Genomic DNA, 57059 nt, shown 5'->3' on the forward strand with positions numbered 1-57059 from the left:
TCGGCCGGGTTGGGCGTATCCAGATTGGCATGGAAGGTCACCACGGCGCTCAGCGCCGCGCCGTCACGGGCCAGTTCCAGCGCCGCGCAGCCGCCGAAGCAGAAGCCGATGGCGGCGATCTGATGGACATCCACCGCCGCCGTCTCGGCCTGGGCGACCAGGGCCGCATAGGCCGCCTGCATGCGCTGGCGCAGCAGCGCGCGATCGCCGCGAATCGGCGTCATGGCCGCCAGGGCCTCGTCGGCGTTTTGCGGACGCACATTGCGACCATAGAAATCCACCACCAGGTAGGCCAGACCGTCGGCCTCGGCCAGGCTCTTGGCCTGCTCGACGGCGCCATGGGATACCCCCATCCAGTTGGGCGCCAGGAGCACGCCCGGGCGGGTGGGATTACTACTGGTGGCATACACCAGCTGGCTCTCGAACGGCTCGCCATCGATTTCGTAGGCGACGGGTTTTACAGTTACATCGACCATGGGGTCCTCCAGAAGGTGGATAGAAAGAAGCCCGCCGAGGCGGGCTTCTCCATTGTTAAGCGGACAATTCCACCAGCAGTTTGTTTAACCGGCGGACATAGGCGGCGGGGTCCTTGAGGCTGTCGCCCGCGGCCAGCGCCGCCTGATCGAACAGGATGTGCGACAGATCGGCGAAGCGGTCCTCGTCGGGCTCGCCATCGAGTTTCTCGATCAGCGGGTGCTGCGGATTGATCTCGAAGATCGGCTTGGAATCGGGGGCCTTCTGGCCGCTGGCTTCCAGGATCCGGCGCATCTGCAAGCCGAGGTCCTGTTCGCCGATGGCCAGGATCGCCGGCGAATCGGTCAGGCGATGGGAAACGCGGACTTCGCTGACCTGGGCCTCCAGGGCCTGCTTGAGGCGCTCGACCAGGCCTTCCTTGGTCTTGGCGACCTCTTCCTGGGCCTGCTTGTCCTCTTCGCTGTCCAGCTTGCCGAGATCCAGATCGCCACGGGCGACGTCGACGAAATGCTTGCCATCGAATTCGGTGAGATAGCTCATCAGCCACTCGTCGATGCGATCGGTCAGCAGCAGCACCTCGACACCCTTCTTGCGGAAGACTTCCAGATGCGGGCTGTTCTTGATCTGCGCGTGGCTCTCGCCGGTCAAGTAGTAGATCTTGTCCTGACCATCCTTCATCCGGCCGATGTAGTCGGCCAGGGACACGTTCTGGGCATCGTCGCCGTTGTGGGTCGAGGCGAAGCGCAGCAGACCGGCGATCTTCTCGCGGTTGGCGAAGTCTTCCGCCGGACCTTCCTTGAGCACCTGACCGAAGTGGCCCCAGAACGACTGGTACTTCTCCGGCTCGCTCTTGGCCAGCTTCTCGAGCATGTCCAGCACGCGCTTGGTCAGCGCCGACTTCATGGAGTCGATCACCGGATCCTTCTGCAGGATCTCGCGGGAGACGTTGAGCGACAGGTCATTGGAATCCACCACACCCTTGATGAATCTCAGGTACAGCGGCAGGAACTGGTCGGCCTGGTCCATGATGAAGACGCGCTGCACATAGAGCTTGAGGCCCTTGGGTGCTTCGCGCTGATAGAGATCGAAGGGCGCACGGGCCGGCACGTACAGCAGCGAGGTGTATTCGAGCTTGCCCTCGACCTTGTTGTGGCTCCAGGTCAGGGGATTCTCGAAGTCATGGCCGACGTGCTTGTAGAACTCCTGGTAGTCCTCGTCCTTGAGTTCGGTACGCGGACGGGTCCAGAGCGCGCTGGCGCGGTTGACGGTCTCCCACTCGACTTCAGCCGGCTGCTCGTCCTCGCCACCCTGCTGCTCCTTGGGCAGCTCGATGGGCAGGCCGATGTGGTCGGAGTACTTCTTGACCACGTTGCGCAGGCGCCAGCCATCGGCGAACTCGATTTCCTCGGGCTTGAGGTGCAGCACGATGCGGGTACCGCGCTCGGGCTTGTCGATGGTCGCGACCTCGAACTCCCCTTCCCCCTTGGACGACCAGTGCACGCCCTCGGCGACGGGTTGGCCGGCGCGACGGGTGTAGACATCCACCTGGTCGGCAACGATGAAGGCCGAATAGAAGCCCACGCCGAATTGACCGATGAGGTTGGAATCCTTCTTCTGGTCGCCGCTGAGGTTCTTCAGGAAATCGGCGGTGCCGGACTTGGCGATGGTGCCGAGGTGAGCGATCACCTCTTCGCGGCTCATGCCAATGCCGTTGTCTTCGAGGGTGACCGTGCCGGCCTCCTTGTCGAAGCTCAGGCGAATCTTCAGCGTATCCCCGCCTTCGAGCAGCTCGGGCTCGGACAGGGCCTCGAATCTGAGCTTGTCGGCCGCGTCGGAGGCGTTGGAAATCAATTCGCGCAGGAAGATTTCCTTGTTGGAATACAGCGAGTGAATCATCAGGTGAAGCAGCTGCTTCACTTCGGTCTGGAAGCCTAGGGTTTCCTTTTGAGTCTCCACACTCATGCTACGAACTCCGCTATCGATAGGTACGCACCAGATGCCTGGCGATGTCGCGGAGATGGGGGCGCCCGGTGACATTTCAACCTTGGCGCGCTCGGTTCGCGATGCAGGTAGGAATTTGCGCGATGCTGGAGCTAGACGCGGAACTTAACTTTTAACGGTGCGCTCGAACGGCTGTCGTGTAGTTCATAAGGAGAAAACACATGAAAAAGCCCTTCGCCATCGCCCTGCTCTTCACTGCCGCCTTCGGCCTCGCCGCCTGTGACAAGCCTTCCGAAAACAAGGCTCAGGATGCTGCCAAGACCGAACAGAAAGCCCAGGAAAACCTGAACAAAGCCGCTGAGCAGAGCAACAAGGCTGCCGAGCAGCGCAACGAAGCTGCCAACGAAGCTGCCAAGGAGCAATCCAAAGGCGAAGCCACCTCGGTGAGCCCGGCTACCGGGACCGCCAACGGCAACGCGCCGGCTACCCAGCCCAAGCCGTAAGCCGATCGGATATGAAAAAAGCCCGCTGCTGCGGGCTTTTTTGTGGGTGGCTGATTCAGGAGCGCGAAGGATCCGGCTCGGCTTCACCCTCGGGCGCGCGCCCGCCACGTCTGAAATGTTCCAGGGCCAGGGCGGCAAGGCCCACCACCACGGCCGGCAACAGCCAGCCCAGACCCGAGTCGGCCAACGGTAGCCACTGCACGGCACCACTCAGATAGGGCACCGTCAGATGCGCGGCCTGCAGGCCATCGAGGATACCGAAGGCCAGGGCCACCAGCAGCACCGGGCCGAGGATGCGCCCGGGTGCCGCCCAGCGGGCGGTAAAGAAGCTCAGCACCACCAGGGCGATACAGGGTGGATAGATGGCGGTCAGAATCGGAACCGAGATCTGGATCAGCTGCGTCAGCCCCAGGTTGGACACCAGCAGCGAGAAGGCCGCCAGCAGAACCACCAGACTGCGATAGCTGAACGGCAGGAATTCGCTGAAGAATTCCGCGCAGGCGCAGGTCAAGCCCACCGCCGTGACCAGACAGGCCAGGGTGATCAGCACTGCCAGGAAGTCGCTGCCGACGCTACCGAAGGTATGCTGCACATAGGCATGCAGCACCTCGGCGCCATTGCTGGCATTCGGCACCAGCACCCCGCTGCCGGCGCCGAGCTGGAACAGACTCAGGTAGACCAGCACCAGCCCGACTCCAGCGATGAGGCCGGCGATGATGGTGTAGCGCGTCAGCAGCTGCGGCGCGGTTACGCCCCGAGCGCGAATGGCATTGACGATGACGATGCCGAACACCAGGGCGCCCAGGGTATCCATGGTCAGGTAGCCGTTGACGAAGCCCTGGGACAGTGCGCGCGAGGCATAGTCCGGCGCCGCCGTGACAGGGCCGCCGGCTGGCCAGAACAGCGCCGCTCCACCCAGTACGGCCAGCGCCAGGATCTTCAGCGGACCGAGAAAGCGTCCCACGGTGTCGAGCAGGCGTCCCGGATAGAGCGAGACCACCAGCACCACCAGGAAGTAGGCCAGGCTGTAGAGGAACAGCGGAACGGGCCCGTTGCCCAGCAGCGGCGCGACACCGACTTCGAAGGACACCGTAGCGGTCCGCGGCGTGGCGAACAGCGGTCCAACCGAGAGGTAGCAGACGATGGCCAGGGTGCGGGCAGCGGTCTGGCCGAGCGGCTTGCTCAGGGCGTCCATGCCGCCGCCGACCCGCGCCAGGGCGATCAGCGTCAGCACCGGCAGGCCGACTGCGGTCAGCAGGAAGCCCAGGGCAGCGCTCCAGACGTGCTCGCCCGCCTGCAGGCCGACGATCGGCGGAAAGATGATGTTGCCCGCGCCAACGAACAACGCGAACGTCATGAATCCAAGGGCCAGGACATCCCGGCTTTGCAAAGCTTTCATGGAAGGCAGTACCAGCAATGAGGAAAACGAGGCAGCCCGCCCTCATGGGAGCAGGTCTTGGCGGGGCCACGAGGTGGCCGTTGGAGCGGAAGGTTGCCATCCTAACGAATTACCGGCGAAAAGGCAGCCGGCAGCTGATGAGGCGTCGTGGCAGCGCCCATGAAAAAGGCCGCCCGGAGGCGGCCTTTTCTGCAGTCAGTCAGGCTCAGGCCTTCTTGACTTCCCAACCGGTCAGCTCGGCCAGGGCCTTGCCGATGTCGGCCAGGGAACGCACGGTCTTCACACCGGCGTCCTGCAGGGCAGCGAACTTCTCGTCTGCAGTGCCCTTGCCGCCGGAGATGATGGCGCCAGCGTGGCCCATGCGCTTGCCGGGCGGTGCGGTGACACCAGCGATGTAGGACACCACCGGCTTGGTGACGTTGGCCTTGATATAGGCCGCGGCTTCTTCTTCAGCGCTGCCGCCGATCTCGCCGATCATCACGATGGCTTCGGTCTTCGGATCTTCCTGGAACAGCTTCAGGATATCGATGAAGTTCGAGCCCGGGATGGGGTCGCCGCCGATGCCCACACAGGTGGACTGGCCGAAGCCGGCATCCGTGGTCTGCTTCACGGCTTCATAGGTCAAGGTGCCGGAACGCGACACGATACCGACCTTGCCCGGCAGGTGGATGTGACCGGGCATGATGCCGATCTTGCACTCGCCGGGGGTGATGACGCCAGGGCAGTTCGGGCCGATCAGGCGTACGCCCAGCTCGTCGCACTTCACCTTGGCATCCAGCATGTCGAGGGTGGGGATACCCTCGGTGATGCAGACGATCAGCTTGATGCCGCCGAAGGCCGCTTCCAGGATGGAGTCCTTGCAGAAGGGAGCCGGAACGTAGATCACCGAAGCATCGGCGCCGGTGGCTTCCACGGCTTCCTTGACGGTGTTGAACACCGGCAGGCCGAGGTGGGTGGAGCCGCCCTTGCCGGGGGTCACGCCGCCGACCATCTGGGTGCCGTAGGCGATGGCCTGTTCGGAGTGGAAGGTACCCTGGCTACCGGTGAAGCCCTGGCAGATGACCTTGGTGTCTTTGTTGATCAGGACGCTCATTACTTACCCTCCGCGGCCTTGACGACCTGCTGGGCAGCGTCGGTCAGGCTGGTTGCCGCGATGATGTTCAGGCCGCTTTCGGCCAGGACCTTGGCACCGAGTTCGGCGTTGTTGCCTTCCAGGCGAACCACGACCGGCACCTTCACGCCGACTTCCTTCACGGCACCGATGATGCCTTCGGCGATCATGTCGCAGCGCACGATGCCGCCGAAGATGTTCACCAGAACGGCCTTCACGTTGCTGTCGGACAGGATGATCTTGAACGCTTCGGTCACGCGCTCTTTGGTCGCGCCGCCGCCAACGTCCAGGAAGTTGGCCGGCTTGCCGCCGTGCAGGTTGACGATGTCCATGGTACCCATGGCCAGACCGGCACCGTTGACCATGCAGCCGATGCTGCCTTCCAGGGCCACGTAGTTCAGTTCCCACTTCTGCGCATGGGCTTCACGGGCGTCGTCCTGCGACGGGTCGTGGAAGGCGCGCAGCTTGGGCTGACGGTAGATGGCGTTGCTGTCGATGTTGATCTTGGCATCCAGGCAGTGCAGGTTGCCGTCCTTCTTGATCACCAGCGGGTTCACTTCCAGCAGGGCCAGGTCGTAGTCCTGGAACAGCTTGGCCAGACCGACGAAGATCTGGGTGAACTGCTTGATCTGGTCACCTTTCAGGCCCAGCTGGAAGGCCAGGTCGCGACCCTGGTAGGGCTGAGCGCCCACCAGCGGATCGATGGTGGCCTTGAGAATCTTTTCCGGAGTGTCGTGAGCGACCTTCTCGATGTCCACGCCACCTTCGGTGGACGCCATGAACACGATGCGGCGGCTGGAACGATCGACCACGGCGCCCAGATAGAGCTCCTTGTCGATGTCGGTGCAGGATTCGACCAGGATCTTGCTGACCGGCTGACCGTTGGCGTCGGTCTGGTAGGTCACCAGACGCTGGCCCAGCCACTTGGCGGCGAATTCCTTGGCTTCTTCCTTGCTCTTGACCAGCTTCACGCCACCGGCCTTACCACGGCCACCGGCATGTACCTGGGCCTTGACGACCCACTCGTCGCCGCCGATACGGCCGCAAGCCTCGTAGGCCTCCTGGGGGGTGTCGACAGCGTAGCCTTTGGAAACGGGCAGGCCGTATTCAGCGAACAGCTGCTTACCCTGATACTCGTGGAGATTCATGCTTGTCTACCGTCTTCGTTGGGTATTGCGCATTAGACGCTGTGCGTTATCCGTGCCGTCCTCCGGACGGTCGCGGGCACCGCGCCACCTGTGACCCCTGCCCTCGCAAGGGTCCGAGGCGCCTTCCTGCGGTGGAGCCTAGGGGCTCCACGGCGGTCGGCGACCCCGTGGTTCCGTAAATCTCTTACCGCTTCTTGCGATTCACTGCGTGGATCGCATGACCGTTCACTGCCAGGGCCGCTTCGTGCAGCGCCTCGGACAGCGTAGGGTGCGAGAACACCATCATGCCCAGGTCTTCGGCGCTGGTGCCGAATTCCATGGCGATGGCGCCTTGCTGCACCAGCTCCGCCGCGCTCGGGCCAACCACATGGACGCCCAGGACGCGATCGGTCTTGGCATCGGCCACGACCTTGACGAAGCCGGCGGTGTCGTTGGCCGCCAGGGCGCGACCGCTGACCGCGAAGGGGAAGGTGCCGACGTTGACTTCGACGCCTTCGGCCTTCAGGGCCTGTTCGGTCTTGCCGACCCACGCGATTTCCGGGTGGGTGTAGATCACCGAGGGCACCAGATCGTAGTTCATCTGGGCCTTGTGACCGGCGATGCGCTCGGCAACCATCACGCCCTCTTCCGAGGCCTTGTGGGCCAGCATCAGACCGCGAACGCAGTCACCGATGGCGAACACACCCGGCACGCTGGTGGCGCAATGGTCGTCGACGTAGATGTAGCCACGCTCGTCGCTTTCGACGCCGCTGTCGGAGGCCAGCAGATCGGTGGTGACCGGACGACGGCCCACGGCGACGATCAGACGATCGAAGGTGATCTGCTTTTCTTCACCGGCTTCGGTGTAGTGCACGGTGACCTCTTCGCCGTTGACCTGGGAACCGGTCACGCGCGCACCCATGCGGATGTTCAGACCCTGCTTGGAGAGGATCTTGTAGGCTTCCTTGGACACCTGCTCATCGGCGGCGACCAGGAACTTGTCCAGGGCTTCCAGCACGGTGACTTCGGCGCCCAGGCGGGCCCAGACCGAACCCAGTTCCAGACCGATGACGCCGGCACCGATCACGCCCAGACGCTTGGGCACGCTCTGGAATTCCAGGGCGCCGGTGGAATCGACGATGACCTTCTGGTCCACCGGAGCCGGCGGGATGTCGATGGGACGCGAGCCGGACGCCAGGATGACGTTCTCGGCCTCGACCACCTGGACGTTGCCGTCCAGACCGGTGACTTCGACCTTCTTGCCGGACAGCAACTTGCCGTTACCTTCCAGCAGGGTCACACCGTTCGCCTTGAACAGGGTGGCCACGCCGCCGGTGAGGTTCTTCACGATCTGGTCCTTGCGGCCGATCATGGTGGGCACGTCGATGGTGACGTTCGGCGCGTCGATGCCGTGGACCTTAAAGCCTTCGTGGGCCTCGTGGTACTTGTAGGAGCTGTCCAGCAGCGCCTTGGAGGGAATGCAACCCACGTTCAGGCAGGTGCCGCCCAGGGCAACCTTGCCTTCCTTGCCCTTGTAGCGCTCGACACAGGCCGTCTTCAGACCGAGCTGCGCGGCGCGGATGGCGGCCACGTAGCCACCAGGGCCGGCGCCGATCACCACTACGTCGAATTTGTCGCTCATACACTAATCCCCTTGGAGCAGCTTCAGGCAGGAAAACTTGAAGCGGTGCGTGGCCCCTGCCCCGCACCGCGAGAGCCGGATCAGATGTCCAGCAGCAGACGAGCCGGGTCTTCCAGCAGGTCCTTCATGGTGACCAGGAAGGTCACGGCTTCCTTGCCATCGATCAGGCGATGGTCGTAGGACAGCGCAAGATACATCATCGGCAGGATCACTACCTGGCCGTTTACCGCCATGGGGCGTTCCTGGATCTTGTGCATGCCCAGGATCGCAGTCTGCGGCGGGTTGACGATGGGGGTGGACAGCAGCGAACCGAAGACACCACCGTTGGAGATGGTGAAGGTGCCACCCTGCATGTCTTCCATGGTCAGCTTGCCGGCCTTGGCCTTCTTGCCGAAGTCGGCGATGGTGCCTTCCACTTCTGCCAGGCTCATGAACTCGGCGTTGCGCAGCACCGGAACCACCAGGCCACGGTCGCTGGATACGGCCACGCCGATGTCCTGGTAGCCGTGGTAGACGATGTCGTTGCCGTCGATGGAGGCGTTGACGCCCGGTTGACGCTTGAGCGCCTCGGTAGCGGCCTTGACGAAGAAGGACATGAAGCCCAGACGTACGCCGTTGTGCTTCTTCTCGAACATGTCCTTGTACTTGGAGCGCAGGTCCATGATCGGCTTCATGTTGACCTCGTTGAAGGTCGTCAGCATGGCCATGCTGGACTGCGCTTCGACCAGGCGCTCGGCGACCTTGGCCCGCAGGCGGGTCATGGGCACGCGCTTCTCGGTACGGTCGCCAGCGGCGGTCACCACCGGAGCGGCAGCGGCAGCGGGCTTGGCAGCCGGAGCGGCAGCGCCGGACTTCTTGGCCTCGACGGCGGCGACGGCGTCTTCCTTGGTGATGCGACCGCCCTTGCCGGTGCCGACCAGGGTAGCCGGATCGATACCGTTCTCTTCGGCGATCTTGCGCGCGGCGGGCGCCAGAATCGGATCTTCTTCACCACCGGCAGCCGGGGCGGCGGCCGGAGCGCTGGCAGCGGCCGGCTGGGCAGCCGGAGCGGCGGCGGCAGCGGCGCCCTCTTCCACGCGAGCGATGACTTCTTCGCTCAGCACGGTATCGCCTTCGTTCTTCAGGATTTCGGCCAGCACGCCATCGGCAGGTGCCACGACTTCCAGCACGACCTTGTCGGTCTCGATGTCGACCAGCAGTTCGTCACGCTTTACCGCTTCGCCGGGCTTCTTGTGCCAGGTGGCGACGGTGCCGTCAGCGACCGATTCCGGGAAGGTAGGGGCTTTGATCTCGATAGCCATTCTATGAATTTCCTTAGTGATCTCTAGTAGTCGCGTGGCGAATCAAACGGAGAAAGCATCTTGCAGCAGTTTTTCCTGCTGCTCGGCGTGCATGGAGGCATAGCCGCAGGCCGGCGCGGCGGACGCATCGCGACCGGCGTATTCCAGACCCAGGCCCTGCTTGTAACCGGACACGGCGCGGCGCATGTGATGCTGGCTGCAGTACCAGGCGCCCTGGTTCATCGGCTCTTCCTGGCACCAGACCACGCGCTCGAGGTTCGGATAGCCGGCCAGCACCTCGGCCAGGTCGTCTTCCGGGAACGGATAGAGCTGCTCCAGACGCACGATGGCGATGTCCTGGCGATTCTCGCTGCGGCGCTTTTCCAGCAGGTCGTAGTAGACCTTGCCGCTGCACAGCACCAGACGCTTCACCTGCTGGGCATCGATCTGATCCAGCTCGTTGATCACGGTCTGGAAGGAGCCATGGGCCAGGTCTTCCAGGGTCGAGATGGCCAGCTTGTGGCGCAGCAGCGACTTGGGCGTGAGCACTACCAGCGGCTTGCGCAGCGGGCGGATCACCTGGCGACGCAGCAGGTGGTAGATCTGTGCCGGCGTGGTGGGGACGCAGACCTGGATGTTCTGCTCGGCGCACAGCTGCAGGTAACGCTCCAGACGGGCCGAGGAGTGCTCCGGACCCTGGCCTTCGTAGCCATGGGGCAGCAGCATGGTCAGACCGCAGAGACGACCCCACTTGATCTCGCCGCTGGTGATGAACTGGTCGATGACGACCTGGGCACCGTTGGCGAAATCACCGAACTGGGCTTCCCAGACCACCAGCGCGTTGGGCGTGGTAGTGGCGTAGCCGTATTCAAAGCCCAGCACCGCTTCCTCGGAAAGGAAGGAATCGTAGATCTCGAACGACGGCTGGTCCTCGGCCAGGTGCTGCAGGGGCACGTAGGGGACGGCGTCCTTCTGGTTGTGCAGCACCGCATGACGGTGCGAGAAGGTGCCACGACCGACGTCCTGACCGGTGATGCGGATCGGATGGCCTTCGTGCAACAGGGTGGCGTAGGCCATGGTCTCGGCGAAGCCCCAGTTCAGGGGCAGACCGCCGGCGGTCATCTTCTGGCGATCCTCGAGGATCTTGCCGACCTGACGCTGGACCACGACGCCTTCCGGAATCTGCAGCAGCTTGTTGGCCAGGTCCTGCAAGGTCTTGAGGTCGAAGCCGGTGTCGTGACGCGCGGTCCAGGCATGGCCCAGGTAGGGTTTCCAGTCGACGAACAGGTCGCGATTGGGTTCCTTGACCAGACTGGCAACCACGTGACGACCCTCGTCGAGGGCGCCGCGATAGGTTTCGAACTGCGCCTGGACCTGCTCGGCGGTAACGACGCCAGCCTGGGTCAGGGCATCCGCATAGAGATCGCGGGTGGTGCGCTGCTTGGCGATCTGCTGGTACATCAGCGGCTGGGTGCCGCTCGGCTCGTCGGCCTCGTTGTGCCCGCGACGGCGGTAGCACACCAGGTCGATGACGATGTCACGCTTGAACTGCATGCGGTAGTCGACCGCCAGTTGGGTGACGAACAGCACCGCCTCGGGATCGTCGCCGTTCACGTGGAAGATCGGCGCCTGGATCATCTTGGCGACGTCGGTGGCGTACTCGGTGGAGCGCGCGTCTTCCTGGCGGTTGGTGGTGAAGCCAACCTGGTTGTTGATGACGATGTGCAGGGTGCCGCCGGTCTTGTAGGCCCGGGTCTGCGACATCTGGAAGGTTTCCATGACCACGCCCTGGCCCGCGAAGGCGGCGTCGCCGTGGATGGCGACCGGCACGACCTTGTCGCCCGAACGATCGCCGCGGCGATCCTGGCGGGCACGCACCGAACCTTCCACCACCGGAGAGACGATCTCCAGGTGCGAGGGGTTGAACGCCAGCGCCAGGTGGACTTCGCCGCCCTGGGTCATGACGTTGGAGGAGAAACCCTGGTGGTACTTGACGTCACCGGAGCCTAGCTCGACCAGCTTCTTGCCTTCGAACTCGTCGAACAGATCGCGCGGGTTCTTGCCCAGGGTGTTGACCAGCACGTTCAGGCGGCCACGGTGGGCCATGCCGATCACCAGCTCCTTGACGCCATAGGAACCGGAACGCTGGATGATCTCGTCGATCAGCGGAATCAGGCTCTCGCCCCCTTCCAGACCAAAACGCTTGGTGCCCGGGTACTTGGTGCCCAGGTACTTTTCCAGACCCTCGGCGGCGGTCAGGCGCTCCAGCAGATGGGTGCGGACTTCCGGCGAATATTGCGGGCGACCACGAACGCTTTCCAGGCGCTGCAGGAACCAGCGGCGCTCCTCGGAATCGACGATGTGCATGAACTCCGCACCAACCGTGCGGCAATATGTCTCTTGCAGCGCATCCCTGATTTCGCGGAGAGTTGCCTCCTCTTTGCCGATGAACAATTCACCGGTACGGAAGGTGGTATCCAGATCGGCGTCGGTCAACCCATAGTGGTTGAGCAGCAGATCGGCAGGCGGCTGACGCTTCCACAGACCCAGGGGGTCGAGCTGGGCAGCCTGATGGCCCTGCAGACGGAACGCCTGGATCAGACGCAGGACTTCGACCTGCTTCTTCTCGTGTTCGGAACTGACGGTACCGGCCGAGACCGGTTGAGCTCGCCGCTGGTTCTTGCCCAACAGCACGAAATGGTCGCGGATCGCGGAATGCGCGACGTCCGGCGAATTGCCAGTGACCGCAGGCAGTTTCTGGAAGTAGGTGCGCCACTCTTCCGGCACAGCGTTGGCATCGTGCAGAAACAGCTCATAGAGCTCTTCCACATAGGCAGCATTACTGCCGGACAGGTGAGCGCTGTCCCACAGTTGCTGCATCTGACTTTCGTGCATCTAGTTCACCCCTTCGGCAGAGATAGCATCAGCCGATGACCCGTCTCGACGCGAGACCTGGCCTCACTACGGCTGCGCCAATGCCCGGATCGTGTTCCGGGTATCCCTGAATGGACATTGGTTGAATCAAGCTATCAAGGTCGCTAACGAACCCGCCCGGCACAACAGGCCGGGCGGGACGTGGATCAGGTACCGCTCTGCAGCAGCATCGCCCGCACATGGCCGATGGCCTTGGTCGGGTTCAGCCCCTTGGGACAGACCGCCACGCAGTTCATGATCGACCGGCAGCGGAACACGCTGAACGGATCGTCCATGGCGGCGAGGCGCTCCTGGGTCTTGGTGTCACGGCTGTCGGCCAGGAAGCGATAGGCCTGCAGCAGCGCAGCGGGGCCGAGGAACTTGTCGGGGTTCCACCAGAAGGACGGGCAGGACGTCGAGCAGCAGGCGCACAGGATGCACTCGTACAGACCGTCGATCTTCTCGCGGTCTTCCGGGCTCTGCAGGCGCTCGATGGCCGGGGCCGGGGTCTCGTTCTGCAGGAACGGCTTCACCTTCTCGTACTGCTTGTAGAAGATGCTCATGTCGACGACCAGGTCACGGATGACCGGCAGGCCGGGCAGCGGACGCACGACCAGCTTGTCATTCTTGACCACGGCCGACAGCGGCGTGATGCACGCCAGGCCGTTCTTGCCGTTGATGTTCATGCCGTCGGAACCGCACACCCCTTCGCGGCAGGAACGACGGTAGGAGAAGCCTTCATCCTGCTCTTTGATCAGAGCCAGGACGTCCAGCACCATGAGGTCCTTCCCACCGGTATCGACCTGGAACTCCTGCATGGACGGCAGGCCGTCCTGATCCGGGTTGTAACGATAAACGCTGACTTTCAACATGGTGGTCACCTTTAGTAAGTCCGAACCTTGGGTTCGAACATCGGTACGGTCTTGGGCGCGAAGTTGACTCCACGCTTACTGACCCGCTTTTCACCGGGGAAATAGAGGGTGTGGCACAGCCAGTTCTCGTCGTCACGCTCTTCGAAGTCTTCACGGGCGTGAGCACCACGAGACTCCTTGCGGTTTTCGGCGGCGATGGCGGTCGCTTCGGCCACTTCCAGCAGGTTCTGCAACTCGAGCGCCTCGATACGGGCGGTGTTGAAGCCCTGGCTCTTGTCGTTGATCTTGACCTTGGCGATGCGCTCGCGCAGGTCGGCGAGCTCGGCGATGCCCTTCTGCATGTACTCGCCGGTGCGGAACACCCCGAAGTAGTTCTGCATGCAGGTCTGCAGTTGCTTGCGCAGGCTGGCGACGTCTTCGCCCGTGGTCCGCTCGTTGACGCCGGACAGGCGCTGCAGCGAGGCTTCCAGGTCGCTTTCCGAAGCACCGCGGTGCTCGATGCCTTCCTTGAGTGCCTTCTCCAGGTGCAGACCGGCCGCACGACCGAAGACCACCAGGTCCAGCAGCGAGTTGCCACCCAGACGGTTGGCACCGTGCACGGACACGCAGGCCACTTCGCCCACGGCGAACAGGCCTTCGATGATCTTGTCGTTGCCGTTGGCGTCCTGAGTGATGGCCTGGCCATGAATGTTGGTGGCGATGCCGCCCATCATATAGTGGCAGGTAGGGATCACAGGCACCGGAGCGACGACCGGATCGACGTGGGCGAAGGTCTTGGACAGTTCGCAGATGCCGGGCAGACGGCTGTGCAGCACGTCTTCACCGAGGTGGTCCAGCTTCAGCAGCACGTGGTCGCCGTCCGGACCGCAGCCGTTGCCAGCCAGCACTTCCTTGACCATGGAACGGGCGACCACGTCGCGGCCGGCCAGGTCCTTGGCGTTGGGAGCATAGCGCTCCATGAAGCGCTCGCCATGCTTGTTGATCAGGTAGCCACCCTCACCGCGGCAACCTTCGGTGACCAGCACCCCGGCGCCGGCGATGCCGGTCGGGTGGAACTGCCACATCTCGATGTCCTGCACCGGCACGCCGGCGCGCAGCGCCATGCCAACACCGTCACCGGTATTGATCAGGGCGTTGGTGGTAGAGGCGTAGATACGACCTGCACCGCCGGTGGCCAGCACGGTAGCCTTGGCCTTTACGTAAACGGTCTCGCCGGTTTCGATGGCGATGGCAATTACGCCGACCACGACGCCATCCTGGTTCTTGACCAGGTCCACGGCGTACCACTCATTGAGGAACACCGTGTTGTTCTTCAGGTTGCCCTGATAAAGAGTATGCAGCAGGGCGTGACCGGTACGGTCCGCCGCGGCGCAGGTACGCGCAGCCTGGCCACCCTTGCCGTAATCCTTGGACTGACCACCGAAGGGACGCTGATAGATGCGGCCCTGCTCGGTACGGGAGAACGGCAGACCCATGTGCTCGAGCTCAAAGACCGCTTCCGGGCCTACGGAGCACATGTATTCGATGGCGTCCTGGTCACCAATGTAGTCCGACCCCTTTACGGTGTCGTACATGTGCCAGCGCCAGTCGTCATTCGGATCGGCCGAGGCGATGGCGCAGGTGATGCCACCCTGAGCGGACACGGTGTGGGAACGGGTCGGGAAAACCTTGGTGATCACCGCGGTCTTGTGACCGGACTGGGCAAGTTGCAGGGCGGCACGCATACCGGCGCCGCCGCCACCTACGATGATGGCATCAAACGTAATATGACGAATTGTGGACATAGATCAAACACCCCAGAAGATCTGCACGCCCCAGACGAAGAACGCGAACATCGCGAACCCGCATACCGCCTGGAAGAGGAAACGCACGGTGGTAGCACCCTTGCCGAGAGCCATGGTGGTCAGGTAGTCGGTGGAGATGGTCCACATACCGACCCAGGCATGAACGCAAATGGACACCAACGCCAGCAGGCTGAAGATGCGCATCAAGGTGTGGGAGAACAGGCCGTGCCATTGCTCGAAGGTGAGCCCTGGGTGAAGGATCAGGTAGCCGATGATAAAGAGGAAGTAGACCGCCAGGACGACTGCCGAGACCCGCTGAGCCATCCAGTCATAGAGACCGGAACGTGAAAGATTGGTGACGTTGGTTACCATACCCAAACCCCTGCCAGAATGATCAGAACTGCGGAAATGACCAGCACGAGCTGCGCACCCAGCTTGCCGCCCTGCAGGGTTTCGCCGGCGCCACCATCCATGATCAGGTGCCGAATGCCGGCGACCAAGTGGTAGAGCAATGCAGACAGCAGACCCCAGATCACGAGCTTGACCAGCGGATAGGCCAGAAAAGCTTTCACTTGGCCGAAGCCTTCCGGGCTACCCAGCGACAGGTGCAGGCCATAGAGCATGACTGCGATGCCGAGGAACAGGATGACGCCGGAGATACGGTGAAGAATCGAGGTATAAGCTGTGATAGGTAGTTTGATGGTCCTGAGATCTAGGTTTACAGGTCGTTTGCTATTCACGGCTTCTTTCACACTGAGGGCCCAATTGCGGTCGGGCTAGTTATAGGAGATTCCACATCTACTACACGCTTCCTATTGGAGGCGTCTCGACCGCTCGGCATCAGCTCGCCGACCCGGTACGGTCGGGCGAGAATTATAGACAGTTAGCCTACTCATGACAAACGCGGATGCCCGATTCCGACGTCGCCAGCTGATATTCAGAAGCCTGCGTGTTAATGTCTTTTCGCCGCACAATCTGCCCAGAAAGAGCCTTTAGGGTGATATTTTCGTAAATTGACTTTCAAATTTATCCCTCTATAGTGGGCGAGGCCCTGAGTGGAGGGTTTATTGATGATTTCAAAGCAAAATAAGGAGGCCTAATGGCTGACAAGAAAGCGCAGTTGATCATCTCGGGAGCGGATCCGGTTGACCTGCCCGTTATGTCCGGCACCCTTGGCCCGGACGTGATCGATGTTCGCAACCTCACCTCCACTGGTGTGTTCACCTTCGACCCGGGCTTCATGTCCACCGCCTCGTGCGAGTCCAAGATCACCTATATCGATGGTGACAAGGGCATCCTGCTGCACCGCGGCTACCCGATCGAGCAATTGGCGGAGAAATCCGACTACCTCGAGACCTGTTACCTGCTGCTCAAGGGTGAATTGCCGAACGCGCAAGAGAAAGTGCAGTTCGTGGACACCATCAAGAACCACACCATGGTTCACGAGCAACTGAAGAACTTCTTCAACGGCTTCCGTCGCGATGCGCATCCCATGGCCATCATGTGCGGCGTGGTCGGCGCCCTGTCGGCCTTCTACCACGACTCCCTGGACATCACCGATCCGCAGCACCGCGAGATTTCGGCGATGCGCCTGATCGCCAAGATGCCGACCCTGGCAGCCATGGTGCACAAGTACTCCATGGGTCAGCCGATGATGTATCCCCGCAACAACCTGGGATACTCGGAAAACTTCCTGCACATGATGTTCAACACCCCGTGCGAGGAGAAACCCATCAGCCCGGTGCTGGCCCGGGCCATGGATCGCATCTTCATCCTGCATGCCGACCATGAGCAGAACGCCTCCACCTCCACCGTCCGCCTGGCCGGCTCTTCCGGTGCCAACCCCTTCGCCTGTATCGCCGCCGGCATTGCCGCCCTCTGGGGTCCGGCGCACGGCGGTGCCAACGAAGCCGTACTGAAGATGCTGGACGAGATCGGCGATGTCGCCAACATCGACAAGTTCGTGGCCAAGGCCAAAGACAAGAACGATCCGTTCAAGCTGATGGGCTTCGGACATCGCGTCTACAAGAACTTCGATCCGCGCGCCACGGTGATGAAGCAGACCTGCGACGAAGTCCTGGCCGAACTGGGTATCAACGATCCGCAGCTGGAACTGGCCATGCGCCTGGAAGAACTGGCCCGCAAGGACCCCTACTTCGTCGAGCGCAACCTCTACCCGAACGTGGACTTCTATTCCGGCATCATCCTCAAGGCGATCGGCATCCCGACCAGCATGTTCACCGTGATCTTCGCCATGGCGCGGACCGTCGGCTGGATCTCGCACTGGCAGGAAATGCTGTCCGGGCCCTACAAGATCGGCCGGCCGCGTCAGCTGTACACCGGCGTCGCCCAGCGCGACATCCCGGACGATCGCGGCTGATCGATCCGTCAGGAAGAACCCCGCCTCGGCGGGGTTTTTTTTGCCTGCGAAGCTCGGATCTGGGCCTGAAACCCGGAACGCCAGTCATGAAAAAGCCCGCACTAGGCGGGCTTTTTTGGAGTCTGTATCAGGCGGATTACTTGGCCTGAGCTTCGACTTCGGCTTCTACGCGACGGTTCACAGCGCGACCGGCTTCGGTGGCGTTGTCAGCAACCGGGCGGGACTCGCCGTAACCAACAGCGTTCACGCGGCTACCCTGCACGCCGTACTGGTTGACCAGGACGTTACGCACGGCATTGGCACGACGCTCGGACAGCTTCTGGTTGTAGGCGTCGGTGCCGACGGAGTCGGTGTGGCCTTCAACGGTGGTCGAGGTCTGCGGGTACTGCTGCATGAAGTCAGCCAGGTTCTTGATGTCGGCGTAGCTGTTGGGCTTGACCACGGCCTTGTCGAAATCGAACTTCACGTCCAGCTCGACGCGAACGGTTTCGGCAGCAGCCGGGCAGCCGGTAGCGTCAACGGTGACGTTGGCCGGGGTGTTCGGGCACTTGTCGACGTTGTCGCAGACGCCGTCGTTGTCGGAATCGGTGCAGACGTCAGCAACGGGGGCCGGAGCCGGAGCCGGAGCGACTTCTTTCTTGGTGGAACCACCGAAGTTCAGACCAACACCTACAGCAGCGCTCCACTCGGTGTCGCCGTAGTCGATGTTGTAGTTGGCTTGTACGCCGGTACGGGCATACAGGTTCTCGGTGAAGTAGTACTTCAGGCCGGCACCCAGGTTGGCGTAGGTGGAGTGATCACGACCACCTTCGTTGATGTCGCGGTTGCTGATGGACTGGTGAGCGAAGCCACCGGATACGTACGGACGCAGGCCGACGCCGGGCTGACCGAAGTGGTAGTAGGCGTCCAGAGCGGCCAGGCTGCCCTTGATGTTCTTGTGGCCCAGGTCGTGGTCGCCACGGGCGTTGTGGTACTCACCGTAGGACAACGCCAGCTCAACGTCGTCGGTCAGGAAGTAGCCAACGGAACCGCCGTACAGGTCAGCGTTGGTCATGTTGCGCTGGCTGTCGGTGAACAGACGGCTGCCGAACAGCTCGGTCTCGACGGCGCCTTGACCTTGTGCCAGGGCGCTCAGCGAGGCGCTTGCCAGCAGGGAGCCGATCACGACGCCCAAGGTGCTCTTCAGTTTCATCCTTTGTATCCCCATTTTAGTGGTACTAATTCCGGCAATCTCCGGAGGCTTCGACAACAAGTTTTCGTGAAGTTCAAAAACTTACGGCTGACACATCCGGTCAGCCCTCAACTTCAGCTGCGAACTTGTCACGCAGTTTGTCGAGTGCCCGCTTGTATCGCATCTTGGTGGCGCTGAGACCCATGTGCATGATGTCGGCGATCTCCTGGAACTCCAGCTCTGCGACGAAGCGCAGCACCAGGATCTCCCGATCGACCTGACCCACATGGACCAGCCAGCGATCCATCCCTCCTTTTTCTTCCAGCTTCGGCGCCCTTTCCTCGGAGGCTTCCTCCATCGGGTCCAGACTTAATGCCTCCACCAGCCGCCGCTTGCGGCGTTCCTTGCGGTACTGAGTGATGCACTCGTTGTAGGTGATGCTGTACAGCCAGGTCTTGAATTTCGATTTCCCCTCGAAATTCTTCAAACCGTAAAGCACCTTCAGCATGATCTCCTGGCAGACATCGTCTGCGTCCCGGTCGTTCCCCAGGTAGCGGGCACAGACGTTGAACAGGGTGCGCTGATAACGGCGCATCAGTTCTTCGTAGGCTCGCGTCACGTGGAAGAGTTCACCATGCGCGCGCTGGACCAGCTCTTCATCACTGAGCGTGGTCGGGTCGTAGGCATGAGGGGCAGGCTTGTTCAAGACGGAGTTGGCTACCAAAAAGTGGCGGGCATGATAGCCATCTCCGCGTCGCCTGTCAGCGGCTGCGCACCTGGGTCTCCAGCAATAGACGGTTCGGAACCGAAACGATATCGCCCTCTTCGGTCATGATGAGCGTCTTGGCGGTGCCGATTTCCTCGATCTCGCCTTCGACGTCCGCCAGGGTCACCCACTGGCCGACTTCATAGAGTTCGCGCACATAGATGCCGGCCAGGATCTGCGACACCAGCCCACGGCTGCCGAGCCCCAGGGCCAGGGCCGCCGCCAGGGCGAAGGCGGTGAGCACGATGGCGATGACCAGGTTCAGCAGTTCGGTCTTGATCTCCAGCTGACCGACCGCGACCGAGATCGAAATGATGATGACCAGTCCCTGGGCCAGGCGCCCCAGGCCGGCCGCGTAATCCAGGCCGACGCCTTCGGCGGCGCCATGCACCAGACCGCTGACCAGTTGCGCCAGCAGCACGCCGACGATGAGCACCAGGGCAGCGCCAAAGATCTTGGGCACATAGAGCGCCATGACGTCCAGGGTCGAGGACACGCGCTGCAGGCCCAGGGACTCGGCGGCCGAGACCAGGAACACCAGCAGGACGAACCAGTAGACGATCCGGCCGATCAGGGTGGTGACCGGCATGCGGATGCCGATCTTGGCCAGCTGCTTGGTCACCCCGGCACCGGCGAGAACGCGATCCAAGCCGAGCTTGGCGAGGACCTTCGACAGCACGGTGTCGAGAATCTTGGCGACGGCGAAGCCGGCGAGGATCACCACCAGGGCGCCGAAGACGTTGGGAATGAAGCCGGCCACCTTGCTCCACAGGGTGGTCATGGCGGACAGCAGACTCTGGGTCCAGATATCGAATTCCATCTACTTCAGGATCTCCGGGAGAGATTCGCGACGCGCGGTACGGCGCGTGCGCGGCTTCAGGTGAGGGGCACCGTTGCCCAGTGCCAGCAGCAACGCCGATGCCCAGTGCCGGCCGATCAAATCGAACAGTGCACCCGCGCCGACCTGACGGTTGGCAGTCTTGAGCACGCGATGCAAGCGGGCCTGATCGTCGCCCTCCTCGTCCTGAGCATTGGCCGGGGTATTGAGGAGCGCCTTGAGGGACGCTTCGAAGGGATCGTGCATAAGCACCTCGCTGGTCGTTTCCTCTTGACGCAGCGAGGTGGGGACGGGTCACAGCCAGCGCAGTCGACGGAACAGCCAGACCTGGAAGACCGCCACCGCGCCGATCACCAGGCAGGCGGCCACGAAGCCGAAGGCGGATGACGAACCCGGCATGCCACCCATGTTCATCCCGAGCAGACCGGTGATGAAGCTGATGGGCAGGAAGAAGCCGGTGATGATAGCCAGCAGATAGAGGGTGCGATTGGTCTTTTCGGTAGTCGCCCGCTGTTCGGCGTCCTGCAGCAGCGCGACCCGCTCGCGCATCACCTCGAGCTCTTCCAGGTTGCGCACCAGGCTGTTGTGCAATTCGCTCCAGTAGCCCTGGCTGGCCGCCTCGACGAACCAGGCGGGCTTGCCGCGGGCGAGATCGCCATAGATGTCACGCTGTGGGGCCAGGTAACGGCGCAGCCCGGTCGCGCGGCGCCTGAGGGTCAGCACCTGGGCATGGTCGGGCAGGCTATCCTCGTCCTGATCGAGTTGCTCTTCGAGGCCATCGAGTTGATCGGACAGGCCACGCACCAGGTCATCCACCCGACTGGTCATGTAGCTGGCGAGATAGAGCACCAGTGCCTCGGCACTCTGGGCACCGATGCCCGCCTCCAGGTCCTCCTGGACCTCGGCGGCGGCCTTCATGGGTCTCATGCGCAGGGAGATCACCCGGCGTTTGTCGACGAAGACCCGCAGCGACACCATGTCCTCGGGCACGGCGCCCGGATTCAAATTTACCCCGCGCAGGAACAGCAGGAGGCTGTCGTCGGGCTGATTGACCAGACGCGGGCGGGTCGCCTCTTCCAGCAGGAGGTCACAGGCGAATTCGCTGAGCCCGCTGGATTGGCGGAGCCAGGCCTGGGCCTCGGGCACACTGCGATCCCAGTGCAGCCAGAGCACCTCGTTCGGACCCGGCTCCACCTCCGCCAGCTCGCGACGACCGAGGCGGCGTCCGCCACCGCGGCCATCGAGAAGATAGCCATAGATGAGGCCTTGCTCCACATCGCTGTCGTACTGCTGCATCTGGGGTCTCGTGCAGGGATCGTGACCACGGTGGCCAGGCGATCCGGCGAAGGTGGCCCGGGACAGGGCGCAGGCGCCACCTTCGTGGGGAATGAGAGGGATTAATCCTGGAAAGGATCACCCCGCCGCTGGCCGGCGGGGCGACCCCTGGACTCAGGCGTTGCCTTCGGCCAGGAAAAACCAGGTGTCGAGCACGGAGTCGGGGTTGAGCGAGACGCTCTCGATGCCCTGCTCCATCAGCCACTTGGCCAGGTCGGGATGGTCCGAAGGACCCTGACCGCAGATGCCGATGTACTTGCCGGCCCGGTTGCAGGCGGCGATGGCATTGGCCAGCAGCTTCTTGACCGCCGGATTACGCTCGTCGAACAGGTGGGCGATGATGCCGGAGTCGCGATCCAGGCCCAGGGTCAGCTGGGTCAGGTCGTTGGAGCCGATGGAGAAGCCATCGAAGTGCTCGAGGAATTCGTCCGCCAGCAGGGCGTTGGAGGGCAGCTCGCACATCATGATCACGCGCAGGTCGTTCTCGCCGCGCTTGAGACCGTTCTCGCCAAGCAGCTCGACCACCCGCGCCGCCTCGTCCAGGGTGCGCACGAAGGGCACCATGAGCTCGACGTTGGTCAGGCCCATCTCCTCGCGCACCTTCTTCATGGCGCGGCATTCCAGCTCGAAGCAGTCGCGGAAGTTCTCGCTGATGTAGCGGGACGCGCCGCGGAAGCCCAGCATGGGGTTCTCTTCCTCGGGTTCGTAGAGCTTGCCGCCGATGAGATTGGCGTATTCGTTGGACTTGAAGTCCGACAGGCGCACGATGACCTTTTTCGGCCAGAAGGCTGCGGCCAGGGTGGAGACCCCTTCCACCAGCTTCTCGACATAGAAGCCGACCGGGTCCGAGTAGCCGGCAATGCGCTTGTCGACGCTCTCCTTCACCTCGAAGGGCAGGCTGTCGTAGTTGAGCAGCGCCTTGGGGTGCACGCCGATCATGCGGTTGATGATGAATTCCAGGCGCGCCAGACCTACGCCGGCATTGGGCAGCTGGGCGAAGTCGAAGGCACGGTCTGGGTTGCCGACGTTCATCATGATCTTGAATGGCAGCTCGGGCATGGCATCCACCGAGCTCTGGCGGATATCGAAGTCCAGCTCGCCTTCGTAGATCAGGCCGGTGTCACCCTCGGCGCAGGAGACGGTGACGGTCTGGCCGTCCTTGAGCAGGCTGGTGGCGTTGCCGCAGCCGACCACCGCCGGAATGCCCAGCTCGCGAGCGATGATGGCGGCGTGGCAGGTACGACCGCCGCGGTTGGTGACGATGGCGCTGGCGCGCTTCATCACCGGCTCCCAGTCGGGATCGGTCATGTCGGAGACCAGGACGTCACCGGGCTGGACGCGATCCATCTCGCTGACGTCGCGGATGATCTTGACCTTGCCGGCGCCGATGCGTTGGCCGATGGCGCGGCCTTCCACCAGCACCTGGCCCTTGTCCTTGAGCAGGTAGCGCTCCATGACGGTGGCGCTGGCGCGGCTCTTCACAGTCTCGGGGCGGGCCTGGACGATGTAGAGCTTGCCGTCGTCACCGTCCTTGGCCCACTCGATGTCCATCGGCCGACCATAGTGGCGCTCGATGATCAGCGCCTGCTTGGCCAGTTCGGTAACCTCGGCGTCGGTGATGGAGAAGCGCGCGCGATCCGCCGGTTCGACATCGACGGTGCGCACGGAGCGACCGGCCTTGGCTTCTTCGCCATAGACCATCTTGATGGCCTTGCTGCCCAGGTTGCGTCTGAGGATGGCCGGGCGACCGGCTTCCAGGGTGGGCTTGTGGACATAGAATTCGTCCGGGTTGACCGCACCCTGCACCACGGTCTCGCCAAGGCCATAGGCGGCGGTGACGAAGACCGCGTCGCGGAAGCCCGATTCGGTGTCCAGAGTAAAGAGCACGCCGGCGGCGCCGGTCTCGGAACGCACCATGCGCTGCACGCCGGCGGACAGGGCGACCAGCTTGTGATCGAAGCCCTGGTGGACGCGGTAGGCGATGGCGCGGTCATTGAAGAGGGAAGCGAAGACTTCCTTGGCCGCGCGAATGACGTTGTCGACGCCGCGGATGTTGAGGAAGGTTTCCTGCTGGCCGGCAAAGGAGGCATCCGGCAGGTCTTCGGCGGTCGCCGAGGAGCGCACGGCGACGGCGAGATTGGGGTTGCCCGCCGAGATCTCGGCGAAGGCCCGGCGGATCTCGGCGTCCAGGCGCTCGGGGAAAGGCGCGTCCATGACCCACTGGCGGATCTGCGCGCCGGTCTTGGCCAGGGCGACGACGTCGTCGACATCCAGCGCATCGAGGGCCGCGTGAATGCGATCGTTCAGGCCGCTCTGCTCGAGGAAGTCGCGATAGGCCTGGGCCGTGGTGGCGAACCCGCCCGGTACGGAGACGCCCGCGCCGGCCAGGTTGGCGATCATCTCGCCGAGGGATGCGTTCTTGCCGCCCACGCGCTCGACGTCGTGTACGCCAAGCTGCTCCAGTGAAATTACATACTCGTCCAAGGTCTTCTCTCCATCTTGTGTCTTTGTGGGAAAGCAGTACGCCTCGGCGCTCGCCCCATGGACAGTGGACGGCGGTAGGTTACAGTGCAGCGATCCCTGCCCCGTACGCCACCAGGACGTCCCTCCATGCAACGAACCGCCTTTTTCATTTCCGACGGTACCGGCATCACGGCCGAAACCCTCGGTCAGAGCCTCCTGGCCCAGTTCGGGGACATCACCTTCAGAAAGGTCACCCGCCCCTACGTGGATACGCTGGACAAGGCCAGGGCGATGGTACAGCAGATCAATGCCGCCGCCGTTCAGGACGGTGCGCGACCCATCATCTTCGATACCATCGTCAACCGTGACATCCGGGCCATTCTGGACCAGTCGAACGGGTTCATGATCGACATCTTCTCCACGTTTTTATCCCCGCTCGAAAGGGAACTTTCCGCCGAATCTTCGTATTCGGTAGGGAAGTCACATTCGATCATGCACAATAGTCACTACATGGAGCGGATCGAGGCCGTCAATTTCGCACTCGAAAACGACGACGGCGCCCGCACGACCCACTATGCGCAGGCCGATCTGATCCTGGTCGGGGTCTCGCGCTGCGGCAAGACGCCCACCTGCCTCTATATGGCGCTGCAATACGGCATCCGCGCGGCGAACTATCCGCTGACCGAAGAGGACATGGAGCGTCTGCAGCTGCCCGCCTCGCTGAAGACCTACAAGGACAAGCTGTTCGGCCTGACCATCGACGCCGAGCGCCTGGCGGCGATCCGCCACGAGCGTCGGCCCAACAGTCGCTATGCGAGCTTCGCCCAGTGCGAATTCGAACTGCGCGAGGTGGAGAGTTTGTTCCGCCGCGAGAACATCTCCTTCATCAACACCACGCATTTTTCCGTGGAGGAAATCTCGGCGAAGATTCTGGTGGAGAAAGGCGTGGAAAGACGGTTTAAATAGCCGACCACCCCTCCTCTTCGGCGCCCGTGCGGCGCACCAGGCGACCGCCATGAACCTCGTCGATGCCCTGCTGTTCTTTCCGGTCGCCCTGCTGATCGCCCTGACCCCCGGCCCCAACAACTTCTGCTCGCTCGGCAACGGCATCCGCCATGGCGCGGTGACGGCGGGACTGGCGGCCCTGGGTCGCGACGTGGCCTTCGTGATCTTCCTGGTGATTTCGGCGGTGGGCCTGGGGACCATGCTGCTGGCTTCGGAGACGGCCTTTACCGTCATCAAGTGGATCGGCGCGCTCTACCTGCTCTACCTGGGCGTGAAGAGCTGGCGCAGCCGGGCCTTCGACGGCCTGGACCTGGCCGAGACCGGCGCGGCGCAACCGCGGGCGCTGCACCGGCTGATGCTGCAGGAATTCCTCATCGGCATCAGCAATCCCAAGGCGATCCTGCTGTTCGCCGCGGTCTTTCCGCAGTTCATCGATCCCACTCAGCCGACGACCCAGCAGTTCGTCTACCTGGGTGGCACCCATCTGTTCGCGGAGCTGGTCGCGGCCGTGATCTATGGCCTGTTCGGCCGCCAGATCCGCCGCTTCATCCGCGGACCCCGTGGGGTGCGCCGCCTCAATCAGGCCACCGGGGCCTTCTTTGCCGGCGCAGGCGGTCTGTTGCTGACCGCCCACCGCTGATTCAGGACGACACCAGACCGGACTGGGCGGCGCCCAGCTTGGCCAGGGCCGCTTCGATCGCCGACCAGGGCTGTTCCCTGGGCGCTAGCGGCGTGTCCACCCCGGCCTCGCGAGCGGTTCGCACCAGCGTGCTGAATTCGGCTGTCAATGCCGCGGCCTGGGCCGTGTCGGCAGCTCCGGAAAAGGCCGCGGGCGAGAGCCAGAGGCGTTCCTGCAGGCGCTCGCCGACCTGACGGGCGAATTGCTGCCGCCGCTGCTGACCGATCGGCCCGGCTTCGGTGTCTTCCACCAGACCCAGCGACAGCGTCTTGTAGGCTGGCAGCCGATCGAGCAGCCCCTGCTGGGCCTGGACCGACCGTGGCCAGTCGACATGCAGCCCCTCCACCGGCAGACCGGCAGCCAGCCCCAGGTTGTCGAGCAATTCGCCCTGACGCACGCCCAGCAGCTTCTTCAGCGGCTCGCGTTGCAGCAGGTTGTAGGCCCTTTCGAAGGCGGTGCGCCAGGCCAGCGGCAGTTCCCGCGTCAGCAGAGGCTCGTCGAGCTGGATCCATTCCACGCCCTGGGCGGCCAACCGCGCGAAGATCTCGCCATAGACCGGCAGCAACGCTTCCAGCAGTTCGAGGCGGTCGAAGGCCGGATCGAGTGAGCGACCGAGCCATAGATAGCTCAGGGGTCCGAGGATCACCGGCTTGGCCACCAGACCGAGCGCCTGGGCCTCGGCGACCTCCTCGAACAGCTGCTCCCAGCCGATGGCAAAGGACTGGTCCGCGGTGAATACCGGGACCTGACAGGGGCCAGCGAATAGATGATCGTCTGCCGCCTCGGTGCGAGCGGCGGCGCCGACCAAATACGAATGCGCCAGAACCCGATCGCCCCAGCCGAAGTCGCCTACCGCGAGCCACTCACAACCCGCGGCCTGCTGGGCGCGCCACGCCTGCTGACGCTGCTGGCGTCCCTGGGCGATCAGGGCGGCCCGGTCGCAATCGTCGAGAGACGCCAGCGTCGCCAGGGACGCGTCACCCTGTTGCTCGCGCCGCGCGGAACCCTGGGAATGAATCTTGACCATTGCACACCTCCACCTGACAGGGTGGAGATTGTCGTCGCGCATGACCCATGAAACAAACTCAGGTTTCTTGTGGTGAACTCAAGTTTCTCTCATACACCGCGATCAGGGTTTGAAGCGCGCCATGCTGTAGGCATCGACGAACACCCCATCGCGCAGGGCATAGCGACGCAGCAGCCCTTCTTCTTCGAAACCCAGCTTGCGATAGAGCGCCAGGGCTGGCTCGTTGTCGCTGAAGACGGTCAGTTCGACCCGTTGCAGATTCATCCAGTTGTCGGCGAGGTCGAGCAGAGCCGTCAGCAGCTGGGTGCCTATGCCCTGCCCCTGGCAATCCCGGGCCACGCCCATGCCGAGGGCGCCACAGTGCTGGCGGCGAATGCGCGGCTGCTGCTCGAGACTGGCGCTGCCCACCACCCGCCCCTGCTGCAGGGCGACCAATCCTATCCGCCCTTCGCGTTCGCCGCTCAGACGCTGCCGCCATTGTTCGGCGCTCTGATAGGGTAGCTGCAGCACCTGCCGCGCCACGGCTGGATCGCCATAGAGGGCAGCGAGACCCTCGGCATGGCGGTCGGCATAGCGTTCCAGGTGAACGGTGGAGCTGGACATGGGCGGCACTCCTTGACGGAAGTCCGCAGCTTCGTCCAGGTCCGGGGGATGGGACAAGGGCGACGCTAGGAGCGGCTAAGCCGATAGCTGGATCAGAGGGTCCACTTCAGGCTGAGCATGACGTTGCGGGGATCGCCGTAGGTGCCCATGCCTGTGCCGTTAGAGAGGCCTTGCCAGTATCTTTCGTCGAAGACATTGTTGAAGTTGACACGGCCATCCCAGTGGTCATTGAAGCGATAGCCCGCCATCAAGCCCACCACGGAGTAACTATCTTGCTTGGCTTCACCGTTACCCACCCGTTTGAAGGTCTCGCTCTGGGCTAGCAGATCGGCACCGATGCGCCATTTGCTCAGGTTACCGGTCAACTGGTAGCTAGTAGCAGCCTTGAACAGGTGCTTGGGCTGCTCAGGTGCGAAGCGGCGGTCTTCGTAGGTAACGTCTTTCGTGAATTCGCTCAGTACTAAAGTATAGGCTGCAGACGCCTGCCAATTAGGTGCCAGTTGGCCAGATATTTCCGCATCAATGCCGCGACTGCGGACTTCACCAGCGGTGTCATAACAAGTACGACTCTGCTCTTGACACTCTTGTGGCTGAGGGGTCAGTTGATAGGCTCGGCCTTCCTGGATAGTTTCGAACAGTGCAACAGAGGCATTCAATGCACCGTCAAGATAAGCACCTTTTACTCCTACCTCATAGCTTTTGCCTTTCGTCGGCGCCAGCACTGAGCCCCCGCTACCCTGTTCGCTCTGTGGCTTGAAGATCCCGGTGTAGCTAGCATAGACCGAATAGATGTCGTTCAGGTCGTAGACGATGCCGGCATAGGGCGTGACTTCGCGCGTCGCCTTGTAATCGGTATCAGTCCTGTAATTGCTACCTGCGATATACCCTGAGTAGTCAAACCAGCTTATCCGACCGCCAATAATGACGTGCAGTGGGTCGAGTGGATTGAAACGCGCCGCGGCGTATACCGCTTCCTCCGTGGTGGTGTTCTTGCTGGCATAAGGCGAAAGGCTGCCTTTGTCCGGCTTGACTATGTTGCTAGGCTGAAAGTTGTAAATATCGACCGGAGTAACGCCGGAATAACCGCCACGTTGATAGAACTTGTCTTCACGCCGACTGAGACCAGTCATCAACTGGTGCTCCCGCCCCAGCAAAGTGATGGGACCACTTAGCGAGAGGTCTACGTTGGTCTGATCAACATCGGTCACATAGGCACCCGACGCGGTGCCGAGATCGCTGACAGATGTATACGGGAAAGCTGTCACATAATTGGAAAAGGTATCGGATTCGGCCCACGACTTTTGCGCCGCCAGCTTGGCCTTCCAGCCGTTGTCGAAGGTGTGGGTGATGTCCGAGAACAGGGTGTAGGTGTCCTGATCCCAGTAAGCCCAATCGCCGCTCAGGAAGGTGGAGCGCGACAGGTGCAGATCTTCCCCATTGGGGCCGCTGGGCAGGCTGCCCCAGTCGGAGGTCTTGTCCTCGCGCTGCTTGGACGCGCCGATGGTCCAGGTGGTGGTGTCGCTGAGATCGGCTTCGAGGACGCCATAGAAGGTCTGACGTTTGCGCTCGCGCACATCCTGGAAGCTGTTGCCGTCCTCGTAGGCGGCCACGGCGCGACCGCGCAGGGTGCCGGCTTCGTTGAGCTTGTTGGAGGCGTCGACTTCGGTACGGTAGCGGTCCCAGCTGCCGGCGCTGGTGGTGACGCTGACCTGGGGGAAGGCGGTCGGGCGCTTGCGGACCAGATTGAGGGTGGCCGAAGGATCGCCGGCGCCGGTCATCAGGCCGGTGGCGCCACGCACCACTTCCACCCGGTCGTAGATGGACAGGTCGGCCGAGGACAGGGTGTCGAGGGTGAAGGTCCCGGCCGTGGTGGGCAGGCCGTCGTACATGATGTTGTCGATGCGGAAGCCGCGGGAGAGGAATTCCTGGCGGTCGCCGCCGAACTTGTTCAGCGTCACGCCCGGGGCGTAGCGGACCACATCGTTGAGATCGGTCATGCCCTGGTCTTCCATGCGCTGCCGGGTGATGACGCTCACCGACTGGGGCGTTTCGCGGATGGACAGCGGCAGGCCGGTGGAGGTGCTCATGGCGCCGGTGGTGTAGGAGCGGGTCCCTTCGGTGGTCGTCCGGCCTGCCAGGGAGCCATCGTCCGCGCTGATGGTGGTGGTATCCAGGGTCACGCTGCCGGCCGCCGCCTGGGTGGCCACCGGGGCGACGGTCGCGACCGAGCCGCTGACCGAGGCCGCCAGGCCGGTGCCCGCCAGCAGGCGCTGCAAGGCGACATCCGGCTCCATCCGCCCCGCCAGTGCCGGCGCCCGCTTGCCCACCAGGGCGGCGGGATCGTAGTTCACCTGGAGGCCGCTGGCGCGCGCGAAGCTCTGCAAGGCATCGGCCAGCGGCTGCGCCGGTTGCGACAGCGCCACGGGAGCGGCCTGGGCGAGGGTCGCCACGCCCAGGGAGACGGAAAGCGCGATGAGGCGAAGGGAGAAGAGCTGCATGTCGTTGGTCGTCCTCTAGGGAAACACCGACCCGTCCGTACCCCACGTAAGGACTCGCTGGAGATTTTCCAGGGACCGGTATCCGATGCCGTCTTGCGCGGCGGAACGCAGGCTATGCAACCTGGATGCATCTGTAAATGCAAATTAATATCATAAGCGAAAGCAAATCAGCACCCTACCTGCTTTAAGCCGTCAAGGACAGTCCTTTCCGGACGTTGGCCTTCCATCGCTCTGATCCGGCGATTTTCGAGAGAATGTTTCAAGAAGTGAGCGGCTGCCCTGCCCGCCTTGTGTAGCCGTGGGCAAAACGGCTGGGTGACAAGTCGAGTGCCACCGATTCGGAGAAGGAACCAGGAATTGAGGAGCGTGGTGGCAGGAAGCGGGGCGGGGTCAAACCAGGCGCCGGGTCCCTCCCACCCCTTCATCGTGGAAACGCTGGGCGATGGCGCAGATCTGGTGCTCGATGGCCAGGAAGGCATCGAGCACCAGAGGATCGAAGGTGCTGCCGCGCATCTCGCGCATCATCTGCAGCGAGTCTTCGTGACTGAACGGCTCCTTGTAGCAGCGCCGGCTGATCAGGGCGTCGTAGATATCGGCCACCGCCATGATCCGCCCCGCCAGCGGGATACCGGTACCGGACAGTCCGTTGGGATAGCCGCTGCCATTCCACTTTTCGTGGTGGGTGCTGGCGATCTCGGCGGCCAGGGCGAGGAAGTTGTCATCCTCCAGATGGCTGGCCGTACTGAGGATGATCTGCCGACCGAATTCGGCATGCCGCTGCATCACCTGCATCTCCTCCGGCGTCAGCCGCCCGGGCTTGAGCAGGATGGCATCCGGCACCCCGACCTTGCCGATGTCGTGCAGAGGCGCGGACAGGAACAGCAGCTTGATGTAGTCCGGCGTAAGCAATTCCGGCGCCTGGCCGGCACGGCGCAGCTCTTCGGCGATGGCGCGCACATAGTGCTGAGTGCGCTTGATATGGGCACCGGTCTCGGGATCCCGGGTTTCGGCCACCGCCGCCATGGACTCGATGGTGACCTGGCGCGAACGTTCCAGTTGCCGGCGCCAGCGCTCTTCGTGCTGGCGCGCCAGGATGATCCGCGTGACCAACGCCAGGGCCGCAAGCAGCGCCACCAGCACCAGGGGCGCGGCCAGCGGCAGGAAGACGTCATGGCGAACGAACAGCCAGGCGCCCAGCAGCTGCGGCAGGACGATCGAGGCCACCGCCAGGAGGACGAAGCGCCGCTGGCTGCGGTTGAAGAAGAAGCCGGCGGACAGCAGCAGACCGCCCAGCAGGCACAACACCAGTTGCAGCACACCGGAGAATTGCGGGACCCGTACCAGGGCATCGTCCAGCAGGTCCTGGGTCAGGGCCGCCTGCAGCCTGACGCCGGAAAAGGTCTGCCCCAGCGCCGTCGCGTGCAGGTCGTTGAAGCCTGCGGCCGAGACGCCGACGAAGACGACCTTGCCCTTGAGCGTGGCTGGTGCCACCGCGCCGCTGAGCACCGCCACAGCCGAGACCTCCGGATAGTGCTCGGCCGCGCCGTGCAGCCGCAGCAGCGCCTGGCCTTCGCGGTCGAGCGGCAGGCGGTGCTCGCCAAGCCGCAGCACCGGACCCGCCAGGCTGGTCTCCACCACACCCTCGTTCAGCCCCAGGGCGCGCAGGGTGGCGGCCAGCGCCAGACTCGGATGGATGATGCCCTGATAGCTGAGCAGCAGGGGCACACGCCGCAGGATGCCGTCGGTGTCACGCTGGCTGTTGATGAAGCCGCTGAAGCGCGTCTGGCTGGCGATGGGGGCCACATTGTCCAGTGCGCCGCTGGCCTCGGGCAGCCTGAGGGCGTCGAGGGCGCCGCTGAAGCCCACCCCCGGCCGCAGCCCGGCAGAGACGGGTTGCGGCAGATCGAGAAAGAAGAAATGGGCGCCGACGGCGCCCGTCTGCCCCATGACGTAGCCGAGATAGCCGTCGTTGTCCTGCAACTCCGGCGGCACGCCGGAAAAGCTCAGGTGCACGCCGAAGTCGTCCTGGAAACTCTGTTGCAAGGCCTTGAGCGAGGTACGGTCCGGCTCGCTGAACAGGATGTCCACGGCGATCGCCGCCGGCTCGGCCTCGGCGATCCGGGAGAGCAGCTGGGCAACCCGATAGCGCGGCCAGGGCCACTGCCCCAGCGCCGCCAGGCTGGCCTCGTCGATGCTGACCACCTGGACGTCGCGGGCGTCCTCGTTGCTGGCCGCCAGGCGGCTGAGCTGGTCGTAGGCCAGGCGATCGAGGTATTGCAGCGGCGGCCATTGCAACAGCGCGGCGAGGCCAAAGGCCAGCGACAGGCCAAGGCTGACCAGGAACATCCAGGGCGCGCGCCGGCGCAGCAGGGTCGCAACGGAGTTCATGCCCGCGACCTTAGAGAATCAGGACTTCGACACGCCGATTGCGCGGCTCGGACTTGCCGGGACGGGTCGGTACCAGGGGCACGGTATCGCCGAAGAACTCGACGTTGATGCGCAACTTGGGATCGAGTCGCTGCAGCAGACCGGCCACCTTGCGGGCACGCTGCCCCGAGAGGTCGAGGTTGTAGGAAGGCGCACCCGAGCCGTCCGCATGGCCGAATACCGAAATCTCGGTGGGGATGCGCTGCCGGGCCGTTTCCAGCACCTCGGGCAGGAGCGCCTTGGACTGCGGCGTGAGCTCCATGCTGTCGGAGAGGAAATTGAGGACAAAGGTCTTGGGCGGCGACGGCTGCGCCGCCAGCACCTGCCGATGCTGCTGCTCGAAGAGCGGCTGGGCCACCGCCTGGGCCGCGCTCGGCGCCTGACCCGGGCCGGCCACCGTGACCTCGGCGAAACCCTGGTCGATGGCCTGGCGGCCGGCCGGGCTGGTCACCGAGACGGCGCCGACATGGCCATCGGCGTCGGGCATCAGGATCACCCGCGTCTGCGGTGGCGGAGGGCTGGCACAACCGGCCAGCAGCAGCGTGGACAGCAGCACGCTCAGCAGCAGACGACCAGGGGACGCGACAGCGGCCAGGGCACTCATTGGGCCTGGACCAGGAAGCGGGTGCCGCGCACGCCTATGGTGGCGGTCGGCGTCTCGATCTTGACCGTGTCGGGTGCGACCTTGCCGATCTTGCCGGACGAATAGATGGCGGAGCCCTTGGTCAGGTACAGCGAGAAGCCGTACCGACTGCTCTTGGGTTCGAAGAGATAGTCACGCAATTGCACGTCGGCGCCATTGCCCAGGGTGAGCAGGGTACCGTCGAGAAAGACGATGGCCGCGGTGGCGTCCGGGCCGGCCTGCAGGCGATCGGCCACCTGCAGGGTGGTACCGGCCTGGGCGTCCAGGCTGGCGGTCTGGCGCAGCACCTTGACGCTGCCCGAGACGCTCTTGATCAGGGCCACGTGCTCCTCTTCCGCGGCCGTGACCTGCGGAAATCCCAGCAGCTGCAGCCCAAGCAGCGCCAATGCGAACAGTGTTGTCTTCATGCTTTCCTGGTCCCTGGATGGAAGGGCGTGGCCGTCGCGGGGGGCGACGGAGTACCGGCAGGACCTCGGATGGCATCTTGAAGCGGTCTGCTGCGCAGCGGTGAGGGCTCCAGACTCGTGAACCCAATCACCTTCTACCAGATAAACAAGCCAGGCGGCACGCAAAGTAGTACGAATGGCACCTGGCCATTACGCATGCCATCACGACCCAGCGAGACGAACGGCACTGGCAGTGGTCTAGTGAGCATCTTTCCCAGGTTACCTCTTCATGCAGATCATTCTGGTGCGTCACGGCAAACCCGATCTTTCCAGCAAGGCTCACTGCACCCCGCGGGAGATGAAGGACTGGGTCGCGCGCTACCAGAAGGCCCCGGTGCCCCCAGGCCTGGAGCCCGCGGAGACGCGAAGACTGGCCCAGGAAGCGGGCTATGTGGTGAGCAGCCCCCTGAGCCGCTGCGTGCGCTCGCTCGAGTACCTGCTGGGACGCTCCGGCAGCCCGGTCGATGACCGCTATGCCGAAGCCCACCTGCCCTATCTGGAACTGGATGCGCCGCGGCTGCCGGTCAAGGCCTGGCGCCTGCTGTTCAGATCCGCCTGGTTCCTGGGTTTCGCCGCCCACACCGAATCCATCGGCAGCTCCTCGGTGCGTGCCGGCCAGGCGGCCGATCGCCTCATCGAACTGGCCGAACGCCATGGGTCGGTGCTGCTGCTGGGGCACGGCATCATGAACGTGCTGATCGCCTGGCAGTTGCGCAAGCGTGGCTGGCGCGGGCCGCTGCATCTGCTGCTCAAGGACTACTGGAAGCCGAGCATCTATCGCAAGGAGAGGCGCTGAGTTCGATCAGCGGCTCGCCTTGGCGCGGGCCTCTTCCAGCTCACGGCGCGCCTCGGCCAGCTTTTTGCTCCGCACCCGGATCTTGTCGGCGTCGCCCTTGGCCTGGGCGCTGCGCAGATCCCGTTCCCGTTCGGCCACCTCGCGACTGCGGGCCTGGATGACCTCCAGCCGCTGCTGACGCAGGCCGGTATCGGTACAGTGCGCCTGCACCGCGTCGAGAGCTCGCCGCAATCCTGCCAGCCGTCCGGCATCGCCTTGTGCCTGAGCCTGGGCGATCTGCCGTTCCAGCGTCAGGCGTTTCGCCGCGCAGCCCCCGTCGGCTGCAACTGCCACGCCGGGTAGCAACAGGCTAGCCGTCACCAGCACTGCCTTGGCTCGGTTTGTCATAGGTCTTCCTCCGGGCGTTTAAATCCGCGAGCGCCTGACGCTTCCCGTTCAACCGTCCAGCGACGGTCCGACCAGGGCGGCGAGCTGGTCGTAGACCCCGGGCGCCGCCACCAGCAGCGGATTGCCATTGACCAGGCCGTTGTTGCGCAGGAAGGCGTTGTGGCGACCGCCTGCCTCCCGGATCAGGACCAGGCCCGCCAGGCAGTCCCAGCCATGGATCAGCGTCTCGTAGTAGCCGATCAGCCGGCCGGCGGCGACGTAGGCGGTCATCAGCGCGCCCGAGCCATTGCGGAAGAACTGCCCGCCTTCGGCCAGCAGGCCGGTCACGAACGGCAGGAAGTGTTCCTTGCCGCGTCTGTGGGTGGTGCCCAGTCCGGTCAGACCCTGGCGGATCTCGGTGGCCGGATGGACGCGCAGCGGCTGGTCGTTGACGAAGGCGCCGTGCCCGCGCAGGCCATGGAAGAGTTCGTCGTGATTCGGATCCATGATGGCGCCGAGCAAGGGCTCGCCCTCGTGCATCAGGCCGATGGACACACACCAGTTGTGCAGGCCGTTGAGAAAGGGCGCGGTACCGTCGATGGGATCTATGACCCAGAGGTAGGGCGCGGAGAGATCGGTGGCACCGCCCTCCTCGCCCAGCAGGCCATCTTCCGGAAAGCGCTCGCTCAGGCGTTGGCGGATGAGGTCCTCCAGCGTCTTGTCGGCGATGCTCACCACGTCCTGCAGGTCGCTGCCCTTGTGGTCCACCTGCAGCGCCGCGCGCCGACGATAGAAGTCGAGGCCGAGCTGCGCCGCCTCCCGGGCGATGTCCTGGACAGCGCGGTAGCGTTCAGCGATGGCGGGGGCGATGGCGGTCATGGGCGCTCCTGGAACGGGGAAAAGGCGCCAGGGTGCCAGTTCCGCCTGCGGAAAAGAATAGTCGCGCGCCGGGTGCATACCAGGGTTGCGGCGGAGCGCTGTCAGGCTGCGGGCGCATCCTAGCCACTTTTTGCCGATGTCGGCAAAGGTCCGACTAGAGGCCCCTGGTAATGGCTGTGTCATCTGGGAAGCGCAGGCTATCGGGTATTGGCAGTCAGGACGGCGAAATGCAGTGGTGGACCGCACCAAATCCGCGCGCGACCGTCAGAACTAATGAGTGCTCGTTGTACCGGGAGGACGCCATGACCGCACAAACTTCGCTATTCCACGGCAATGGTCAGCTGCAGCAGTTGCGGCGACTGATTCCCAGACAGCATTTCGAATGTCTGGAACGCCACCTCGAGTTGCTGTCGCGCGAATTTCCGCTGTTCGATCATCCGCCGCTGAGCATCGACTGCGCCGTCGCCGAAACCCTGGAAAACCTTGGAATCCGCGCCTTCCAGTGGCAGGGCATGTGCGAACTGCCGCAGCGGATGGCCCTGGGCAGCGCGCTGATGGGCGAGGGATTCATCGCCCAGTCCAGCACCCCCGAATACACCCTCTATCTCAATGCCCGGGGTGAAAAGGTGCTGTTGCGGCAAGAGCCCGCCGCTGGCCAGACCCTGGTTAGCCTGGTGTCGGATTGCCCGCCGCTGTTCGCCTATCTGGCGGCCAAGCACCGCGACGCGGTACCCGTCGCCTGAGCGGGGCGCCCTTGCCTTGCCAGAGGTGTGATCCGCTCGCGTGCAGGATGACGAACAGGATCACAACTGCGCTTTAACGTCAGACTAACCGGGAACCAAATAGGCAGTGGAATGGTAGATTTGCGCTTCGGATCTACCAGGAGACCCAAGGAATGGGAATTCGTATTCTGGCCAGTGTCGTCGTGACCTTTGCCGCCCTCAATGGCGAAGCAGCCTCTCTCTCCGCGATACCTCCGCTCAAGCTGGCGGACCTCACCCTTCAGGTCCCCCTCTTGAGTACCAACGCCATCCCTACCAAAGTTGACGCCCAGCTGCGTGACCGTCGGCAGCCAGTCAATAGCGCCCGCTGGCTTAACGAACATCAGACCTTTGCTCAAGAGCAACGCTGGGTATTCTAGTCCGTTAGATTGATGTCGACGGATGGCTTCCCTTTCGTATGCTTTTTGATACCGCCCGGGGAATGAATCGCTTTTTTGCAGGTCCGTCTGGTTCTACGGGCAGCTCAACTCCTCTGCCCTTTCAACCTGCACGCGGAGCCGTCATGAAACGCCTGTCCTTTCTCCTGTTCGCCGCCCTATCGGCCTGCAGCTCGGCTCCCACCTCGCCCCCGGCCGATCCGTCGCAATTTGGCGGCCGTACCCAGGAACAGCTCCGGCAGAGTTTCGGCTCACCCCAGCGGGTCGCGCAGCTCGATCGCCTGGTGGTCTACGAATACCGCAACCTGCGCGCGCCGGGCAGCGCGACGCCGGTCTATTCCTTTCTCATCGAAAACGAGCGGGTGATCGAATCCACACCCGGAACCTTGCAGCTTTATCGCGAAGACGGCATCACCAAGGTCAAGGCGGAAAGCCTCTAGGCAGAGCCGCTGGCCGAGTCGGCGGTCCTGCACAGCCCCACAGGAATGTGCAAAAAAATACCGATTTTGGTGTCTTTCAGCATTTGTTTCCCGGGCGGCAACGGGCTGTAATCGGTCCGTGGCTTCCGCTGCAAAGGCCGTCATAGCCGGCCGCGTGGTGGGTTACAACAACAAGAAAAGCGTCTGCTGCAGTTGCACAGGACGCGGAGTGCAAGATGAAAACAACACCAAAAGCGCTTTTATTGTCCGCTGTTACCCTCTCTGCAGGCCTGACCTTCTCGCTGGCCCTCCAGGCCGCCGAAACGGTCACCATCGCCACCGTCAACAACAGCGACATGATCCGCATGCAGCGGCTGTCCAAGACCTTCGAAGAACAGCATCCCGACATCAAGCTCAACTGGGTGGTGCTCGAAGAAAACGTGCTGCGCCAGCGCCTGACCACCGACATCGCCACCCAGGGTGGCCAGTTCGACGTCCTGACCATCGGCATGTACGAGACCGGCCTCTGGGGCGCCCAGAACTGGCTGGAACCCATGAAGGACCTGCCCGCCAACTACGACCTGGACGACCTCTTCCCGTCGGTTCGCGAAGGCCTGTCGGTCAAGGGCACCCTCTATGCGCTGCCCTTCTATGCCGAAAGCTCCATCACCTACTACCGCAAGGATCTGTTCCAGCAGGCCGGCCTGACCATGCCCGCCCAGCCCACCTGGACCCAGATCGCCGAATTCGCCGGCAAGCTGCACCAGCCGGACAAGGACCAATACGGTCTGTGCCTGAGAGGCAAGGCCGGCTGGGGCGAGAACATGGCCCTGGTCACCACCATGGCCAACGCCTTCGGCGCGCGCTGGTTCGACGAGAAGTGGCAACCGGAATTCACCGGTCCGGAATGGACCGCGGCGGCCAACTACTACGTCACCAACATGAAGAAGTACGGCCCGCCCGGCGCCTCCAGCAACGGCTTCAACGAGAACCTGGCGCTGTTCAACAGCGGCAAGTGCGCCATCTGGGTCGATGCCAGCGTCGCCGGCTCCTTTACCATGGACAAGAGCCAGAGCAAGGTCGCCGACAGCGTCGGCTTCGCCGGCTCGCCGCGCGAGGTCACCGACAAGGGCTCGTCCTGGCTGTACGCCTGGTCGCTGGGTATCCCCACCTCCTCCAAACACAAGGATGCCGCCAAGACCTTCGTGACCTGGGCCACCTCCAAGGACTACGCCAAGCTGGTCGCGGACACCGACGGCATCGCCAACGTGCCGCCGGGCACCCGCAAGTCCACCTACAGCCAGGCCTACATGGACGCGGCGCCCTTCGCCAAGGTCTCGCTGGACATGCTGCAGCACGCCGACCCGGCCCATCCCTCGGCCAAGCCGGTGCCCTACGTGGGCATCCAGTACGTGACCATTCCCGAGTTCCAGGCCATCGGCACCTCGGTGGGCAAGCTGTTCGCCGCGGCCCTCACCGGGCAGATGTCGGTCGAGCAGGCCCTGCAGGCGGCGCAGCAGTCCACCGCCCGGGAAATGAAGCGCGCCGGCTATCCCAAGTAGCGCTGGAGCCCGGGGTCCGCACCGTGCGGATCCCGGCCTAGCGGCTTTCCCTGCCTGATCCGTCGCTGGCGTCGCGAGACGCCAGTGCCTCGTCACGGCCCACTGCCTTGCGGAGCATCGCCATGCAGACCTCCACCCTCAAGACGCCCGTCGTCGAATCCCCTGCCGCTCCCGCCCGTCGTCAACGCCGTCGCGCCGGGCCCGGCTGGTTCCTGATCAGTCCTTCGGTGGCCCTGCTGCTGGTGTGGATGCTGGTGCCCCTGGGCATGACCATCTGGTTCTCGCTGATCCGCTACAACCTGCTCTACCCCGGCGAGCACGCCTTCGTCGGCCTGGAAAACTTCGAATACTTCGTCACCGATGCCGGCTTCTGGCCCGGCATGACCAACACCCTGCTGCTGGTGGGCAGCGTGCTGCTGATCAGCGTGGTCTTTGGCGTGCTGATCTCGGCGCTGCTGGAGGCCAGCGAATTCTTCGGTCGCGGCATCGTCCGCGTCCTGCTGATCTCGCCCTTCTTCATCATGCCCACGGTCAGCGCCCTGATCTGGAAGAACCTGATCTTCCATCCGGTCTCCGGCATCCTCGCCGCGATCTGGAAACTGTTCGGCGCCACCCCGGTGGACTGGCTGGCCACCCACCCGCTGCTGTCGATCATCCTGATCGTGTCCTGGCAGTGGCTGCCCTTCGCCATCCTCATCCTGATGACCGCCATGCAGTCGCTGGATCAGGAGCAGAAGGAAGCGGCCCGCCTGGACGGCGCCGGTCCGGTCGCCATCTTCTGGCACCTGACCCTGCCGCACCTGGCGCGTCCCATCGCCGTGGTGGTGATGATCGAGACGATCTTCCTGCTGTCGGTGTTCGCCGAGATCTACACCACCACCAGTGGCGGTCCGGGCTTCGCCTCCACCAACCTCGCCTACCTGATCTACAACCAGGCCCTGCTGCAGTTCGACGTCGGCCTGGCCTCCGCCGGCGGCCTGATCGCCGTGCTCATCGCCAACATCGCCGCCATCATCCTGGTGCGGATGCTTGGCAAGAACCTGACCCAACAGTGAGGACCCTGACATGCTGACGCTCAAGCAATCCCGGCGCCTGCAGAGCCTGCTGCTGGGCCTGCTCGCCTGGCTGGTGGCCCTGGTGCTGTTCTTCCCGATCTTCTGGATGGTGCTGACCAGCTTCAAGACCGAGATCGACGCCTTCGCCACGCCGCCGCAATTCTTCTTCATGCCCACGCTGGAGAACTACCTGACCATCCAGGCGCGCAGCGACTACTTCCACTTCGCGCTGAATTCGGTGGTGATCTCCTTTGGCGCCACCCTGCTCAGTCTGTTGCTGGCGCTGCCGGCGGCCTACTCGATGGCCTTCCACGAGACCCGCAACACCCAGCGTCTGCTGCTGTGGATGCTGTCTACCAAGATGCTGCCGGCGGTCGGGGTGCTGGTGCCCATTTACCTGCTGGCCAAGCAGTTCGAACTGCTCGACAGCCGACTGCTGCTGATCGCCGTCTACACCCTGATCAACCTGCCGATCGTGGTCTGGATGGTCTACACCTACTTCAAGGACATCCCCAAGGACATCCTCGAGGCGGCGCGCCTGGATGGCGCCACCACCTACCAGGAAATCGTCCGGGTGCTCTTGCCGATCAGCAAGGGCGGCATCGCCTCGACCATGCTGCTGTCGCTGATCCTCTGCTGGAACGAGGCCTTCTGGTCGCTGAACCTGACCTCGTCCAACGCCGCCCCGCTGACCGCGCTGATCGCCTCCTACTCCAGTCCCCAGGGACTGTTCTGGGCCAAGCTGTCGGCCGTCTCGACGCTGGCCTGCGCACCCATCCTGATCTTTGGCTGGATCAGCCAGAAACAACTCGTCCGCGGCCTGTCGTTCGGCGCGGTGAAATAAGAACAAGAGGACTCCTGTCATGGCCAATCTGAAAATCCGCAGCCTGCGCAAGGGCTTCGACTCGCTGGAAATCATCAAGGGCGTCGACCTCGACATCAACGACCGCGAATTCGTGGTCTTCGTCGGCCCGTCCGGGTGCGGCAAATCCACCCTGCTGCGGCTCATCGCCGGCCTGGAGGAAGTCACCAGCGGCACCCTGGAACTGGACGGTCGCGACATCACCGAGGTCTCGCCGGCCAAGCGCGACTTGGCCATGGTGTTCCAGACCTATGCCCTCTATCCGCACATGAGCGTGCGCAAGAATCTGTCCTTCGCCCTGGACCTGGCCAAGATCGACAAGCAGGAAGTGGAGCGCAAGGTCACCGATGCCGCCCGCATCCTCGAGCTGACGCCGCTGCTGGAGCGCAAGCCGCGCCAGCTCTCCGGTGGCCAGCGCCAGCGGGTGGCCATCGGCCGCGCCATCGTCCGCCAGCCGAAGATCTTCCTGTTCGACGAACCCCTGTCCAACCTGGACGCCGCCCTGCGCGTGCAGATGCGCCTGGAACTGGCGCGCCTGCACCAGGAATTGCAGGCCACCATGATCTACGTGACCCACGACCAGGTGGAAGCCATGACCCTGGCGACCAAGGTGGTGGTGCTCAACGGCGGCCGCGTCGAGCAGGTCGGCTCGCCCCTGGAGCTCTATCACCATCCGGCCAACCTCTTCGTCGCCGGCTTCCTGGGTACGCCGAAGATGGCCTTCCTCAAGGGCAAGGTGGCGGCCACCGACGCCCAGGGCGTCGAGGTGGAGCTGGCGGCCGGTCCGCGCCTGCACCTGCCGCGCCGCGGCGACGACCTGGCGGTCGGCAGCCCGGTGACCCTGGGCATTCGTCCGGAACACCTGCGCCTGGCCGCCGACGGCCAGTTGCCGGTGATCAGCGATGTGGCCGAGCGCCTGGGCAGTGACACCTATTGCCACATGGTCACCGAGGCCGAAGAGCCGCTGACCGTGCGCGTGCCGGGTGATTGTGCCGTGGCCTACGGCGAACGCCAGCGCCTGGCCCTGGACGTCGACTTCTGCCACCTGTTCGACGAGCAGGGCCGCGCCGTGGCGCCGCTGCTGCGCAAAGCCGCCTGACCCATCTCCCCTTTCCTGCCCCGTCGGCGCCCTACGCGCGCCCGGGGCACCGCCTTGCAGGATCGCCATCGTGAAACTCAATCGCCAGCACCTCGAACAACTGCCCGACTATATCGCCAAGCCCGGCTACGCCGCCTGCCAGCTGCGCCAGGGCATCGTCCACATCGGCGTCGGCGGCTTCCACCGCGCGCACCAGGCCATCTACACCGAGGCCCTGCTGAACCAGGGGCGCGACCTGGACTGGAGCATCTGCGGCGTCGGCCTGCGCGCCGAAGACCGCGCCATGCGTGATGCCCTGGCCGGCCAGGACTATCTCTATACCCAGGTGGTGCTGGCCGACGAGCCGGACACCGAGGTGCGCGTCGTCGGTGCCATCAGCGGCATGCTGCTGGCCGAGGACGGCACCCAGACGCTGATCGACAAGCTGGCCCATCCCAGCACCCGCATCGTCTCCCTCACCATCACCGAGGGCGGCTACTGCATGGACGACAGCACCGGCGAATTCAACTTCAAGCTGCCGCTGATCCAGCACGACCTGCAGCATCCGGGCGATCCGCGCAGCGTCTTCGGCTTCCTGCTGGCGGCCCTGGCCAAGCGTCGCGCCGAGGGCACCGGGCCCTTCACCGTGATGTCCTGCGACAACCTCCCGCACAACGGGCAGGTCACCCGCAAGGCCCTGCTGGCCTACGCCGCCCTGGTGGACGAAGAGCTGCACGGCTGGATCGCCGAGCACGTCAGCTTTCCCAACGCCATGGTCGATCGCATCACCCCCATGACCAGCACCGCCCATCGCGAGGCGCTGCTGGCCGAACACGGCGTCGAGGACGCCTGGCCGGTAGTCTGCGAGCCCTTTCTGCAGTGGGTACTGGAAGACAAGTTCGTCGCCGGCCGTCCGGCCTGGGAAGACGTCGGCGTCCAGTTCACCGATGACGTCACCCCCTACGAGGAAATGAAGATCAAGCTGCTCAACGGTAGCCACCTGGCGCTGACCTACTTGGGCTTCCTCAAGGGCTACCGCTTCGTCCACGAGACCATGGCCGATCCGCTGTTCGTGCGCTACATCCGCGCCTACATGGACAAGGACGTGACCCCGCAGCTGGCCCCGGTGCCCGGCATCGATCTCGACCAGTACAAGGACACCCTGATCGAGCGCTTCTCCAATCGCGCCATCGCCGACCAGCTGGAGCGGGTCTGCTCCGACGGTTCGTCGAAGTTTCCCAAATTCACCGTGCCGACCATCAACCGCCTGATCGAGGACGGCAAGGACCTGGATCGCGCCGCCCTGGTGGTGGCCGCCTGGGCGGTCTATCTGCGGGGCGTGGACGAGACCGGGGCGACCTATCGCATTCCCGATCCGCGCGCCAACTACTGCGAAGAACTGGTGCAGGATCAGAAGAATCTCACCGAGCGCCTGCTGGGCGCCGAGGAAATCTTCGGTAAGCACATCCCCAAATCCGCGGCCTTCGTTGCCGCCTTCGAGCGGCAGCTGTACAACTTGCGTACCCATGGGGTCAGCGCCACCTTGCAGACCCTGCTCGGCGACTAGCCTTGGCAAAAAGCTGCCTGGGCAGCGTCGATGATCAATACGAGCCCAAACAACAACAAGGAGCGGCCAGGCATGAAGTTTCTCGGGATAGACTGCGGCACCCAGGGCACCAAGGCGGTGATCCTGGATGTCGAGCGCGGGGTGGTACTGGGTGAAGGAAGTGCGCCTCACCCCCTGACCGAGGGCGCCAATGGCCGCCGCGAGCAGAATCCGGCGGACTGGATCCGGGCCCTGGTGGCGGCCACCCGCGCCGCCCTGGCGCAGGCCGGCAGCGATGGCCAGGACATCTTCGGCGTCGGCGTCTCCGGCCAGCAGCATGGTCTGGTATTGCTCGACGACAGCGGCAAGGTCCTGCGGCCGGCCAAGCTCTGGTGCGACACCGAGTCCACCCCGGAAAACCAGCGCCTGCTGGAACACCTGGATGGCGTGGAAGGCTCCATCGAGCGCCTGGGCCTGGCCATCGCGCCGGGCTACACCGTCTCCAAGCTGCTCTGGACCAAGGAACAGCACCCGGAGGTGTTCGACCAGATCGCCCAGGTGCTGCTGCCCCACGATTACCTGAATTTCTGGCTGACCGGACGCGCCGTGGCCGAGTACGGCGACGCCTCGGGAACCGGCTATTTCAATGTGCGGACGCGCCAGTACGACCTGGAACTGCTGCGCCACATCGATCCCAGTGGGCGCCTGGAACGCGCCCTGCCGGCGCTGATCGAAGCCGACCAGCCGGTCGGAAGGCTGCGGCCGGAGGTCGCCAGCCAACTGGGCATCAATCCCCAGGCCCTGGTCTCCAGCGGCGGCGGCGACAACATGATGGGCGCCCTGGGCACCGGCAATAGCCGCGCCGGCCAGATCACCCTGAGCCTGGGCACCTCGGGCACCCTCTATGGGTATTCCGACGAACCTCGCATCAGCGACCATCCCGCCGTGGCGGGCTTCTGCTCGTCCAACGGCGGCTGGCTGCCGCTGATCTGCACCATGAACCTGACCAATGCCAGCGGCCAGATCCGCGAGTTGCTCGGCCTGGACCTGGCGGAATTCACCCGTCTGGTGGCGGAGTCGCCCATCGGCGCGGAAGGGGTACTGATGCTGCCCTTCCTCAATGGCGAACGGGTCCCGGCGCTACCGACCGCCACCGCCAGCCTGCACGGCCTCACCGCCACCAACCTGACCCGCGCCAACCTGTGCCGGGCGGTGGTCGAGGGGGTGAGCTTCGCCCTGAGATACGGCTTCGATCTGCTGCGCGACCTGGGCATGCCCGGCGACACCCTCAGACTCATCGGCGGCGGCGCCAGGAGCCCGGTGTGGCGGCAGCTGATCGCCGACCTGATGAACACCCCGGTGGTCTGCCCGGTGCACGGCGAAGCCGCGGCCCTGGGCGGCGCCTTGCAGGCCGCCTGGTGCTGGAGTCGCGAGCAGGGCCGCCCGGAGTCGCTCGACAGCCTCACCGAGCGCTGCGTGCACCTCGACCCGGCCAGCCGTGCCGAACCGGACCCGGCGCGGGCCGCCGAGTACGAGGCGGCCTACCAGCGCTATCGCCAGCAATTGCGCGAGAGCTACGGGATCGCCTAGCGGATAGAGAGGGTGGAAAACGCCAGGCGGTTTTCCAACCTGCTGAAATTCGGCAACCAACCCGTCATAGGGTGGACAACGGCGCAGCCTTGTCCACCAGCCTGATGGCGCGTGGAAAACGCTACGCGGTTTTCCACCCTACCCGACAGGCAGGCGCTCAGGCCTTGCCGATCGGTACGAAGGGCGCGTCCAGCAAGCGGGCGAGGTCCGCCGGGGCCAGGGCGACTTCCAGCCCCCGGCGTCCGGCACTGACATGGATGCTCGGCAACACCGCCGCGGAGTCATCGATGAAGGTGCGCAGCCGCTTCTTCTGCCCCAGCGGGCTGATGCCGCCCACCAGGTAGCCGGTGCTGCGCTGGGCCTGGTCGGGCTTGGCCATCTCCAGTTTCTTCACCCCGGCCGCCTGGGCCAGGGCCTTGAGATCCAAGGTGCCGGCGACGGGCACGATGGCCACCAGCAATTCCTGTTTCTCGCTTGCCGCCAGCAGGGTCTTGAATACCGTCTCCGGTGCCAGACCGAGTTTCTCGGCAGCTTCCAGGCCATAGGAGGCGGCCTTGGGGTCATGGTGGTAGCTCAGTACCTCGTGGGGCACCTGGCTCTTCTTGAGCAGTTCTATCGCCGGGGTCATGCCAGCACTCCTTGGGGATCGGCCACCTCCGCCCGCCCGCGGCCCTGCGCCTTGGCCCGGTAAAGGGCGAAGTCGGCTGCCTGCAACCAGTGGGCGACGTCATCGTAGGCACGGTCGAAGCCGGCGATGCCGCAGCTCAGGCCGACGCGCACATTCTGGCGGTCGCCGGGGCCGCCTGCCTGCATTTCGTGCAGACGCTCCTGCAGCCGCCGGATCAGATCCAGGGCCCGCTCGGGCGAGGTATCGGGCAGGAGGATACCGAATTCATCGCCACCAAAACGACCGGCGAGATCGCTGGTGCGGATGGTGCGCGCCAGCAGACCGGAAAACTGGCGCAGCATCTCGTCGCCGGCCTGATGGCCGAAGCGGTCGTTGATGAGCTTGAAGTTGTCCAGGTCGATCATCACCAGGCTGGCCGCGGCGCCGCTGCGTTTGCAGCGGGCGAATTCCCGCTGCACCAACTGATCCCAGTGGGTTCTGTTGTGCAGCCCGGTCATGCCATCCTGCTTGCTGATCAGCTCCAGCTCCTGCTGGCGCCGCGACAACTGCTGCGCCAGGCGAAAGCTCACCAGGCCCAGGGCCCAGGGATAGGCGATGATCATCGGCAGGCAGGCATAGATCTGCGCGGTGGAGGTCTCGATGGCGACCGGGTGGCGCAGCACCACGAGGCCGACCAGGATGCCCAGCAGTTGGGCGAGCAGCCCGCGGCGCCAGAAGGCCAGGCCACCGGCGCCGAGCATGTTGAGACCGGTCATGGCGAGCAGCGTCGCGCTGGGCAGCAGATTGAAGCCCATGCTCGCCGCCCAGAAGCCGGCCGAGCCACAGTCCAGCAGCAGGTTGCCCAGTTCGGTGCGATAGGGATCGCGCGCGCGGACGGCGCGCCAGTAGGCCAGCGGCGACCAGCACAGGGCATTGGCCAAGAGCAGGATCCACAGCCCGAGAGACACCGGCTGGGTGAGCTGCACCGACACGATGCAACTCAGGCTGAGCAGCAGACCAATCGCACGGGGTAGCCAGAGCCGCCGGGCAAAATTGCGGCCACGGGTGAGCACATCTGGCATTGACGATCCCCACTGCGACGGACGATGAAAGGTCGCGCATTATCAGTGGACAAGGGCAAAACGCCAGCGACCGCGACCTGAACGTCGTGTTCCGAACCTTACGACGCCCCTAGACACTGCCAGAAGGAAACATCGGGTGACACGCACACCGGACGAACAGCCTTGAACCTCGGCCTGACCGGCCTCATCCAATGGTCAGGCCCGTCAAAAAGAGGAAGCCGCATGCAAGTCCAAGTCAACAGTGACCACAACATCGAAGGCAGCGCCGGTTTGCAGAATTGGGTGGCGTCCGTGGTGGAAGACCGCCTGGATCGCTTCGACGAACTCCTGACTCGCGTCGAGGTGCACCTCAACGACGAGAACGCTGGCAAATCGGGCGCCCAGGACAAGCGGTGCCAGATGGAGGCCCGCATCAAGGGCCATCAGCCGCTTTCGGTGACGCACAAGGCCGAATCCCTGGAACAGGCGGTGGATGGCGCAGCCGACAAGCTGCACCGGGCCATCAGCAACCTCTCCGGCAAGCTGGAAAAGAAGCGGCTGTCGGGCGGTGAACTCAACGACCCCCTGGCCCTGGAAGATTCCGAAGAATTCCAGGACTCGCTGCGGCAGGACGAATTCCTCGAACGGGAGCAACTGGCTCACGATCACCAGTTGAAGTGATGCGCCGTTAGACGCTAGCGTTCAACCGAGGCCGCTCCCTGAGCGGCCTCGCTGTTTTCCACCCCGGCACAAGGAAGCCCCATGCCCTCCCCCTTTCGCGTCGCCCTGATCGGTTACGGCTTCGTCGGTCAGACTTTTCATGGCCCCCTGCTGAGCTCCATCCCCGGGCTCTCCCTGGATTTGGTGGCCTCACGGGATGCCGCACGTGTGCAGGCCGATCTGCCCGGGGTGCGCGTCACCGTGGATTACCTGGCGGCCGTGAGGGATCCGGCCATCGACCTGGTGGTGATCGCCTCACCCAACCAGACCCATGCGCCCCTCGCCAGCGCCGCCCTGGCCGCCGGCAAGCACGTGGTGGTCGACAAGCCCTTTACCGTGACCCTGGCCGAAGCTCGGCAACTGGCCGCGGAAGCCGAACAGGCTGGCCGGTTGCTGTCGGTGTTCCAGAATCGTCGCTGGGACAGCGATTTCCTCGGCTTGCAGGCAGTCCTGGCCAGCGGCGCCCTGGGTGAGTTGACCAGCCTGGAATCCCGTATCGAGCGCTTTCGTCCCGAGGTGCGGACGCGCTGGCGCGAAGCCGCGCTGCCCGGCAGTGGCCTCTGGTTCGATCTCGGTCCCCATCTGCTGGATCAGGCGCTCTGCCTGTTCGGCCTGCCCGAGCGCCTGCAGGCGCAGCTGGTGCGGCAACGACCCGGCGCCCTCACCGACGACTGGTTCCAGGTGCAGCTGGACTACGGCGCTCGCCAGGTGACCCTGAGAGCCGGGATGCTGGCCGCCGGTGGCGTGCCGCGCTTTCTGGCGCAGGGCACCGCGGCCAGCTGGATCAAGCAAGGCGCGGATCGCCAGGAGGACGCGCTCAAGGCCGGCGTGCGCCCCGGTGGTCCCGACTGGGGCCAGGATCCGGATCCGGGCTGGCTGATCGACGCCAGCGGCGAGCGCCAGGCCCTGCCGACGCCGGCGGGCGATCACCGTCGCTACTACCTCGCCTTGGTCGAAGCCCTCGCCGGTCGCGCCGGCAATCCCGTCAGCCCGGCCCAGGCTTGCGCCCTCATGGCCCTGCTGGAAGCGGCGCAGCGTTCCTCGGCGGAAGGTCGAGCGCTGATGCCCGAACTCAGCGCGGCGGAACGCGCGGCCTACTGACCGGCCACCCACTGCGGGCGCCGTCCGGCCAGGCGCTCGCCCAGCTGGCGCAGGGTGCGCGACAGGCGGCGCTCGATCCACTCGTAGCTGGCCCAGGCCAGCAGCAGGATCACCGGCAGGCAGACCATCAGGGTCTGGTAGGGGCTGAAGCCCCACTGCTGGTGCAGCCAGTAGTCGCCCAGCCAGAGCACGATCACGTGCACCAGATAGACCGAATAGGACCAGTCGCCCAGCGCCTTGCACAGCCGCGAGCCGGCGAACCAGGGTTCGAGGATCACGCAGGCGCCGACCAGTACCGCACTGGGCACGCCCCAGGTCAGCAGGCGCCAGGGATGATCGGCGGGAAAGGCCACCAGGCAGGTCAGTGCCGCCAGGGCCGCCACCAGGGCCAGGGGTTTGGGTCCGCGCAGGGCGCCACGGCGATAGAGCGCCGCCAGGCTCACGCCCAGCAGGAATTCGAAGATGATCGGATTGCGATAGAAGCTGCTGACAAAGGACTCCCGGGCCAGCACCAGGCTGACCAGGATCACCAGCAGGCTGACCACCCCGATGCGCCAGCGCTCGGCCACGCCAAAGGACAGGGCGAACAGCAGGTAGAACAGCATCTCGAAGTTGAGCGTCCAGCCCACCGGCAGGATCGGATAGTGGCCGAAGCCCGCCGGATTCTCGCTGGGAATGAAGAACAGCGAGAGCAGCAATTCGCGCGCGGCGACCCCATAGATCGGCATCACGTCGCTGGCGAGATAGAGGATCAGCGCCGTCACCGCGGTGTACAGCCAGTAGGCCGGGACGATGCGGGCGATGCGGTGCCAGAGGAAGGTACTGCGCCTGAGCGGTCGGCCCGCGGTGGACAGGTGGATCACGAAGCCGCTGAGCACGAAGAAGATGTCGACCCCGACCTGTCCCCGGGTGGAGAGCAGATGGCCGCCGAGGCTGTCGGCGTGGAAATCGAAGAACACCTGCATGAAGTGATGGAAGACCACCAGCCAGGCGGCCAGGGCCCTGAGAGCCTGCAGTGAAACCAGCATCGTAGAACCTTTCCCTCCTCGTCCCGCCAGGCACGACCCAGCGCTGCGCCGTCATTGTGGACGGCATGGGCTGCTGGGGCGTTCGTGGGAAAAGGCTGGATTGCGCCGGTTCACAGGCTGACCGGCTCGATGCCCGACCCGTTCAGCGGCAGTTCAGGCGGCTGACCTCATTGCAGGCTGAACCGCCAGGCGCGGTGGATCTTGGGATTGCGCGCGAAATCCGGATCCAGGGTGCTGGCGCTGATCTCTTCGACGCGATAGCGCTCGGCGAGACTCGCATCCAATTCAAACTTGCGGAAGTTGTTGGAGAAATACAGCACGCCGTTGCGACTCAGGTGGGCCATGGCCGAGTCGAGCAGGGCGACATGATCGCGCTGGACGTCGAACACCCCTTCCAGGCGCTTGGAGTTGGAGAAGGTCGGCGGGTCGACGAAGATCAGATCGTACTCACCGCGATCGTTTTCCAGCCAGTGTAGGACATCGCCCTGTTCCAGGCGGTGCCGCTCGGAAAAGCCGTTGAGCGCCAGGTTGCGCCGGGCCCAGTCCAGGTAGGTGCGCGAGAGGTCGACGCTGGTGGTGCTGCGTGCCCCGCCCACTGCCGCCTGCACCGTGGCGGCGCCGGTGTAGCAGAACAGATTGAGGAAGCGCTTGCCCTGGGCTTCCTGGCGCAGCCGCAGACGCAGCGGACGGTGATCGAGGAACAGCCCGGTATCCAGGTAGTCGGTGAGGTTGACCAGCAGCTTGGCGCCCGCTTCTTCCACCTGCAGGAATTCACCCTGGGCGGCCTGGCGTTCGTACTGCTTGGTGCCGCTCTGCCGCTCACGGCGCTTGACCACCACCAGTGACGGATCGATGTTCAACGCCTGGGGAATGGCGGCCAGGGCGTCGAGCAGGCGCGCCTGGGCCTTGTCCGGGTCGATGGAGCGCGGCGGTGCGTATTCCTGCACGTGCACGCGATCGCCATAGAGATCCACCGCTACCGCGTACTCGGGCATGTCGGCGTCATACAGGCGATAGCACTGCACGCCCTGGCTGCGGGCCCACTTGCCGAGCTGCTTGAGATTCTTCTGCAGCCGATTGGCGAACATTTGCCCGCCTTCGCTGAGCTTGGCCGGCTCCGCCGCCTGGGCATTGGCCGGGCGTTCGCCACTGCGACTGCCGGTGACGAACTGGCGGGTCTCCACCTCGAACATCAGCAGCTTGCAGGGCAAGGCGCCATTCCAGAAGGCGTATTGCTTGTGACTGCGGATGCCCATGCGCTTGCCCAGCTCGGGCGCGCCGGTAAAGACCCCTGCACGCCAGCCCAGGCAGGCCTGGCGCAGGCGCTCGCCGAGATTCTGGTAGAGGTACAGTAGGCTGGCTTCGTCACCCAGGCGCTCGCCATAGGGCGGGTTGCAGATCACCAGGCCGGTCTGGCCCTTGTCCGGACGCGGCTCGAAGCTGGCGACCTCGCCCTGGTAGACCTTGATCCACTCGGACAGCCCGGCCCGCTCGATGTTGTTGCGCGCCGGCTGGATCAGCCGCGGATCGGCTTCGTAGCCGCGGATCCAGACCGGCGTCCTGGCCAGGCCCGCAGTGGCTCGCGCTTCAGCCTCCTGGTGCAGTTGCTGCCAGAGGGCGGGCACATGGCCCAGCCAGCCGGAAAAGCCCCAGCGCTCGCGGCGCAGGTTGGGGGCGATGTCCGCCGCCATCAAGCCGGCCTCGACCAGGAAGGTGCCCACCCCACACATGGGGTCGGCCAGGGCGCCACCGGCCGCGGCCAGGGCCGGCCAGCCGGCACGGATCAGTACCGCGGCCGCCAAGTTTTCCTTGAGCGGCGCCGCGCCCTGCTGCAGGCGATAGCCACGCTGGTGCAGGCTCTGACCGGAGAGATCCAGCGAGAGGATGGCCTGGCCGCGCTCCAAGTGCAGGTGGACGCGCAAGTCCGGGGCGATCTTGTCCACCGTGGGCCGCTGCCCGGTGCGCTCGCGCAGGCGGTCGACGATGGCGTCCTTGACCTTGAGGGCACCGAAATGGGTGTTGTCGATGCCCGCGCCCTGGCCGCTGAAGCCCACCGCCAGGGTGCCGGTGGGCGCCAGGTGTTCTTCCCATTCCACGCCATGCACGCCCAGGTACAGCCCCTGGGGGTCTTCCACCGGGAAGCGCGCCAGCACCAGCAGCACCCGGTTGGCCAGGCGCGACCAGAGGCACAGGCGGTAGGCATCCGCGAGACTGGCTTCGCCGCGCACCGCCGCGGTCTGGCTGCGGGCTTCCTGCAAGCCGAGGCCCTGGGCCTCTTCCAGCAGCAGGGTCTCGAGTCCCTTGGGACAGGTGAGGATGAGTTGTTGCATCGCGGACATCGTTGAATCCATAGGTTAGCGCAAGGAACTTTCTGCCTTTGGTCGGATTGACCGGTGAGGACAGCCCCTTGCGTGAAAGTTTGACTGCGTCTCAACAAGCCGCAGTGACGGCATTCCAGCGGCGGTTTATCGCCATTTCATTTCGATTTGATTACGGCTTATAGCTAAAAGGTCGTTCCCAGCCAGAGCGCCATTGGTTAGTAATTGACCACCCGCAGCGCGAAGGTGCGGGGCGGATGTCAGGACGCCGGCTCTGGCATCCAGGCCTGCAACGGGCCATGGACAATCTGCAAGTCAACCTACGAGGGCACTACCCTATGAGAAGACTCAAGCGTGATCCAATGGAACGAGCTTTCCAGCGTGGTTATCAGCACGGCATCGTGGGCAAATCGCGGGACCTTTGCCCCTTCACCCAGGACGCCGTCCGGCAGGCCTGGCTCAATGGCTGGCGTGAGGGCCGTAGCGACCAATGGGACGGCTACGTAGGCACCGCCGGTCTTCAACGCATGAATCAACTTCAAGCCGTAGGCTAATTCGATTTCACTAGCGGAAGCCCAGGGCTTCCCATAGCGTTCTGGTTGTTTTCCAGTCAGATCCTCTCCCAGGATCAGGGACCCGGTCCCACGGGGGCTCCCAGCGAGCCCCCTCCCCCTCAGGGACGCGCTGCCGCGATGGCATCCACGGCTTCGCGGATCAAGGCCGGTCCGCGATAGATGAAGCCGCTGTAGAGCTGCACCAGACTGGCGCCCGCCGCGATCTTTTCCGCCGCATCCTCCCCCGACAGGATCCCGCCCGCCGCGATGATCGGCAGCCGACCACCCAGCTCGCCAGCCAGCACCCGCACCACATGGGTGCTCTTCTCGCGTACCGGGGCGCCCGACAGACCGCCGGCTTCGGCGGCATAGGGCAGATTCTCCACTCCTTCGCGACCCAGGGTGGTGTTGGTGGCGATGATGGCGTCCATCCCGGCATCGCGAATCGCCTGGGCGGTCAGCACGATCTCCTCATCGGTCAGGTCCGGGGCGATCTTGATGGCGATGGGCACGCGGCGGCCGTGCTGGACCGCCAGGTCTTCCTGGCGCTGGCGCAGGGCTTCCAGCAGGCTCTTGAGCGCATCGCCGAATTGCAGGCTGCGCAGGCCGGGCGTATTGGGCGAGCTGACGTTCACCGTGATGTAGCTGGCATGGGCATAGACCCGGTCCAGACCGATCAGGTAGTCGTCCACCGCCCGCTCCACCGGAGTAGTGGCATTCTTGCCGATGTTGATCCCCAGTACGCCCCGGAAGCGTGCGGCCTTGACCCGCTCGATCAGCGCATCCACGCCCGCATTGTTGAAACCCATGCGGTTGATGATGGCGTCGGCCTGCTCCAGGCGGAACAGCCGCGGCTTGGGATTGCCTGGCTGCGGCCGCGGCGTCACGGTACCGATCTCGATGAAGCCGAAACCCAGGCCGGCGAAGCCGTCGATGGCGGCGCCGTTCTTGTCGAGTCCGGCGGCCAGGCCCACAGGATTGGGAAACTCCAGGCCCATGACCTGGACCGGCAGCCGACCCGGCCGCCGGCCGAGCCCGGTCAGGCCCAGACGACCCGCGGCACCGATCAGGTCAAGCGCCAGATCGTGCGATCCTTCGGGAGACATTTTGAAGAGCAGAGGACGGAGCGCGTCGTACATGGCGGACTCACAGGCGATTCGGAAAGCGCGCATTATACAGGCTTGCCACCGGCCATACGTCGCTCGCTCCGGAGGCGAACGGTCACTCGCACAAAAGATCCTACCTTTCGGGAATCATTTGACGATAGCGCGGTCTTTGCCACGCTAGACTCGGTCGTGCAGTTCCTATCCGCCCTGGAGACCTCATGAGCAACAGTGCCAACCTCCTGGGCAGCCCCTGGTCTTCGCTGGCCTTGCATCTGCATCCCTCCCTGGCCAGCCGCCGGATCCAGCGTTGCCTGGAACGCCTGGCCGACGCCTTCGTCCCCTTGCCCGCGCCTACCGACAGCCTTTGGTGGGATGAAGGCCATCCGCTGCACCTGCTGCTCGGCCTGCCCCGCGCCGCCTTGTCCGGGCCGACCCAGGAGATCAAGGGCCACGCCCATGCCCTGCTCAGTCAGCTGGTGGTCGCCGATACGCTGCAGGCCGCCGCCCTCGACCTGCGTGCCATCGATGGCCTCTGCCAGCGCCTCGGCGACAGCACGCTCGATACGGCGATACAGCTGGAGGAACTGGCCGCCCTGCCCGCAGCGCGCGAGCAGGTGCGGATCATCGGCTATCGGGATTTCCAGGCGGCGCTCTATCGCACCTTGCCGAACCTGTCTGCGGAACAGCCCCTGCGTCTGCGCCAGGCCAGCTGGCGGGGTACCCGACTGTTCCTGGAAAACGATACGGCCACCACCCTCGCCTTCGCCAGCATCATCGCCTACGCCCGCATCCGCGGGATCGCCGTGGAGGTGCCGGCGCAGATCCAGTGCCTGCGCCTGGATCCGGCTGCCATCGACCGCCTGCAGGAGGCTTTCGCAGTCTATGCCCTGCCCAATGCGGTCTGGAACCACCCTGATTTCATCCAGGTGCTGCTGGGCCTGAAGCTCGACTATGCGCGCCTGCCACTGCCCGCCCCGGGCCAGGATCTGGAGTGGTTGCTGCTGCCCAGCGAGGTGGCGAGCACCCGGGTCCTCAGCGAGATTCTCGAACGCCTGGGCGCTGCCGAGGTGATCGGCCACCTGCAGGCGCTCTAGAAACCGCTCAGGGGGCGGCTACCGCCGGCGCATGTCGCTGCCCCGCCGCCAGAAAGACCTCGAAGGCCAGCCGCTGGCCGGCCAGCATCGCCGGATGCAGGCGCGCATCGCTGCCCGCCTCATCCAGACGCTGCAGAAAGCCTGGCCAGGCGCCCTTGGGCGGCACGTGGCCCAGATAGGCCCGGGCGTCGCGCACCGCCTCGTCGGCACTCTCGCCGGCATGGCGATCCAGCATTCGCGACCCCAGCCGAGACCCTTCGAGGACATAGGCCACCCCCCAGCACTCGCCTTCGTCGAGCAGGCGCTCGAGGACGACGGGTTCGGGCTGCTCTGCGTCCAGGCGCTGCAGATCCTCTGCCAGCACCCCGGTGCGGCGGCGCTCCGCCCAGTCGGGCAGCAGGCGCTGGATGCCGGAGCGCTCCAGCAGGTCTTCCAGACCGATCAGGGCCTGGGCATGGGCCTGCAGAAAGGCGGTGTAATGCAGCCGGGTCTGCAGCGCATAGCGGCCAAAGGTCGCATCGACCTGCTCGTGCAGGGCACCGCCCTCGGCGCGCAACATTTCACGGATGGAGGACACGCAAATACCTCAAGTTGGCGCCGGCCTTCAGAGCGGCGAAGGCTGGGGCTTCTCGCCGCGCAGGGCGGCCTGCAGCCGGGCTGCCAGGTCGGCCTCGCGAAAGGGCTTGGGAACGATGAAGGATTGTTCGGGATCGAGTTCGCCCAGTTCGGCATAGCCGGTGATGAAGACCACCGGCAACTGCGGCAGCCGCTTGCGCACCTGTCGGGCCAGTTCGGCACCGTTCATGCCGGGCATGGCGAAATCCGCCAGCAGCAGATCGATCTGGGGATCGCGCTCCAGAGCACTCAGGGCGGCGAAGCCATTGCTGGCCTCCACCACCTGATAGCCGAGATCGGCCAGCAGCGCGGCGGTCACGTTGCGTACCGCGTGGTCGTCGTCGACCAGCAGGATGCGGCGCTCGGCAGCCTGCTCGTCGCGCCCCAGGGCCGGCAGCCCGATCGGATCCTGGGCATCCTCCGCCTCGGTACGCGGCAGATAGACCAGCACCGTGGTGCCACTGCCCATCTCCGTCTCGATGCGGACCCCGCCACCGGACTGCTTGGCGAAGCCGAACACCTGGGCCAGGCCCAGACCGGAGCCCTTGCCCACCTCCTTGGTGGTGAAGAAGGGTTCGAAGGCCTTGGCCAGCACCTCTTCGCTCATCCCGGTGCCGGAATCCTGCACCGCCAGCAGCACGTATTCGCCCGGCTCGGGCTCTTCCGGACGCTGGGGCGGCTCGCTGATGGTCTGGTTGGAGGTACTCAGGCGCAGGGTGCCGCCGACCGCCATGGCATCCCGGGCATTGATCGCCAGGTTGAGGATGATGAGTTCGATCTGGGTCGGGTCGACCAGGGCGTGCCAGCAATCGGCGCGCAGGTGGGTCTCGATCCAGACGCTGCCGCCCATGGTACTGCGCAGCAGCTCCAGCATGCCCTCGACGGTTTCGTTGAGCTTGACCGGCTTGGGCGCCAGTCGCTGGCGACGGGAAAAGGCCAGCAGCTGGGCGGTGAGCTTAGCGCCCCGCTCGCCCGCTTCGCGGATGTTCTGCACCCGCCCCTGGGTCTTGTCGCTGGCCGCCAGGCGCGTCAGGTCGCGCTCAAGGAAGCTGGCGCTGCTGAGCACCACGGTGAGCAGGTTGTTGAAGTCATGGGCCACGCCCGCCGTGAGCTGACCCACGGCTTCCAGCCGCTGCATCTGCTGCAGGGTCGCCTCGACCCGCTCGCGCTCGTCAATCTGCTCGCGCAGCTGGCGGTTCGCTGCCGCCAGCTCTTCCATCGCCAGGACTTCCGAGGAGATGTCGCGCCCGGAGCAATAGGTCATGCCGGCATCCGGTACCGCCGTCCAGGAAATCCAGCGATAGCTGCCGTCACGATGGCGGATGCGGTTGACGAAGCGCTGGCTGGTCGCGCCGGTGGCCAACTGCTTGAGTTCGTTGTCGGTGATGAAGCGCTCGTCGGGATGCACCAGCGCCAGCAGCGAGGAGTCCAGCAACTCCACCCGCGACCAGCCCAGGTTTTCTTCCCAGGCCGGGTTGAGCGCCACCAGGGTGCCATCGGGCTTGCACACCAGCAGCAGATCGCGAGTGAGGTCCCAGGTCCGATCGCGCTCCCGGGTACGCTCTTCAACGCGCTCGCCAAGACTGACGTTGAGCCGCTCGAGCTTTTCCGCGGCATCGCGCTGCTGGGTGATGTCGAGCATCACGCCCAAAAAGCGGGTGCAGACGCCGGCGTCGAAGAAGGGCTGGCCGCGGGTCTCGACCCAGCGCTGGGCGCCGTTGTCCAGACGAATGCGGTATTCGCTGCGGTAGTCGTCGTCGCGCTCATCGGCGCTCGCCTGGCGGACCGTATGCAGAAAGCGCTCGAGGCCATCGCTGCCGCACAGCCGTTCGAAAACCTCGAGATCGACCACCGCATCGGCTGGCAGGCCGAACATGGCCTTGCAGCGCTCATCCCAGATCAGGGTACGACTGGCCGGCAGATATTCCCACATGCCCAGGCGGGAGGCGTCCATCGCCAGGCGGGATCTGACCTCCAGGCTGTGCAGGGCCTCTTCGGCGCGGCGCCGCTCGCGGCGCTCGTGCACCACCAGCAGCGCCCGCTCGACGGCCTTGGCCAGGAGTTCCATGCTCTGCTTGAGCACATAGTCGTTGGCACCCAGGCGCATCATCTCCACGGCGTGCACCTCACCGAAGATGCCAGAGACGAAGATGAAGGGCGTTTCCGGTGCCAGCGCCCGCGCCACGCGCAGCGCCTCGGCGCCGGAGAAGCCCGGC

Annotated in this window: 51 protein-coding genes (2 of these 51 cut by a window edge); 18 read left to right on the top strand and 33 right to left on the bottom strand. The window is 64.5% G+C overall.

Annotation, left to right across the window (positions count from 1 at the left end; genetic code table 11):
* On the bottom strand, positions 1–476 hold the 5' portion of the coding sequence (locus EC839_RS05930) for a dienelactone hydrolase family protein (protein ID WP_007159244.1). The gene continues 262 nt to the left of window position 1, outside the view; the window shows 476 of its 738 coding nt (coding positions 1–476); it begins with the start codon at positions 474–476; its stop codon lies off the left edge, out of view.
* A 55-nt stretch (positions 477–531) separates the two neighbouring features.
* Positions 532–2436, bottom strand: a complete 1905-nt coding sequence (gene htpG / locus EC839_RS05935) for a molecular chaperone HtpG (RefSeq protein WP_007159245.1) — start codon at positions 2434–2436, stop codon at positions 532–534.
* A 200-nt stretch (positions 2437–2636) separates the two neighbouring features.
* Here htpG and EC839_RS05940 point away from each other — a divergent pair, with 200 nt between their 5' ends.
* Positions 2637–2918 (top strand): hypothetical protein, encoded by a 282-nt coding sequence (locus tag EC839_RS05940; protein ID WP_007159246.1) that lies wholly within the window; start codon positions 2637–2639, stop codon positions 2916–2918.
* A gap of 55 nt (positions 2919–2973) precedes the next feature.
* Here EC839_RS05940 and brnQ read toward each other — a convergent pair whose 3' ends face one another.
* The 10 genes from brnQ to sdhC form a co-directional block, all read right to left on the bottom strand.
* On the bottom strand, positions 2974–4317 hold the full coding sequence (gene brnQ / locus EC839_RS05945; protein ID WP_051119431.1) for a branched-chain amino acid transport system II carrier protein: 1344 nt from the start codon (positions 4315–4317) through the stop codon (positions 2974–2976).
* A gap of 205 nt (positions 4318–4522) precedes the next feature.
* Positions 4523–5410, bottom strand: a complete 888-nt coding sequence (sucD, locus tag EC839_RS05950) for a succinate--CoA ligase subunit alpha (RefSeq protein ID WP_007159248.1) — start codon at positions 5408–5410, stop codon at positions 4523–4525.
* A complete protein-coding gene (gene sucC / locus EC839_RS05955) occupies positions 5410–6576 on the bottom strand; it encodes an ADP-forming succinate--CoA ligase subunit beta (RefSeq protein WP_007159249.1) in 1167 nt (388 codons plus the stop codon). Before sucC ends, sucD begins: the two co-directional genes overlap by 1 nt.
* Positions 6577–6760: 184 nt before the next feature.
* Positions 6761–8197 carry a dihydrolipoyl dehydrogenase gene (gene lpdA, locus EC839_RS05960; RefSeq protein ID WP_007159250.1) on the bottom strand — a complete coding sequence of 479 codons (1437 nt, stop codon included), beginning with the start codon at positions 8195–8197 and terminating at the stop codon, positions 6761–6763.
* 80 nt (positions 8198–8277) lie between these two features.
* On the bottom strand, positions 8278–9498 hold the full coding sequence (odhB, locus tag EC839_RS05965) for a 2-oxoglutarate dehydrogenase complex dihydrolipoyllysine-residue succinyltransferase (RefSeq protein ID WP_007159251.1): 1221 nt from the start codon (positions 9496–9498) through the stop codon (positions 8278–8280).
* Positions 9499–9540: 42 nt separating this feature from the next.
* Positions 9541–12372, bottom strand: coding sequence for a 2-oxoglutarate dehydrogenase E1 component (locus EC839_RS05970; RefSeq protein WP_132832475.1), 2832 nt, complete (start codon positions 12370–12372; stop codon positions 9541–9543).
* A 185-nt stretch (positions 12373–12557) separates the two neighbouring features.
* On the bottom strand, positions 12558–13262 hold the full coding sequence (locus EC839_RS05975; RefSeq protein WP_007159253.1) for a succinate dehydrogenase iron-sulfur subunit: 705 nt from the start codon (positions 13260–13262) through the stop codon (positions 12558–12560).
* A gap of 11 nt (positions 13263–13273) precedes the next feature.
* Positions 13274–15046, bottom strand: a complete 1773-nt coding sequence (gene sdhA, locus EC839_RS05980; RefSeq protein ID WP_007159254.1) for a succinate dehydrogenase flavoprotein subunit — start codon at positions 15044–15046, stop codon at positions 13274–13276.
* A 3-nt stretch (positions 15047–15049) separates the two neighbouring features.
* Positions 15050–15418: a succinate dehydrogenase, hydrophobic membrane anchor protein gene (sdhD, locus tag EC839_RS05985; protein WP_007159255.1), complete on the bottom strand. Its 369-nt coding sequence runs from the start codon at positions 15416–15418 to the stop codon at positions 15050–15052.
* Positions 15412–15798 carry a succinate dehydrogenase, cytochrome b556 subunit gene (sdhC, locus tag EC839_RS05990; RefSeq protein WP_026083585.1) on the bottom strand — a complete coding sequence of 129 codons (387 nt, stop codon included), beginning with the start codon at positions 15796–15798 and terminating at the stop codon, positions 15412–15414. The genes sdhD and sdhC overlap by 7 nt, the downstream gene beginning before the upstream one ends.
* Before the next feature lie 347 nt (positions 15799–16145).
* Here sdhC and gltA point away from each other — a divergent pair, with 347 nt between their 5' ends.
* Positions 16146–17426, top strand: a complete 1281-nt coding sequence (gltA, locus tag EC839_RS05995) for a citrate synthase (protein WP_007159257.1) — start codon at positions 16146–16148, stop codon at positions 17424–17426.
* Between the two features lie 136 nt (positions 17427–17562).
* Here gltA and EC839_RS06000 read toward each other — a convergent pair whose 3' ends face one another.
* The 6 genes from EC839_RS06000 to ppsA form a co-directional block, all read right to left on the bottom strand.
* A complete protein-coding gene (locus EC839_RS06000) occupies positions 17563–18618 on the bottom strand; it encodes an OmpA family protein (RefSeq protein WP_007159258.1) in 1056 nt (351 codons plus the stop codon).
* A gap of 100 nt (positions 18619–18718) precedes the next feature.
* Complete coding sequence (gene sigX / locus EC839_RS06005) at positions 18719–19303, bottom strand: RNA polymerase sigma factor SigX (protein ID WP_007159259.1); 585 nt, start codon at positions 19301–19303, stop codon at positions 18719–18721.
* A gap of 55 nt (positions 19304–19358) precedes the next feature.
* Positions 19359–20183 (bottom strand): mechanosensitive ion channel domain-containing protein, encoded by an 825-nt coding sequence (locus EC839_RS06010; protein ID WP_007159260.1) that lies wholly within the window; start codon positions 20181–20183, stop codon positions 19359–19361.
* The gene (locus EC839_RS06015) at positions 20184–20447 is read right to left on the bottom strand and encodes a hypothetical protein (RefSeq protein ID WP_007159261.1); all 264 of its coding nucleotides are present in this window, start codon (positions 20445–20447) and stop codon (positions 20184–20186) included.
* 48 nt (positions 20448–20495) lie between these two features.
* Positions 20496–21497: a zinc transporter ZntB gene (locus EC839_RS06020; RefSeq protein WP_007159262.1), complete on the bottom strand. Its 1002-nt coding sequence runs from the start codon at positions 21495–21497 to the stop codon at positions 20496–20498.
* A gap of 153 nt (positions 21498–21650) precedes the next feature.
* The gene (gene ppsA, locus EC839_RS06025) at positions 21651–24020 is read right to left on the bottom strand and encodes a phosphoenolpyruvate synthase (protein WP_007159263.1); all 2370 of its coding nucleotides are present in this window, start codon (positions 24018–24020) and stop codon (positions 21651–21653) included.
* Positions 24021–24146: 126 nt separating this feature from the next.
* On the opposite strand from ppsA, the gene EC839_RS06030 reads away from it, so the two are divergent.
* Together EC839_RS06030 and EC839_RS06035 are read left to right on the top strand one after the other, a co-directional pair.
* A complete protein-coding gene (locus tag EC839_RS06030) occupies positions 24147–24965 on the top strand; it encodes a pyruvate, water dikinase regulatory protein (protein WP_007159264.1) in 819 nt (272 codons plus the stop codon).
* Between the two features lie 49 nt (positions 24966–25014).
* Entirely contained in the window at positions 25015–25644 is a 630-nt protein-coding gene (locus EC839_RS06035; RefSeq protein ID WP_007159265.1) for a LysE family translocator, read from the top strand.
* Position 25645: 1 nt separating this feature from the next.
* Here EC839_RS06035 and EC839_RS06040 read toward each other — a convergent pair whose 3' ends face one another.
* The 6 genes from EC839_RS06040 to EC839_RS06065 form a co-directional block, all read right to left on the bottom strand.
* Entirely contained in the window at positions 25646–26710 is a 1065-nt protein-coding gene (locus EC839_RS06040) for a 5-methyltetrahydropteroyltriglutamate--homocysteine S-methyltransferase (protein ID WP_007159266.1), read from the bottom strand.
* A 102-nt stretch (positions 26711–26812) separates the two neighbouring features.
* On the bottom strand, positions 26813–27313 hold the full coding sequence (locus EC839_RS06045) for a GNAT family N-acetyltransferase (RefSeq protein WP_007159267.1): 501 nt from the start codon (positions 27311–27313) through the stop codon (positions 26813–26815).
* Between the two features lie 92 nt (positions 27314–27405).
* Complete coding sequence (locus tag EC839_RS06050) at positions 27406–29811, bottom strand: TonB-dependent siderophore receptor (protein ID WP_007159268.1); 2406 nt, start codon at positions 29809–29811, stop codon at positions 27406–27408.
* A gap of 390 nt (positions 29812–30201) precedes the next feature.
* Positions 30202–32199, bottom strand: a complete 1998-nt coding sequence (locus tag EC839_RS06055) for a CHASE2 domain-containing protein (protein ID WP_007159269.1) — start codon at positions 32197–32199, stop codon at positions 30202–30204.
* A gap of 10 nt (positions 32200–32209) precedes the next feature.
* A complete protein-coding gene (locus EC839_RS06060; protein WP_007159270.1) occupies positions 32210–32842 on the bottom strand; it encodes an OmpA family protein in 633 nt (210 codons plus the stop codon).
* Complete coding sequence (locus EC839_RS06065) at positions 32839–33288, bottom strand: FecR domain-containing protein (protein WP_132832476.1); 450 nt, start codon at positions 33286–33288, stop codon at positions 32839–32841. The genes EC839_RS06060 and EC839_RS06065 overlap by 4 nt, the downstream gene beginning before the upstream one ends.
* Before the next feature lie 268 nt (positions 33289–33556).
* Between EC839_RS06065 and EC839_RS06070 the strand changes: the two genes are divergently transcribed.
* On the top strand, positions 33557–34123 hold the full coding sequence (locus EC839_RS06070) for a histidine phosphatase family protein (protein ID WP_007159272.1): 567 nt from the start codon (positions 33557–33559) through the stop codon (positions 34121–34123).
* Between the two features lie 6 nt (positions 34124–34129).
* Here EC839_RS06070 and EC839_RS06075 read toward each other — a convergent pair whose 3' ends face one another.
* Positions 34130–34510, bottom strand: a complete 381-nt coding sequence (locus EC839_RS06075) for a DUF1090 domain-containing protein (RefSeq protein WP_039975362.1) — start codon at positions 34508–34510, stop codon at positions 34130–34132.
* 48 nt (positions 34511–34558) lie between these two features.
* On the bottom strand, positions 34559–35368 hold the full coding sequence (locus tag EC839_RS06080) for an inositol monophosphatase (RefSeq protein ID WP_007159275.1): 810 nt from the start codon (positions 35366–35368) through the stop codon (positions 34559–34561).
* A 302-nt stretch (positions 35369–35670) separates the two neighbouring features.
* On the opposite strand from EC839_RS06080, the gene EC839_RS06085 reads away from it, so the two are divergent.
* The 9 genes from EC839_RS06085 to xylB all read left to right on the top strand — a co-directional run bounded on the left by EC839_RS06085 (position 35671) and on the right by xylB (position 44639).
* On the top strand, positions 35671–36111 hold the full coding sequence (locus EC839_RS06085) for a hypothetical protein (protein WP_007159276.1): 441 nt from the start codon (positions 35671–35673) through the stop codon (positions 36109–36111).
* Positions 36112–36263: 152 nt separating this feature from the next.
* The gene (locus EC839_RS06090; protein WP_007159277.1) at positions 36264–36509 is read left to right on the top strand and encodes a hypothetical protein; all 246 of its coding nucleotides are present in this window, start codon (positions 36264–36266) and stop codon (positions 36507–36509) included.
* 143 nt (positions 36510–36652) lie between these two features.
* Positions 36653–36967 (top strand): hypothetical protein, encoded by a 315-nt coding sequence (locus EC839_RS06095; protein WP_007159278.1) that lies wholly within the window; start codon positions 36653–36655, stop codon positions 36965–36967.
* Between the two features lie 215 nt (positions 36968–37182).
* A complete protein-coding gene (locus EC839_RS06100; protein WP_039975363.1) occupies positions 37183–38508 on the top strand; it encodes a sugar ABC transporter substrate-binding protein in 1326 nt (441 codons plus the stop codon).
* 122 nt (positions 38509–38630) lie between these two features.
* Entirely contained in the window at positions 38631–39563 is a 933-nt protein-coding gene (locus tag EC839_RS06105) for a carbohydrate ABC transporter permease (RefSeq protein ID WP_007159280.1), read from the top strand.
* A 10-nt stretch (positions 39564–39573) separates the two neighbouring features.
* Entirely contained in the window at positions 39574–40407 is an 834-nt protein-coding gene (locus EC839_RS06110; protein ID WP_007159281.1) for a carbohydrate ABC transporter permease, read from the top strand.
* A gap of 19 nt (positions 40408–40426) precedes the next feature.
* The gene (locus tag EC839_RS06115; RefSeq protein WP_007159282.1) at positions 40427–41524 is read left to right on the top strand and encodes an ABC transporter ATP-binding protein; all 1098 of its coding nucleotides are present in this window, start codon (positions 40427–40429) and stop codon (positions 41522–41524) included.
* A 70-nt stretch (positions 41525–41594) separates the two neighbouring features.
* Entirely contained in the window at positions 41595–43070 is a 1476-nt protein-coding gene (locus EC839_RS06120; protein ID WP_007159283.1) for a mannitol dehydrogenase family protein, read from the top strand.
* 72 nt (positions 43071–43142) lie between these two features.
* Positions 43143–44639 (top strand): xylulokinase, encoded by a 1497-nt coding sequence (gene xylB, locus EC839_RS06125; protein ID WP_007159284.1) that lies wholly within the window; start codon positions 43143–43145, stop codon positions 44637–44639.
* Between the two features lie 157 nt (positions 44640–44796).
* On the opposite strand, the gene ybaK is transcribed toward xylB, so the two are convergent.
* Together ybaK and EC839_RS06135 are read right to left on the bottom strand one after the other, a co-directional pair.
* Positions 44797–45267, bottom strand: coding sequence for a Cys-tRNA(Pro) deacylase (ybaK, locus tag EC839_RS06130; protein WP_007159285.1), 471 nt, complete (start codon positions 45265–45267; stop codon positions 44797–44799).
* Complete coding sequence (locus tag EC839_RS06135) at positions 45264–46328, bottom strand: diguanylate cyclase (RefSeq protein WP_007159286.1); 1065 nt, start codon at positions 46326–46328, stop codon at positions 45264–45266. Before EC839_RS06135 ends, ybaK begins: the two co-directional genes overlap by 4 nt.
* Positions 46329–46550: 222 nt before the next feature.
* Between EC839_RS06135 and EC839_RS06140 the strand changes: the two genes are divergently transcribed.
* Positions 46551–46988 carry an HPF/RaiA family ribosome-associated protein gene (locus EC839_RS06140; protein ID WP_007159287.1) on the top strand — a complete coding sequence of 146 codons (438 nt, stop codon included), beginning with the start codon at positions 46551–46553 and terminating at the stop codon, positions 46986–46988.
* A gap of 81 nt (positions 46989–47069) precedes the next feature.
* Positions 47070–48128, top strand: coding sequence for an oxidoreductase (locus EC839_RS06145; RefSeq protein ID WP_007159288.1), 1059 nt, complete (start codon positions 47070–47072; stop codon positions 48126–48128).
* On the opposite strand, the gene EC839_RS06150 is transcribed toward EC839_RS06145, so the two are convergent.
* Both EC839_RS06150 and rlmKL read right to left on the bottom strand, forming a co-directional pair.
* A complete protein-coding gene (locus tag EC839_RS06150) occupies positions 48122–49156 on the bottom strand; it encodes an acyltransferase (RefSeq protein ID WP_007159289.1) in 1035 nt (344 codons plus the stop codon). The genes EC839_RS06145 and EC839_RS06150 overlap by 7 nt on opposite strands.
* 167 nt (positions 49157–49323) lie before the next feature.
* On the bottom strand, positions 49324–51495 hold the full coding sequence (rlmKL, locus tag EC839_RS06155; protein WP_007159290.1) for a bifunctional 23S rRNA (guanine(2069)-N(7))-methyltransferase RlmK/23S rRNA (guanine(2445)-N(2))-methyltransferase RlmL: 2172 nt from the start codon (positions 51493–51495) through the stop codon (positions 49324–49326).
* Positions 51496–51812: 317 nt separating this feature from the next.
* On the opposite strand from rlmKL, the gene rmf reads away from it, so the two are divergent.
* A complete protein-coding gene (rmf, locus tag EC839_RS06160; RefSeq protein WP_007159291.1) occupies positions 51813–52028 on the top strand; it encodes a ribosome modulation factor in 216 nt (71 codons plus the stop codon).
* A 119-nt stretch (positions 52029–52147) separates the two neighbouring features.
* On the opposite strand, the gene EC839_RS06165 is transcribed toward rmf, so the two are convergent.
* Positions 52148–53167: a quinone-dependent dihydroorotate dehydrogenase gene (locus EC839_RS06165; protein ID WP_007159292.1), complete on the bottom strand. Its 1020-nt coding sequence runs from the start codon at positions 53165–53167 to the stop codon at positions 52148–52150.
* A gap of 185 nt (positions 53168–53352) precedes the next feature.
* Here EC839_RS06165 and EC839_RS06170 point away from each other — a divergent pair, with 185 nt between their 5' ends.
* Entirely contained in the window at positions 53353–54228 is an 876-nt protein-coding gene (locus EC839_RS06170) for a hypothetical protein (protein WP_007159293.1), read from the top strand.
* Positions 54229–54235: 7 nt separating this feature from the next.
* Here EC839_RS06170 and EC839_RS06175 read toward each other — a convergent pair whose 3' ends face one another.
* Positions 54236–54805 carry a biliverdin-producing heme oxygenase gene (locus tag EC839_RS06175; protein WP_177416692.1) on the bottom strand — a complete coding sequence of 190 codons (570 nt, stop codon included), beginning with the start codon at positions 54803–54805 and terminating at the stop codon, positions 54236–54238.
* Positions 54806–54832: 27 nt separating this feature from the next.
* A protein-coding gene (locus tag EC839_RS06180; protein WP_007159295.1) for a response regulator crosses the window boundary here: on the bottom strand, positions 54833–57059 show its 3' portion. It continues 185 nt past the right edge of the window; the window shows 2227 of its 2412 coding nt (coding positions 186–2412); its start codon lies beyond the right edge, outside the window — the gene reads right to left on this strand; its stop codon occupies positions 54833–54835.

This window comes from Pseudomonas sp. JUb52 (assembly GCF_004341115.1).
GTDB lineage: Bacteria > Pseudomonadota > Gammaproteobacteria > Pseudomonadales > Pseudomonadaceae > Chryseomonas > Chryseomonas oryzihabitans.

Excerpts from the sequence above, each read along its gene's own strand:
- rlmKL (WP_007159290.1), bottom strand. The coding sequence starts at position 51,495 with ATGTCCGCGATGCAACAACTCATCCTCACCTGTCCCAAGGGACTCGAG.
- EC839_RS05940 (WP_007159246.1), top strand. The coding sequence starts at position 2,637 with ATGAAAAAGCCCTTCGCCATCGCCCTGCTCTTCACTGCCGCCTTCGGC.
- EC839_RS06110 (WP_007159281.1), top strand. The coding sequence starts at position 39,574 with ATGCTGACGCTCAAGCAATCCCGGCGCCTGCAGAGCCTGCTGCTGGGC.
- EC839_RS06095 (WP_007159278.1), top strand. The coding sequence starts at position 36,653 with ATGAAACGCCTGTCCTTTCTCCTGTTCGCCGCCCTATCGGCCTGCAGC.
- EC839_RS06165 (WP_007159292.1), bottom strand. The coding sequence starts at position 53,167 with ATGTACGACGCGCTCCGTCCTCTGCTCTTCAAAATGTCTCCCGAAGGA.
- xylB (WP_007159284.1), top strand. The coding sequence starts at position 43,143 with ATGAAGTTTCTCGGGATAGACTGCGGCACCCAGGGCACCAAGGCGGTG.
- EC839_RS06040 (WP_007159266.1), bottom strand. The coding sequence starts at position 26,710 with ATGGTCAAGATTCATTCCCAGGGTTCCGCGCGGCGCGAGCAACAGGGT.
- lpdA (WP_007159250.1), bottom strand. The coding sequence starts at position 8,197 with ATGAGCGACAAATTCGACGTAGTGGTGATCGGCGCCGGCCCTGGTGGC.
- EC839_RS06055 (WP_007159269.1), bottom strand. The coding sequence starts at position 32,199 with ATGAACTCCGTTGCGACCCTGCTGCGCCGGCGCGCGCCCTGGATGTTC.
- EC839_RS05975 (WP_007159253.1), bottom strand. The coding sequence starts at position 13,262 with ATGTTGAAAGTCAGCGTTTATCGTTACAACCCGGATCAGGACGGCCTG.
- EC839_RS06015 (WP_007159261.1), bottom strand. The coding sequence starts at position 20,447 with ATGCACGATCCCTTCGAAGCGTCCCTCAAGGCGCTCCTCAATACCCCG.
- EC839_RS06080 (WP_007159275.1), bottom strand. The coding sequence starts at position 35,368 with ATGACCGCCATCGCCCCCGCCATCGCTGAACGCTACCGCGCTGTCCAG.
- EC839_RS06045 (WP_007159267.1), bottom strand. The coding sequence starts at position 27,313 with ATGTCCAGCTCCACCGTTCACCTGGAACGCTATGCCGACCGCCATGCC.
- EC839_RS06140 (WP_007159287.1), top strand. The coding sequence starts at position 46,551 with ATGCAAGTCCAAGTCAACAGTGACCACAACATCGAAGGCAGCGCCGGT.
- sdhA (WP_007159254.1), bottom strand. The coding sequence starts at position 15,046 with ATGTCCACAATTCGTCATATTACGTTTGATGCCATCATCGTAGGTGGC.
- rmf (WP_007159291.1), top strand. The coding sequence starts at position 51,813 with ATGAGAAGACTCAAGCGTGATCCAATGGAACGAGCTTTCCAGCGTGGT.
- brnQ (WP_051119431.1), bottom strand. The coding sequence starts at position 4,317 with ATGAAAGCTTTGCAAAGCCGGGATGTCCTGGCCCTTGGATTCATGACG.
- sucD (WP_007159248.1), bottom strand. The coding sequence starts at position 5,410 with ATGAGCGTCCTGATCAACAAAGACACCAAGGTCATCTGCCAGGGCTTC.
- sdhD (WP_007159255.1), bottom strand. The coding sequence starts at position 15,418 with ATGGTAACCAACGTCACCAATCTTTCACGTTCCGGTCTCTATGACTGG.
- EC839_RS06065 (WP_132832476.1), bottom strand. The coding sequence starts at position 33,288 with ATGAAGACAACACTGTTCGCATTGGCGCTGCTTGGGCTGCAGCTGCTG.
- EC839_RS06000 (WP_007159258.1), bottom strand. The coding sequence starts at position 18,618 with ATGAAACTGAAGAGCACCTTGGGCGTCGTGATCGGCTCCCTGCTGGCA.
- EC839_RS06100 (WP_039975363.1), top strand. The coding sequence starts at position 37,183 with ATGAAAACAACACCAAAAGCGCTTTTATTGTCCGCTGTTACCCTCTCT.
- EC839_RS06030 (WP_007159264.1), top strand. The coding sequence starts at position 24,147 with ATGCAACGAACCGCCTTTTTCATTTCCGACGGTACCGGCATCACGGCC.
- EC839_RS06010 (WP_007159260.1), bottom strand. The coding sequence starts at position 20,183 with ATGGAATTCGATATCTGGACCCAGAGTCTGCTGTCCGCCATGACCACC.
- EC839_RS06050 (WP_007159268.1), bottom strand. The coding sequence starts at position 29,811 with ATGCAGCTCTTCTCCCTTCGCCTCATCGCGCTTTCCGTCTCCCTGGGC.
- htpG (WP_007159245.1), bottom strand. The coding sequence starts at position 2,436 with ATGAGTGTGGAGACTCAAAAGGAAACCCTAGGCTTCCAGACCGAAGTG.
- EC839_RS06170 (WP_007159293.1), top strand. The coding sequence starts at position 53,353 with ATGAGCAACAGTGCCAACCTCCTGGGCAGCCCCTGGTCTTCGCTGGCC.
- EC839_RS06150 (WP_007159289.1), bottom strand. The coding sequence starts at position 49,156 with ATGCTGGTTTCACTGCAGGCTCTCAGGGCCCTGGCCGCCTGGCTGGTG.
- sucC (WP_007159249.1), bottom strand. The coding sequence starts at position 6,576 with ATGAATCTCCACGAGTATCAGGGTAAGCAGCTGTTCGCTGAATACGGC.
- EC839_RS06145 (WP_007159288.1), top strand. The coding sequence starts at position 47,070 with ATGCCCTCCCCCTTTCGCGTCGCCCTGATCGGTTACGGCTTCGTCGGT.
- EC839_RS06085 (WP_007159276.1), top strand. The coding sequence starts at position 35,671 with ATGACCGCACAAACTTCGCTATTCCACGGCAATGGTCAGCTGCAGCAG.
- gltA (WP_007159257.1), top strand. The coding sequence starts at position 16,146 with ATGGCTGACAAGAAAGCGCAGTTGATCATCTCGGGAGCGGATCCGGTT.
- odhB (WP_007159251.1), bottom strand. The coding sequence starts at position 9,498 with ATGGCTATCGAGATCAAAGCCCCTACCTTCCCGGAATCGGTCGCTGAC.
- ybaK (WP_007159285.1), bottom strand. The coding sequence starts at position 45,267 with ATGACCCCGGCGATAGAACTGCTCAAGAAGAGCCAGGTGCCCCACGAG.
- EC839_RS06035 (WP_007159265.1), top strand. The coding sequence starts at position 25,015 with ATGAACCTCGTCGATGCCCTGCTGTTCTTTCCGGTCGCCCTGCTGATC.
- EC839_RS06090 (WP_007159277.1), top strand. The coding sequence starts at position 36,264 with ATGGGAATTCGTATTCTGGCCAGTGTCGTCGTGACCTTTGCCGCCCTC.
- EC839_RS06075 (WP_039975362.1), bottom strand. The coding sequence starts at position 34,510 with ATGACAAACCGAGCCAAGGCAGTGCTGGTGACGGCTAGCCTGTTGCTA.
- EC839_RS06135 (WP_007159286.1), bottom strand. The coding sequence starts at position 46,328 with ATGCCAGATGTGCTCACCCGTGGCCGCAATTTTGCCCGGCGGCTCTGG.
- EC839_RS06115 (WP_007159282.1), top strand. The coding sequence starts at position 40,427 with ATGGCCAATCTGAAAATCCGCAGCCTGCGCAAGGGCTTCGACTCGCTG.
- EC839_RS06105 (WP_007159280.1), top strand. The coding sequence starts at position 38,631 with ATGCAGACCTCCACCCTCAAGACGCCCGTCGTCGAATCCCCTGCCGCT.
- EC839_RS06020 (WP_007159262.1), bottom strand. The coding sequence starts at position 21,497 with ATGCAGCAGTACGACAGCGATGTGGAGCAAGGCCTCATCTATGGCTAT.
- EC839_RS06060 (WP_007159270.1), bottom strand. The coding sequence starts at position 32,842 with ATGAGTGCCCTGGCCGCTGTCGCGTCCCCTGGTCGTCTGCTGCTGAGC.
- EC839_RS06070 (WP_007159272.1), top strand. The coding sequence starts at position 33,557 with ATGCAGATCATTCTGGTGCGTCACGGCAAACCCGATCTTTCCAGCAAG.
- EC839_RS05970 (WP_132832475.1), bottom strand. The coding sequence starts at position 12,372 with ATGCACGAAAGTCAGATGCAGCAACTGTGGGACAGCGCTCACCTGTCC.